Genomic DNA, 57671 nt, shown 5'->3' with positions numbered 1-57671 from the left:
CATCGCACCTAAGTAATTGCCAAGTGTCGGGATGGAGGTCGGCTGTACGCCGGAAAATATTTTTGCCAAAATCAATCACCTTTCTATGCTTTCAATTTTTTTGGATATATAAAAAGGCCTATCCATCCACAAGGGACGAATAGACCGCGGTACCACCCTGATTTTTCTGCAAAACAGAAACAGCTTATCTGGTCCTAACAAAATGAGAACCATCACCATGATAACGCATGGAGGCGTCAATGCCTACTGACAGATTTGATTCTGAGGTTCGGATTGCAGCTCAAAAGTCCATTCCCATGCAGTCCATCACCTCGATCTCACCAAGTCCGAAGCTCTCTGAAGATTTTCCGCAAGGTACTCTTCTTTATCATTGCTCTTTCATATGCACTGTTATTGCTAAATATTATAGTCAATAATCTTTTTTCATGCAACTTCACTTTTAAAAAGCAAGTGAGATTAAAACCGTTGTAACAAACAGGAGCAAACTGGAAAGGATCAGCGGCCAAGTAATCGGCCAGCGCTGCGATCCGTCACGGTGCTTCATCTCAGCAAGCGGCGCTTCCGCTTCCGCTTCCTGTTGCCCAAGCTGTTTTTTTCTAATGGCACGTGCGACCCGTTTAAAGCTATAAGTCATTCCGTCGAAAAAGCCGCCTTGAATGATGAAAATGATGAGCCCGAGGTTAAGAGAAAGCAGACTGACAACGGAAAGATGGTTGATCAAAGTGATCAGAGAGAAGGCGCGGGCGAATAATCCCTGCGTGACTATGGAAATGAGGATTTCTACAAAAAGAAAGAATAGATACAGATTTTTTATTTTAAATCTAAATTTACTCATGGAACACCTCGAATGATTTTTTATTGTTTGTTAGATAAAGGTCGATTCATGGAACTTTTGTTAGAAATTATAACATAATATTAAAAAATATATTTTCAAAAAATAGCTTAACATCAATATATTCTACATCTTTCACGAGAAAGAGACAGACAAGTTCAAAAAAAAAACATGCAAAAATTACAGATAACTTGTATAATAGCTTCTGTAGGTTGAACGGTTCTTGTTATACATACAAGGGTATAGCAGGAACCAGCCTAAAAAAGATAGCAATTTAGGGGAGGTTATTGCTTTTATGAAAAAGGCAAAATGGTCACTCGTACTGTCCTTTGTGCTCGCTTTGAGTCTTGTACTGTCCGCTTGCGGAAGCTCAAGCAGCAGTGACAGCAACAAAAAGAGTGGGGGAAGTGGGAAACTCGCTTCGAAACAAGAGTTTAGCTATTCTGAAATGTCAGACATTCCGTCGCTCAACTGGAGTCAGGTTACAGACACAACATCATCAACCGTTCTAGGCATGGTTAATGCAGGTTTAATGAGAATGGATGAAAAAATGGTTGCACAGCCTGATATGGCTGCAGAAGCGCCAAAGATTAGTGCTGATAAAAAGACATACACCTTTAAGATCCGTGACGATGCGAAATGGTCCGACGGTACCCCTGTCACTGCCGACGACTTTGTTTATGCATGGCAAACAATGGTTGCCTCAAAAACAGCTTCACAATATGCTTTTATTTTTCCAGCAGTCAACATAAAAAATGCTGCTCAAATTGAAGACAAGAAGAATAAACTATTTGATAAAGTTGACCAATTAGGTGTCAAAGCACTCGATGACAAGACCTTGGAAGTCAAACTCGACAAACCGACACCATACTTTGTAAGCTCGTTGGCAAACGTTGCCTTTTTCCCAGCTAAAAAGGAATTTGTTGAGAAACAAGGTAAGAAATATGGTCAGGAAGCAAACACAATTCTCTTCAACGGTCCATTTAAATTAAGTTCTTGGAAACATGGTGAAGGATGGACTTACGTTAAAAATAAAGATTACTGGGATGCTAAGCATACTTACTTAAACAAAGTTAATGTTAAAGTGGTTAAAGATACAGCAACCCAAGTATCACTTTATAAAACGGGTAAGACGGATATGACGCACCTCGATGCGCAGTTCGTTGATGAATTCAAGAGCCAGAAAGATCAGTATCACAATGCACTTTTGGCTGTAAACTTCTGGGTTCGTTTTAATCAAAAGACAGTACCTGAATTTAAAGATGTAAATGTTCGTAAAGCTTTCTCAATGTCAGTTGATCGCGATAACTTAGCAAAAGTTCTTTTGAATAACGGTTCAATAGGTGTCAATTATGCCATTCCTAAGGGATTCGCTAAGGATCAGGATGGAAAAGATTATCGAGATAAGTATCCGAACGGATTTAATGCGACAAATAAAGCAGAAGCTAAAAAACTCTGGAAAAAATCAGGAGTTAAAAAGCTTAACCTTGAATTTTTGACTAGTGATGTTGATACTAGTGTGAAAATGGCTGAATATATTGCCAATCAGATTACTTCCAACTTACCTGGCGTTAAAATCACGATCAACAAACAACCTTGGTCGCAATTCTTAAAATTGGATACAGCTGGTGATTATCAGATGAATACAAGTGGTTGGTCGCCGGATTATCTTGATCCGATGACTTTCCTTGATCTTTTCACCTCGGACAGCGTTTATAATCCATTTGGCTATTCTGATAAGGAATATGACAAATTAATTGAGGATGCTTCTAATCTTGGTGACAAACCAGCAGAACGTTTCGCTAAATTACAAGAAGCTGAACGTGTTCTCATTGAAAAAGATCAGGCTGTTGCACCGACATATCAAAAAGGGGCAGCCTATGTCACAAAGCCGTATGTTAAAGGTTTCTTTGTACCAGGATCTGGTTTCAATGATAACTTCCAACATGCTAAGATTTTAGAACATTAATTGTTTAATTGATGATGTCATGGATTGAGAGGGGGGGATATGTCATGAAAAACATATCCTCTCCTTTTTTCAATTTAAGAGAATGATTCAAAGTTCTATTTTGGAACATTCGGATGAGGGAGGACATAAAAGCTTGATCCGGTATACTTTTGAACGGCTGTGCTATATGGTTGTCACGTTCTTTGTAATCGTAACCTTGACTTTTCTTTCGATGCAGTTACTTCCGGGCACGCCCTATCGAAATGCTGCGAAGATGACGAAGGAGCAAATTGCAGTTTTAAATGAAACTTATGGATTGAATCAACCTGTGCCTATCCAATTTGTGAAGTATATAACGAATATGTTTCATGGAAATCTTGGCTACTCCTTTCAATATGACGGCCGCTCTGTTACTCAAATTCTGAGCGAAAAATTTCCAATATCCATTGAATTGGGTATAGAGGCGATTATTATTGGAGTTGTTATTGGGCTATTGTTAGGTATTATAGCAGGAATCAAACGTAATACCATTTGGGATTACACATCGATGATCATAGCAGTACTAGGAATTTCAATTCCTTCCTTTATTTTTGCTGCTTTACTCCAATATTGGTTTGCGGTTAAGTATCAAATCTTTCCTGTTGCTTATTGGGATGGACCCATAAATCGAATTTTGCCAGCTTTTTCACTCTCTACTATAGTTATTGCGACAGTTGGTCGGTTTATGCGAACAGAGATGGTTGAAGTGTTGCAATCTGATTACATCACAACGGCGGAAGCCAAGGGATTAACAACGATGCAAGTTATTTTTAAGCATTCGATACGTAATGCCCTGATTCCAGTGATAACAATTCTCGGTCCGCTATTTGTAAATATCATTACAGGATCACTCGTTATTGAAAAGATTTTTGCTATACCAGGGATCGGTGAACAGTTTGTAACATCCATCTATACAAATGATTATCCTATGATCATGGGGACAACCATTATTTATAGTTCAATGTTTATTTTTATTGTCTTTATTGTTGATGTCCTTTACGGGGTTATCGATCCAAGAATTAGATTGGCAGGAGGAAAATAAATATGGCAAATCCGAATATCACTGAAACATCGTTCAGACCGGCTCATATGGATCCAGCTGCCAATGAAAAAATTTCAAGACCAAGTTTAAGTTTTGGTAAAGATGTTATGCGTCGCTTAATTAACAATAAAGGTGCGTTAATCGGAGCTATAATCATTGCCTTATTAATTTTAATGGCGATTATTGGCCCCCACATGAACAAATATGGAATCGATGATCAGGACCTAACTCGGGCAAATATGCCCCCGAAAATCGGTGTTTTATCTAATATCCATTGGCTTCCATTCGATGGTGTGGATAAAAATGGAATTGATCAATACAAAGCCAAGAATGTTAAAGGGAATTTCTGGATGGGTACGGATAATTTCGGGCGAGATCAATGGACGCGAATTTGGAGTGGTACAAGGATTTCACTCTTTATTGCACTTGTCGCTGCTTTAATTGATTTGATTATTGGGGTCTCCTATGGTGGGATTTCTGCTTATTATGGGGGAAGAGTCGATAATATCATGCAGCGTATCATTGAAGTGATCATGGGTATCCCCAACCTTGTTGTTATTATTCTGGCTATTATTGTATTAAAACCAGGTATTGCTTCTATTATTATAGCTATGGTTCTGACCGGATGGACAAGTATGGCGCGTATTGTTCGTGGACAAGTACTTAAATTGAAAAACGCTGAATACGTGCTTGCATCGCGGACTTTAGGCGCATCTAATTCACGACTAATTACCAAGCATTTAATTCCTAATACAATGGGTCAAATTATTATTACTACGATGTTCACCATTCCTAATGCCATTTTCTTTGAAGCATTTCTTAGTTTTATTGGATTAGGTATTAAGGCACCCAATGCATCACTTGGTTCCTTGATCAATGATGGTTTTGCTGCAATGCAAAGCTTCCCTTTTCAGGTCCTCTATCCATCAATTATTATTTGTATTTTATTGATTTCATTTAACATGTTGGGTGATGGATTCCGTGATGCATTTGATCCTAAGCAGAGAAGGTAAGGTGAATGACCGTGGAAAAAATTCTCGAATTGAAAAACTTACAGGTTTCTTTTGAAACATTCGGTGGTGAGGTTCAAGCGGTTCGCGGTGTAGATCTAACTTTGCACAAGGGTGAGACTTTAGCAATCGTAGGTGAATCTGGCTCCGGAAAATCGGTAACATCGAAAGCAATTATGGGGCTAATTGAATCGCCCCCTGGACGTATAAAAAATGGAGAAATTCTTTTTGAAGGTAATAATTTACTGAAGTATTCAAAACACCAAATTCAAAAAGTCAGAGGAAAAGATATATCAATGATCTTCCAAGATCCGATGACTGCGTTAAACCCCACAATGAAAATTGGAAGTCAAATTATGGAAGGATTAATTAAACATCAAGAGATATCAAAACATGATGCGAGAAAAAGAGCGATTGAATTATTAGCGCTTGTTGGAATTCCCAATCCAGATAAACGTGTAGATGAATTTCCTCATCAATTTTCTGGTGGTATGAGGCAGCGTGTAGTGATTGCGATTGCTTTAGCATGTAATCCTAAGATCTTGATTGCTGATGAACCGACCACCGCTCTTGATGTTACGATTCAGGCACAGATCTTGGATTTAATGCGGGATATTCAGGAAAAGATGGGCACTTCAATTATCCTTATTACGCATGATCTTGGTGTTGTGGCTAATCTTGCGCAGCGTGTTGCTGTTATGTATGGTGGAAAAATTATTGAAACAGGTACGCTTGACGAAATTTTCTATAAACCCAAACATCCGTATACATGGGGGCTGCTGTCCTCTATGCCGAAACTGCATGCAAAAACGGATAAATTGCTGGCTATACCGGGTACACCTCCTGACTTGAGAAAACCACCAAAAGGGTGCCCATTTGCCCCTAGATGTCCTTATGCGATGGATGTATGCATCGACCATATGCCGCAATACACAGCGAGTTCAGGCAGTCAGAAAACGGCCTGCTGGCTACTTGATGAGCGTGCGCCAAAAGTAGATCCGCCATCAACGATTGGTGTAGGAGGGGAAGCATAATGGCTGCAAAGAATGAAAAACTGTTACAAGTGAAAAATCTAAAAAAATATTTCAATGTTTCCCGCAAGGACGTACTCAAGGCTGTCGACGGCGTGACCTTTGACGTGTATAAAGGTGAGACCTTGGGACTTGTTGGCGAATCAGGTTGTGGAAAGTCAACAACCGGACGGACAATCATTCGACTCTACGATCCTACAGATGGTACAGTCATTTTCGACGGACAGGATGTAGGCGGCAAGATGAGCCGCAATGAAAAAAAGCATTTATCGAAACGGATGCAGATGATCTTCCAAGACCCTTATGCCTCGTTGAATCCGAGAATGACTGTTAAAGATATTATTGCAGAAGGTATCGACATTCACCACTTGGCTAAATCACCGAAGGAACGCATGGATCGTGTCTATAAGATGCTCGAAACGGTTGGGCTGAATCGTGAGCATGCCAACCGTTATCCGCATGAGTTCAGTGGCGGACAGAGACAGCGCATTGGGATTGCACGGGCACTTGCAGTAGATCCGGACTTTATCATTGCCGATGAACCGATCTCAGCACTTGACGTTTCCATTCAGGCACAGGTTGTCAATTTAATGCAGGAGCTTCAGGAGAAACAGGGTCTGACCTACCTGTTTATTGCTCATGATCTTTCGATGGTGAAGCACATCAGTGATCGCGTTGGGGTCATGTATCTGGGGAACATGGCCGAACTGGCATCCAGTGATGACGTTTATGATCATCCTCTGCATCCTTATACGCAGTCGTTGCTGTCGGCAATCCCGGTTGCTGACCCGGAGATTGAACGGACACGCGAGCGTATTATTCTTGAAGGCGATGTGCCAAGTCCAATTGATCCGCCAAGCGGCTGTCGTTTCAGAACACGTTGTCCATTTGCTATGGATATCTGTGCAAAAGTCAGACCGAAATGGCATGAAGCAGAAAAGAACCACTGGGTGGCCTGCCACCTTCATGATGAAGAAATAAAAACAGAAAAAGTATAAAAAATAATCCTTGCAGGATATTCTGCAAGGATTATTTTTTTCGATAAGTGATGAAAAGATGCACAAAATAGAAAAGAATGTTAAAGAGAAGCAGCACAATAATCATCGGCATCGTTAGCAAGTGAAAAAAATGGTACAGAATGATGGCGATGATCAGAAGCAAAGCGAGAAAGCAGGTAATCCAGCGGGTCATAAAATCAGCTCCATTAAGGTTTGTTCCTGTGAATACTTTCTGCGCGCTTCACATATAGTATAAGAGGATGTCGTGAAGACATTTACCTCAAGGTTCGGTGAAACGGCGATATGTTCCATAACGATGTCCAAGCTTAACATAATCACAGTCGAGTCTCAAGAAGGGGCACTGCTTCTTTGAAATGGGGCATGTCAAAATTTTACCTTGACAACCAAGCGTGTCGGGTTGAGAATAAAGGCAGACAAAGAATACTCTTGTGAGATCCACCGGAGAAGAGATTTGGACGAATGAGTGAGGAGGCGATCATCAGTGAAACCGAAAGACGTCAGACGGAGACGCAAACATTCTATTCGGAAATGGTTGAAAGAGACCTTAGGACAGCTTCAACCGAAGTCGCAAGATGCACCGTCAGCGAACCTGAAATTACCGGCGTAAGGTGAATATGATGCGGGTAAAACCGAATAAACATAGTGATGTGTATTGAGGAGCTTCTTTTTGAGAAGCTCTTTTTGCGTACCTTTGACCTACCGAGAGCAAGTGGGTTTCGCAGCGAAATGAGAATCCGCATTTTTATTGGAAATGATCGTAATATGTCGAATCGTGGTGCAAAATAGCTTGTTTTCTGGTGAAATATGAAATTATTTTCATACAAAAAAGGGTATAAAATTTATAAGAATTATTATATAATAAAAGAAAGCCTTAGTGAATAGAATGCTTCTATTATTCAAAGGAGGGCGAGATATGGTTACATTGTATACATCTCCAAGCTGCACGTCGTGCAGAAAAGCAAAAGCTTGGCTCAGGGAGCATGACATCCCTTTTAAAGAACGGAACATATTCTCCGAACCACTATCGATTGAAGAGATTAAAGATATTTTGCGCATGACTGAAAACGGTACGGACGAGATTATCTCGACACGGTCAAAGGCCTTTCAGGAACTGAATATTCAACTGGAGACAATGTCAATCCAGCAGTTATTTGAATTGATTAAAGAAAATCCTGGATTGTTGCGCCGTCCAATTATGCTTGATGACAAACGGCTGCAGGTTGGCTACAATGACGATGAGATTCGCCGTTTTCTTCCTAGAAGGGTACGTACCTTTCAGTTGCAAGAAGCACAGCGATTGGTTAATTAACATGTGAACGGGATTTTTTTAATTGACATCCGATTCATTGTTTAGAAATAAGAACGGCCGTCCTCGATTGGGCGGTCGTTCTTATTTCACGACTAATGCTAAGACCTCTTCGCAAATTTCCATGAGGAAAAGAGGTTGTACAGCCATCCGGTCACAAGCAGAGCAACAATGAGCAGGATTGGAAAGATATGGGTAAGTTGAGGATAGGTTTCAAAAATCCAACGAATTTCCTGTTCATCCATGATCATTTCGGAAGCTGTGTAGCCAAGAATACCGCCGCCGACATAGATGAGAAAAGGAACATGTTCCATAGCGATTAAAATAATTTTGCTTCCCCAGACAATGATTGGAACGGAGAAGATAAGACCGATTGCAATATAGCCGATGTGACCTTTTGATGCACCGGCAATTGCAAGCATGTTATCAAAACCCATGACCATGTCTGCAAGGACGATCGTTCGTACAGCAGCTACCAATGATATCCCTGCGCGAATATTATGTTTTTCTTGTCTATTCGTAATCAGACGGATGGCAATGATGATTAAGAAAAAGCCTCCGGCGAGAAGCAGGTAAGGAATATTCAGCAGTGAAACAACGATTGCGGTCAATGCGATACGGATGATCACCGCTATTCCGGTACCTAAAAGAATCGCTTCATTGCGCTTTTTTTCTTCGAGCCTGCGGCATGCTAAAGCGATGACAACCGCATTGTCTCCGCCTAGAATAATATCGATGAAAATGATTTTTAAGATAAAAAGCAGCGTATCAAGATCAAAAGACATGCGTGATGAGCTCCTTTCCTCTGTCTCCGTTCAATTTATGCGGACTTGTCCTGAATCATTCCGTCAACGCGTGTTTTAAACAATTTTTGTCATTTGCTGCATAATTAGATTAAGCAATCAATAGAATGAAGCAATTAATCGAAACAGTGCTTGTTGATGGGGCAAGTGCGGAATCGTTTAAATACGGATTATTTTTATTTCCATGACGGCCGTTTTATCATACAATAGAGGTACAGGATACATGTTGTCCTATCGGCAGTTGTCACTCCCATACCTATTGATAAAGAAGGGAGAGATCGCAGTGAAAATCGAACGGATTAATGAAAATACGCTGAAGTTCTATATCAGTTATTTGGATATTGAGGATCTTGGCTTTGATCGCGAGGAGATATGGTATAACCGTGATCGAAGTGAAGAACTCTTTTGGCAAATGATGGATGAAGCACACACTCAAGAATCTTTTTCACTTGAAGGTCCGCTTTGGATTCAGGTTCAAGCCTTGGAAAAGGGTATGGAAATTATTGTGACTCGTGCACAGATTTCAAAAGATGGATCCAACCTTCAATTGCCGCTATCAGATGATAAACATCTGGACATACCAATTAACGACCATGACGACGATCAGGGTTCAAATCGGGCCAAGGCGTCTGAAAACAAGAATGAGGAGCTTGATCATTCAGAAGATGATTCTTTTCAGGATGATCAGCCGATTTCATTTATAATCGGATTTGCCGATTTTGAGAATTTGATCGCCTTGAGCCATGCTTTTCCGGCTCACGAGGCGATGGATACCGCACTTTATGCATACAAGAACAGCTACTATTTAAACGTTACTTTTGATGATTGTCTGTCTGATGAAGATCAGGATAATGATTTAAGCAAGATGCTGGAGTATGGGCTTGACACGAATCTTACACCGTATGTACTCGATGAGTATGGAAATGAAATCATTAAGACAGAAGCACTGCAAACCATTAAACAGCACTTTCCTCTACTTAAATAATCGTTTTCCTGTGAAAAACGAGCCTGCCGATCATCGGCAGGCTTTTTTTCACAGAATAAAAAAGTATACGGGTTCTGCCCCGTCTTCAACCTCATAGACCCGTGTCTTGACCGAGAATCAAAGCGGAGGTACTCTGGCGCCCGCGGCAGGCGAGTAACCGAAGCGATGATTCAGCACCGAAAAGACACGAACTCATCACATCCTGTGAAAGTACGTCCTGTGCCCAATGCGAAAGTGCAGCGTGAGGCAAGCAGATTCTGCAGGAAAGCAGGAGTTTAGCCTGTGCGTGCAGAATAAATAACATGAAAAGAGGTGATTTTTTGCTCATCGCGTCAACCGTCGATGCGCAGCGTATTTCGCTGGCTGAGAGGGCAGGGTCGCGCGAAGAATTAACGCAGTTGCGCAATCAGTCGTTCCGTTGCCCGATCTGTCATGCTCCCGTATTGCTCAAAGCCGGCGAGAAGCGGCGCTGGCATTTTGCACATCGTCCGCATCATACGTGTCTCGTAGAGAATGAACCTGAGACAGAGGCGCATTTAGCCGGCAAATATGATCTGTTTCATTGGAGCCGTTCCGCCGGAAGAGCGCCCCGTTTGGAATACTATTTACCCGAACTGCACCAGAGGCCGGATGTGTATCTGCCCGGGATCGAACCGACAGCGCTTGAGTATCAGTGCAGCGCGATACCGGAAAAACGATTAGCAGAACGGTCAATTGGTTATCTTCAAAGGCATATAACCCCGATTTGGATTATTGGTACGCATCATTACAGCTACAAACGAAACATGATCCGCCTCTCCGGTTTCGTTTCGATGGCGATTCGCCGATCTAGAGCTGCTTCATCACAACATCCGTTTTCTTCACCCTATTTTATCTGGTTTTATAATGCTTCGACAAAATGTTTTCTTCTAGCTTCCTGCCTGACTCCATTGTCAAAAACTTATTTTATTTCCCAGCAAAGTTACTGTATACTGTCTGAATGCAAGCCCTATCAATTGCTTGCCCCTCATCTCGATTTTGCACCCGAACCATTTATACGACTTTGGCTTACCATGAAGAAAAGAAAAAGACTTGCACGTCCTTTGCGTATGACTCGTGAAGAATATCTTTTGCGCAGTCAAGTCTATCAATTTCGTCAGCACTTTGCTTGGTTCCCGAGTTATGTCGGCTTGCCGCATCATTCGTTCGTTTATTTTCTGAATCCTCCTTTGCTTTGGCAGATGTGGCTGGTTCTTTTGCTCGGCCGAATCCAACCCGGCTATTGGTTTACGCCCGAACGGATGCTTGAAGAAGCAAGCCGAAGAGGGGTTGCTGATTTATTCGCGCTTCGCCCGCTTCCACTATGTCCCACTAAAACAGCCGGGCAGCTGATTGCTGTCTATTTAACACAATTGGTACGTTTGCGTGTTGCTGAACAGAGCGGCGCATCTTATCGTTTGTTTCCGTATCAAGTGAACGAAACAACGTTCACTGAATGTCTCAAGCAGGATCGCCAAACGCTGGTACAGTTAGAAGCGGCACTGCTTGATGATCCGCTCAAAGAATAAGCAAATTTTTGCGCAAATGTTCAAAAAGAAGTAGGATATAATTATTGGTAAATACATGAAATACGGAGGTGCCGCAATGGCTGAAGGGAAAACGACCGCCCTCCCAAAACGAGAGGATATACCGGTTGAAGAAACTTGGGATTTGGAAGCGATCTACCCGAGTGTTGCTGCTTGGGAGCAGGCTTTTGAAAAAGTGAAAGAGCTGATCGCTGAAGCCGAACAGTTTAAGGGGAAAATCGGCGAGTCAGCCGATTCCTTATATGCATTATTGAAAAAGCAAGATGAAGTCACCGAATTGTTGTACAAGGTTTATGTGTATGCACATATGAAAAATGATGAAAACACGGCAAATGCAACGTTTCAGGCTCTTCATGACCGGGCGAGCAGTCTTGCTGCAGTTGCCGGCAGCAAGCTGGCCTTTATCGTTCCGGAAATTCTGGCAATTGATCCCAAACGGCTGAAACAATTCGTTGAAGGAAGCACGTCATTGCAGCTCTATCGCCATGCACTTGACGAAATCATCAGGACGCGCCCCCATGTGCTTGACAGTGAAAAAGAAGCACTGCTTGCTGCTGTTGAAGAGGTTACCGATGCGTCATCGACTACGTTTGGGATGCTGAATAATGCGGACTTGAAGTTTCCGACGATCAAAGGCGAAGCCGGACAGGATGTTGAAATTACACATGGTCGCTACGGCACGCTTATGGAAAGCGAGAACAGACAGGTGCGCAAAGATACGTTTGAAGGCGTCTATAAAACGTACGGTGCGTTTAAAAATACACTCGCTTCCACTTTGAGCGGACAAATCAAACGCGATTCGTTCTATGCTAATGCGCGCAAGTATACATCGGCACGTGAAGCTGCTTTGTTCCGAAATGATATTCCTGAAGCAGTGTATGATAACTTGATTAAAACGATTCATGAACATTTGCCATTGATGTACCGCTATGTAGCACTGCGTAAAAAAGCATTGCAAGTGGATGAGCTGCATATGTATGATCTTTATGCGCCGCTGGTGCCGAATGCAAAAATCAAGGTCACCTATGATGAGGCAAAAGAAATCGTGCTCAAAGCGCTTGCACCGCTTGGTGAAGACTATTTGGATAGCATTCGAGACGGATTTGAGAAACGCTGGATTGATGTCCGTGAAACGCAAAACAAGCGGAGCGGCGGCTACTCGGGCGGAAGCTACGGCACGATGCCGTACATCTTGCTGAACTGGCAGGATAACATCGACAGCATGTTCACGCTGGCTCATGAACTTGGCCATTCGATGCACAGTTACTATTCACGCACCAGCCAACCGTATCCGTACTCCGATTACTCGATCTTTGTTGCAGAAGTGGCTTCCACCTGCAACGAAGCATTGCTGAATCACTATTTGCTCAATCACACCGATGATAAGAAAAGAAAACTGTATTTGCTCAACAATCAGTTGGAAGGCTTCAAAGGCACGGTCTTCAGGCAGACCATGTTTGCCGAATTCGAACACATCATTCATGAAAAAGTTCGTGCAGGCGAAGCATTGACGGCGGATCTTTTGACTGAAACCTACTACAATTTGAATAAAACTTATTTTGGACCGGATATCGTTGTTGATCCGCAAATTGGTCTGGAATGGGCACGAATCCCGCATTTCTACTACAACTATTATGTTTACCAATATGCAACGGGGTTCAGCGCTGCCTCAGCACTGTCTGCGCAAATTCTTCAGGAAGGGACACCGGCTGTTGAACGCTACAAGAACTACCTCAAATCGGGAAGTTCGGAATCGCCGATTGAAATTCTTAAAAAAGCAGGCGTAAATATGGCTGAACCGAAACCGGTGCAGCAGGCAATGGATGTATTTGCGAATGTTCTTGATGAAACGGAACGCTTGCTTTTCTGAAACCTGAAAAATGGACTAAGAGGGCGTCTCAAAAGTCAGAACTTGACTTTTGAGACGCCCTCTTTTAGCGGCTGCGCTTCTGATTCCACGTGAGCATGCGAACAATCAAAAAAATAAGGGTAAAGAAAAGGATTCCGGACAAGAACAGGGATTCTAAATGCAGCAATCCAAGCAGAAAATAACCAAAGCAAAGGACCGCCATTACAAACAACAGACAGAGCATAACCAATTTCATCGGGTTCAACCTCCGCAGCTTGTTTAAAACAAGCCTATGACAGCTTATGCGAAAACATGCAGCGGGGGCTTAAGGACGAAGGTAACTGCGTACACGCTCATAGATCCAATCCATTGCTACACTTTTTTGATAGACCAATTCAAATAAACGCCCGCGTGCATATACCTCATAGCAGAACCAGTCGTGACGAATCATCTGCATCTGCTGGTCAAAAAGTTCTTGTTTATTTTTTATCAGATCTGCTCTGACCTGTTCCGTCATATCGTCAAGAACTTCTAAATAAAGGTGCTTAAATTTGGTATCCGAAGCTGCAAGTGCTTTGCGGTCATGGACGAAAGCTCTTTTAATCAGCGGCAGAAGCATGTATTCAGCAGCAATACGGGTTTCATCTTTGCTCATTTCCGATGCGGGAAGAGATACATCATGATCGTTCATCTGAAGTGGCCTCCAATTTTACCTGCACGTACACGAAGCTGACTGGCTGGCAGAAGGGATGCTCCTCGAAAGAGTGCTGTTCTGCCATACTTGCAGTGAATACGGTCCACTGCAGCGCTCAGCCTCGCTTTTTCTTCAATCCGTGCAAACAGATCCAATTGAAACGTTTCCGTACTTTTTTGAAGATCACTGAGCGTTACGGCCGCGGCGCGAATGGGCTGGCGGTTCCAACTTTCGTTGAAAAGACGATGAACCGCATGGTAAATGTCCAAACCAAAATTTGTTGCATAAGGCAATGTGATTTGGCGATGAAAGCCATTGTGCTGCTCAAAGGGACCGGACACACCTATAGAGACAACACTTCCCATATACCTTTCTGAGCGGGCACGAGCCGCCACTTCTTCGCTTAATTCAAGAAGAATGACACGAATCGCTTGTTGATCAGTGTAGTCGTAGGGAAGTGTTAGGTGATGTCCGATTGCTTTTTGGTCGATAAATGTATTTGGCGAGACTGGAGATGCGTCCAATCCATGAGCGGTTTGCCAGAGCAGTTCCCCGTTCACGCCCCAGCGTTTGCGCAGCAGGTCGACCGGAAAACGGGCGAGATGGCCGATTTTGCGAATGCCCATCCCGATGAAGTGCTGTTCCATTCGCTGCCCAACCCCAAAAAGTGCACCGATCGGCAGCGCCCATAATTTTTTTTCCATATTCCTTTTATTTAATAGAGAAATGCCCGTTTGATTCTTTTTGCTGAAATGGTCGCATGCCATTTTTGCCAGTGCCTTATTTGGTCCGATTCCAATTCGTACGTAGATCCCGAAACGCCGCTGCATGTCTTGTTGGATTTTTTGAGCAAGGGTCAGCGGATCACCAAAAAGGTTCAGACTTGAAGTCACATCCATAAACTGTTCATCGATCGAGTAAGGTTCAACCAAATGGGTATAGTGTTGGAGAAAGCGGGTCACCGCGGCAGACATGTTAATATAGTGCTGCATGCGCGGCAGACGGACGATGGCCTGTGGGCATTTGTTCAATGCCTGTCCAAGCGGTTCGGCGGTCAGCACACCGAATTGCTTGGCGATGGGGCAGGCAGCAAGCACAATGCCGCTGCGCTGCTTTGGATCGCCCGCAACAATTAAAGGTTTGCTCCTAAATCCCGGAAAGTCCATCTTTTCAACAGAAGCATAGAACGTCTGCATATCGATCAGAAAAATTGTATGATCCATCTGCACCACCTCCATTCATTAACTATGGATTTATTATACACGAACAAACGTTCTTTTAATACTGGAAATAAAAACATATGTTCTGTATAATGAGATAAGTGGTTTGAAAGACAAGAAAAAACCCTGCTGTCCAAGCGGAAGCAGGGCGATCTGTTTCGCTATGCAGCTTTTAGTTCGCACGAGTAAGATAGGACCAGTACTGTCCGGTTTTTAACATAATCGGCTCGATAACTTGTTGCAGCTGCAGTTTGTGCAATTCCTTTAATGCCTCGTCTTCGGATAGGTCATAGATAACGGCAACTTCCTGAGTGGTTAGGAAAAATTGCTGTTTAAAGTAATCTTTGAGCGGAATATTCGAGGCGGGAATCGGCCGCTCGTTTAATAATTCGCTAAGAATCTGTACATAGACTGAGTAAGGATAATGACCGTTCACTTTAATGGCTTCTGAATCATTACATGGTGTTGAACAGACCAGAGTCGGCAATTCGGTAATGGACAGCTCATTGGCTAATTTACGGTCGCACTGAAATGCTTTGATCGGCCGGCAGGAGTGAAAGTCATTTGAGAATTCCTGTACATTTAATCCGGCGAGACGAGCGACCTTGAGAAGCTCGTCAAATTGATTTAAGCCTTGTTTTCTCAAAAAGATTTGTTCACGCACTCGCTTTAGGAACATTTGACCTGCCGCGCGCCCTTGAAATTCGGCAGCCTTAATAGCATAGGCAATCGAATAAAGAGAGGGAGGGTTTTCAAGCCATACGTCGCTGTCGCAGCACATACCGGTCAGACGCGCATATTTGTCCCATTCCTCAGCAATTTTCTTGGCTTGGTGAAATCGGCAGCAATTTGCCGTATCATGATTAGTTGTCAGTAAGATACGAAAGTCAATATACTTATGATATTGAAGAAGAAATTTTTTGAGCAAAGGTTCAAATCCCCAGCACTCCGGACAAAGCGGATCGATAAACATCAGAATCTCGACGCGTTGAAAAGACCGCTTTTTACCGTTTTTTAGTGAACATGACTCGTTGCCCAGTGCTCCCTCACATGTCATTCCTTCATTAAAGTGTGTCATGAAATCCCCACCTCTCGAAGAAATTTTAAATAAACGGGGTCAAAAAAAGACGCTGGATTCAAATAAGCTTTGCCAATAGTCGAAGTGATCTCTCTCATTATAGCGTGATTCATTATTGCTAAATTCAGCCTTCCTTTATGATATTCTCGTCAACTTATTCATTGACTCAGACAAAACACGTGTGAAAAAAGCACTGTTTAAGCTTTATCTATTGTAACAAGTTCCGATCGTGAAGGGCAACTCAGGGGTTTTCTCATCACTTGTGTTCACGTTGAATCCATGGCTGAATCATTCGTTTAGTGTGACAAATAAAATAATTAGGAAAATGTTTCCCAAGCTTGAATCCAATACTCATGGTGTTATAATGTGAGACCCGGGGAATTAAGGGAGATCAATAATAAGTGAATCATATCAAATGAAGAAGGAAGAACAAGATGCTACCTGGCTTTACATTTGGAGAACTAATAAAAAAATTAGTGATTGCAGTTTGTGCTGCTTTTTTGTGTGCATTGAGCATGAATTTATTTCTTGTTCCAGCCCATGTTTATGCGGCAGGTATCAATGGTGCAGCCCAGCTGATTTCCGATATTTTGCTTGACAGCGCGCATATTCATCTTTCCATTGGGCTGCTGGTCTTGATCTTGAATTTGCCGATTGCCCTTCTAGGATGGTTCAAGGTAGGGAAGAGCTTTACTTTGTTTAGTTTCATTACCGTAGTCTTAACGTCGTTTTTTCTGACCGTTTTGCCGATACACCCGCTGTCCTCAGACTTGCTGCTCAATTCTATTTTTGGCGGCATGATTTCCGCGATCGGAGTGGGTGTGGCACTGAAATATGGAATTTCAACCGGTGGGCTGGATATCATCGCGATCTATTTGACGCGGCGCAATCGCAATGCCTCTTCAGGAAAATATTTTCTGATCTTAAACGGTATCATTATTGTGATTGCGGGTGCGGTCTATGAGTGGCAATATGCTCTGTATACATTAATTTCACGCTTTGTAAACAGCTATGTGATCGATATGATTCACACGAAGTATCAAAAGTTGACGGTGATGACGGTTACCAACGAGTCGAAGCGTCTGACTAAGGCGATACAAGACCAATTTGATCGCGGTATAACGGTGATTCCTTCATACGGCGGATTTACCGGATCTAAGAAGACCACTTTGATGATCGTCATCAGCCATTACGAACTCTACAAGATCGAACGCCTGATTAAAGCCATTGATCCCAATGCCTTCACAAATATTTTGGAGACAAACAAGATCATCGGTACCTTTCACACAGAAGAGCAGCAGCGAGCGGTTCAAGCGATGAAACACGGCGAGCACACGCAAAAAGCGCAAAAAACATTAGGATATCAGGATTATGAACATTTCCAGAAACTCTTTCATTCATCAGCAGTAAAATAAGCAAGCTGCTGTTATTATGGATTTTTGATACGACAACCAAAAAGCGCTTCTTGGCATTTACTGGCCAAGAAGCGCTTTTTTATTTTCGATAATGCGTAAAGACAAAACGTTTAAAGTGAGCAGCGGCGGGTGACAGCGGGCGATCTTCATACCAGGAAAGCCCAATTTGACGCGAACAGCTGGGCCAGCGAACATGGATCTTGGCCACTTTGCTATGGTCGATATCCTTTAGATCCGGCATCAGAGCGGCACCGAGTCCTGCGGCGACCAGTCCCGCCAGTGTGGTCACTTCTTCACCTTCAAATGTGATGTTCGGTGTGAAGTTTGCTTTGCGACAGAGTTTGTCCGCAATTTTGCGCAGCTCAAAGCCTTCTTTTAAGGCAATCATCGGCTCCGATTGAATTTCATCTAGGGTAATCGATTCCCGGCGCGCGAGCGGATGCGATGCAGAGACCATCAGAAACAATTCTTCATCCCATAATTTTTCCCATTGAATATGCGGGTCTTCATAGGAGTGATGAACAAGACAGAGATCAATTTCTCCTGCCTGAAGCTGCTTCAGCAACGAGACGTTGTTATTTTGATAGAGTTTAATTTTGATGTTTGCATGCTCTTTTTGAAATGTGCGGAGGATATTAGGGATCATATTGACACCCAGCGTGTGAAGAAAACCAAGGGATACCTCGCCGTACTCAGGATCGAGCAGCGATTGTATTTCTTTTTTTGTATCATCGATTTCTTTGAGGATTCGGTTTACATGCTTTAAAAGCACTTTGCCGTACTGATTTAAAATAATGCTTCTTCCCTGTCTTTCGAAAAGAGGGATGCCAAGTTCTTCTTCCAGCCGGGCAATTGACCGGCTTAATGCAGGTTGTGAGATTGACAGATCTTCCGCCGCTTGCGTCATATGTTGCAGCTGAGCGACCTTTTGAAAATATTCAATCTGTTGCCACTCCATGAATGATCACTCCTAGAATATAGGAAAATAGTATCGGAACAGGATAATGTTCCTGCTTGTTTCAGGCCCTAAATAAACCGTCACAAAATTGACGGTTTTTATATTATAAGGTGTACCCTATATAGTACCATAGTTGCAGCGGAAAATCGCATATATCTTGCCGAGAAAAACAATTTTTGGCATGTCGCTCATTAACACGTTCTGTGCATCAATACGATTTACAGAATTTATTAGACAATGAATCGATATTGTCATAGTATGAATGTTACAAACAGAAACAGAAAGGATGTCGTTTTACATGGATTTTATATCGCCTGAAAGTAAAGCCTTTAAAAAGACATTAGTGGCTTTATTTTTGGGAAGCTTTATTATGTTTGCCGATCTTTATTGTACGCAACCGGTTATTGCTGTTATTGCCGCGCAATTTAACGTTCCACCGGCTGCAGCAAGTTTGTCTTTGTCTGCTGCAACCGGTGCACTGGCGATCTTCCTATTATTTGTCTCGTTTACTTCAGGGATGTATGATCGAAAGCAAGTTATGATTCTTGCTCTTGTGTCGTCTGCATTTCTTTCAATTACCGTTGGCTTTATTCAGAACTTGCCGCTTTTAATTGCGGTTCGCTTTGTTCAGGGCGCGCTGCTTGCAGGCTATCCGTCCATTGCGATGGCTTATATAAACGAAGAATTTGACAAGAAGGTACTCGGCTATGTGATTGGCATTTATGTCAGCGGCAACAGTCTGGGCGGATTAGCCGGACGTTTGATTGTCGGCTCACTCAGTGATGCTTTTTCTTGGAATACGGCCATCGCTCTATTAGGCTTACTCAACTTAGTCATGTGTGGGCTGTTCATGATCCTGCTCCCAAAATCAAAACACTTTGATTCAAGACGCGGATCGATGAAACGAACAACGGCGGGATTTCTTGAAAATATTGAGTCACCGGCTCTGGTTTTCTTATACTTAATAGGCTTTATTCTGATGGGCAGTTTCGTAACGATTTACAATTATTTCGGTATTCCGCTTTTGGAGCCGCCCTATAATTTAAGCCAGACATTGATTGGGTTTATTTTTGTTATCTTTCTTGTTGGAACATTCAGCTCCACTTGGATGGGACGATTGTCCGATCATACGAGCCGTTCCGGGGTGATTGGTCTCTGTCTGATCATGATGATCGGCGGGCTGGTGATTACAATGTCGTCGCTCTTGGCTGTTAAAATTTTCGGATTAGCGATGTTTACGTTTGGCTTCTTTGGTGGCCATTCGGTGGCTAGCAGCTGGGTCGGCATCCTGGCGAATCGACGTGAGAAGGCGCAATCTTCTTCATTGTATCTGCTGTTCTATTATGTCGGCTCCAGCGTGGTTGGATCTGTTGGCGGCTTGTTCCTTGAATGGTATGGATGGACGGGCTTGGTTATTGCAATAGCGCTGTTATGTACCATCGGGATGACGCTTTGCTATTTTGTACGGAGAATGGTATTGAATGGAGCATGTCACCGCTATCGCCGGCACCATCACAATCACCATCACAGCATTGCAAGTCAGCATATCTGACTACTCTAGTCTTGAAGACGCAAAACCGGTGCTGCACCGATCAACACGGGCAGGTACCGGTTTTTTTGCGTAAATGGTGGCGTTGCGTCTGAAACTTGGCGCTGCTCATTTTTCTTTATATAATAGTTAAGCTATGGAAAGAAGAGAAGGAATGGAAAAAGGGGTGTTTTTGCAGTGACGGTGTTTGAAGATTATAAGTATGAGCGCCCGGATGTCGCAAACTATGAAGGGGCATTCGGCAAAGCTTTTGATGCGTTTGAGCACGCTGCAAACTTAGATGATGCGATTTGTGCGGCTCAAGCGATCAATCGTATGCGCAAGCATTTGGATACCATGTTCCAGCTTGTTGGAATTCGGCATACCATCGATACGGAGGATCCTTTTTATAAAAAGGAAAATGACTTTGCTGATGAAACCATGCCGATTTTTGAAGGAAAGACGACCGCGTTCTATAGACTGCTGCTTGACTCGCCATTTCGCGCAGAGTTGGAGAAAAAATGGGGAAAACAGCTTTTTGCACTTGCCGAAGCACAGCTTAAAAGTTTTTCCCCTGAAGTGATTCCGCTTATGCAGCAGGAAAATAAGTGGACCTCCAAGTACACCAAGCTGATTGCCGCTGCGAAGATTCCATTTAAGGGCGAGGAACGGACGCTGGCTCAGCTTACGCCTTTCCAACAATCTGCCGATCGGAAAGAAAGAAAAGCGGCACTTGAAGCTTATTTCGGTTATTTTGCCGAACATGAACAAGCGTTTGATGAGATCTATGATCAGTTGGTGAAGATTCGGACGGAGATTGCCCGGAAGCTTGGCTTTTCCAACTATGCTGATCTGAGTTACTACAGAATGGCGCGGATCGGTTATGACCGCGAGATGGTCAAGAATTATCGCGAACAGATTCGCAAATACGTTGTGCCGGCGGCAAGTAAGCTTTATGAGCGGCAGCGCAAACGGATTGGTACGGATCAATTATACTATTACGATGTTCCGTATCAATTCACCACAGGAAATGCTGCTCCAAAGGGAAATTCAGAGTGGATCATTGAAAATGGAAAGAGGATGTACGCGGAACTTTCGCCGGAGACAGGAACGTTTTACCAATTCATGCTAGATCATCATCTGATGGATCTGCTGGCAACTCAAGGAAAAGCGGGCGGCGGCTATTGCGAATATATTTTTGACTATAACTCACCATTTATTTTTTCAAACTTTAACGGTACAGCCGGGGATATTGACGTGCTGACTCATGAAGCGGGGCATGCATTTCAGGTCTATACGACACGCACAGAGATTCCGGAATATCGCTGGCCGACATTTGAAGGGGCCGAAATTCATTCGATGAGTATGGAATTCTTTACCTGGCCGTGGATGGATCTGTTCTTCAAAGAGGATGCAAATAAAAGGAGATTCTCACATTTAAGCGATGCACTTCTGTTCCTTCCTTATGGGGTGAGTGTTGATGAATTCCAGCATGTTGTTTACGAGCATCCGGAAATGACCCCGGCTGAGCGGAAACAAGCTTGGAAGGCGATTGAGAAAAAATATTTGCCGGATCGTGACTATGACGGGATTGAATTCTTGGAAAAGGGCGGTTTCTGGCAGCGCCAAGGTCATATTTATGAATCGCCATTCTATTACATTGACTACACTTTGGCCCAAGTCTGTGCGTTTGAATTTTGGAAGAAATCACAGGAAGATTATGATGCGGCATGGAAGGACTATTTAAACCTGTGCAAGCAGGGCGGAAGCAAGTCTTTCTTGGAGCTCGTGAAGACGGCCGGATTAGAATCACCGTTCAAAGCGGGCTGTGTTGCGTCGGTTGTCGCATCTGTGACCGATTGGCTCGATCAAGTCGACGACAGCAGCTATTAAAAGGATGTCTTTAAAGAAACACCCTCGAATCCAATCGAATGGATTCGAGGGTGTTTTCTAGCAATAAGACGATCAGAAAAGTCCTTGAAGACCCCACATGATAATTGCAACAATAGGAATCAATGCCCAAATGGTATTCGAAGCAAAGTGCGGTCTTTGCTTCGCTTCATTTAATTCATGAAGTTCCTTTTCAATGGCAGACAGCTTGGCTTCAATTGCTTTCAGTCTTTCATCATCCATGATTGGATACCGCCCTTCATACATAGGTTTGTTGAACCTTGCTCAGTACTTTGCTGACATAAGCCTGAGTTTCAGGAAATGGAGGGATACCGCCATACTTTTGTACCGCGCCTGAACCGGCATTATAGGCAGCGAGCGCTAAGCGGTTATCTCCGTTGTAGCGCTTAATCAATTGACTCAGATAACGAGTGCCGGCTTCGATGTTTTGTGCAGGGTCATAAGGGTTTGTGACCCCTAAATCAGCTGCTGTACTAGGCATCAGCTGCATCAGGCCCATTGCCCCAGATGAACTGGTTGCACTTGGATTTCCGCCGGATTCCGTATCAATGACTGAGCGGATCAGCGGTGCGGGCACGGAATATTTTGTGCTCATTTCTTGGATGATCATGTCATAACCTGAATCTGATTTTTTTGAGGAATCCGTGATGTTCAGCGCCGGTAGGGTGTCGGCTAATTGTTGCCACAGCATCTGATCCGAATTTGTACTTGAAATGGACGAAGCAGATGAAGCGCGTTCGGAGGGGATGGACCGCCCCGAACCGCTGGTTGAATAGGAATCGTTCATCATCATTGCGAGCAGCGAACCGAATAACTGCGTAGCATCATGATCCGTACTGGAAAAAGGTGATTGCTGATCGGATGATTGATTTTGAATTCCGGAACAGAGTGATAAGGACAACAGTTGTGCCATTGTACTTGGATTGACGGTCATTATTCTCTCAGCTCCTTCTGGCTTTAATGGCTTGATTCAGACGCATCATTTTGCTTTGCGAGGGCCTACGCGGAATCGCAAAGGTGTGCAGCAAAGTATTAAAAACAGCTGGTCCGGATTGTGCATCCGCAGCTTCAAATTCTAATTCATAATCACTGTGGTCAAGGTAGACGCTGTGATCGAGAAAAAGTTCTCCGGAATGATAGGGGAACTGGCAGCGTTTTGTCGTCAGTTCGCCGATAAGAACAAGCTGATCGACATCGACGCCAATTTTAGTCATGGCCTGTTCAATTTCTCCTGACGGGACAATCCCTAACTGAATCATTGAACGGCTTTCTTCGTCGCTCAGCTGCTGGTGTGTCTCAAGAATCACTCCGCTATGAGGCTGCTTTAGGGTAAAGTCATGTGTGCCGCTGCTTTCACGGATACGCAGCACCGTTTTCTTATTTTTCAAGGCGGAAGTCGGTGTATCAAAATAGTAATTTATTTGTTTAAAGAAGGATGGTTCGTCTTTTTTAAATGCTGTGCAGAGTTTGGCAAATTCCTCAGCCGTCAGCATATTTTTATATTCAATTTCTAATTCGTGACTCATCGCGTTATTTCCCGCCTTCAAATCGATCACATAAATTCGTAACTTCTTCTAAATTATGACATAATGGGGGGGAAGAAACAACTGAGAGCTGCTCATTTTCGGGCGGAGAGCGCAACATTTGAACGTACGTTGTTCTTGTTTTGGACGAGATGGAGTGATCGAAATGGAGTGGGATATTTTTCTGGCGCCTTACAAACAGGCAGTTGATGAACTCAAAGTGAAACTACGCGGTTACCGTGAATTATATGAAGTAACCTCAGAAAATACGCCGATCGAATTTGTCACCGGTCGTGTGAAACCAATACCAAGTATCATTGAAAAAGCCCGGCGTAAGGGGATTCCCTTGACGCAACTCAACACGCAGATGCAGGATTTAGCGGGCATTCGTGTGATGTGTCAATTTGTAGACGACATTCGCCGTGTGGTTGAACTGATCCGAAGCCGCACCGATCTTATCGTTGTGGAAGAACGTGATTATATTAGCGAAAAGAAAAAGAGTGGCTACCGCTCCTACCATGTAGTCGTTCAGTATCCGGTTCAGACGGTAAGCGGAGAGAAGAAAATTCTTGTTGAAATTCAGGTACGCACGCTGGCGATGAATTTCTGGGCAACAATTGAGCACTCATTGAATTATAAATATAATGGCAAGATTCCGACAGATGTGAAAAAAAGATTGCTGCGAGCGGCTGAAGCTGCTTTTCGACTTGATGAAGAAATGTCGCAGATTCGCGATGAAATTCAGGTGGCTCAGTTGCGCTTTAATCAGAAAAATAGCGAACAGGAGTCGTGAATCATGGATGAAGAGGCTTCCGAACTAAGCAATAGGAAGGAGTTCATAGAAAATGAGTGATTCAGCGCTTCATATAAGAAATATTCCCGCAGGAAGTTTAAAAAAGTTTGCGATTGAATACAAAGACGATCCATTATCATCTGAATTACATAGGCAAATACTGGATCAACTAAAAGCAAAGCAAATGATTTATGATGAGAATGAACCGGATTTAGTGATTTCAATCGGCGGCGATGGGACACTTCTGCATGCGTTTCACACCTACACGCATCGTTTGAACACGACTGCTTTTGTAGGCGTACATACCGGGCATTTAGGTTTCTATGCAGACTGGACATCGGGAGAAGTGGACGAATTGGTTGAAGCGATCATTGGAAAGCGCTTTGACTTGGTGGAATATCCGCTGCTGCATATTGGTGTGCATTATAGCAGCAACGTGAAACCGGACGATTTGCTGGCGCTCAATGAATGCACGGTACGCAGCGCTTCCGGCTTGCTCGTTGCGGACGTTTTGATCAAAGGCGAGAAGTTTGAAAGCTTCCGGGGAGACGGGTTGTGTTTTTCAACACCGACCGGATCAACCGCATATAACAAAGGATTGTCCGGAGCGCTGGTTCATCCTTCTTTGCCTTCAATTCAGCTGACCGAAATCGCATCCATTAATAATCGTGTTTTTCGTACGGTGGGTTCACCGCTAATCTTGCCGCAGCACCATCACTGTCAGGTTATGCCGGTTGCTGATCGAGCGTTTACCCTTTCCGTCGATCATTTGTCTCGTGTGCATGAGGATGTGAAAAAAATTGAATTCGGTGTAGCGGAAGAAAAGATTCGCTTTGCGCGTTTCCGTCCGTTCCCGTTCTGGCGGCGCGTTCGCGACTCGTTTATTGGTTAAACTATATAGAATAAGGACGTGAATGAGGAACCTTGTTCCGGTTGTCATGGAAAAGTGTTTTATGATTGAGAAGATCATGAGTGCTTCAGAACACGGCATGATCATGCGTGACTATTTAAAAAAAGAAATCCGTATTTCAAGGCGCGCCCTATCGGCGATTAAATACAAAGGCGGTAAACTGCTTGTGGATGGACAAGAACGTTCCGTGCGTCATGTCCTTCAGGAAGGCGAAAAATTGCAAATTATTTTTCCTCCAGAGACGCCTAGCGCGTTTCTAGCAGAAAATGAGTTGCCGCTTGATCTTGTTTATGAAGACGATGTTGTGCTGATTGTCAATAAACCGGCGGGTATCCCGGTGATACCCTCACAACTGTATCCGTCGGGAACTTTAGCAAATGGGTTGCTTTATTATTTTCATGCGCAGCATTTGGCGTCAACGGTTCATATCATCAATCGGCTGGACCGCAATACGTCAGGCTTGATGCTGGTTGCGAAAAATCGTTTCAGTCATGAACGGTTTTTTAAAATGCAGAAAAAAAGAGACATTCATCGCAGATATCTTGCCTGCGTGCAAGGGACGATCGATCAAGATCAGGGCGTGATTGACGCGCCAATCGGTCGGAAAGAAGGGAGCGCGATTGAGCGATGTGTTGATTGGCGCGAAGGGCGACGAGCGATCACACATTACAAAGTGTTGCAGCGATCTGCGGATTGGACACTGGTTGCTGTCCGTCTGCAGACTGGCCGGACCCATCAGATTCGCGTGCATTTTGCTTCAATTGGCCATCCGTTGCTGGGCGACGACTTGTATGGTGGGCCGTTGACGCTGATCAACCGCCAGGCGCTGCACAGTTTTGAAGTATCGTTTATGCATCCATTTACAGGTGAGCGGATGCATGTGCACCAGCAATGCCCGGAGGATATGCTGCGTCTGATGCATGAGCCGGTCAATCTGGAAAAGATCTAAACCGCTCAGGAATGCGCGGCATCGCTGAGTCTACGGAGACTAGCTCCATTTCCGGATAGCGCAGTGCACTTAATTGGCCGCCAAAGACGCATCCGCTGTCTAGATTAACCGTCTTATTTTTCCAGCGTGGACGGACGACGGGCGTATGGCCATAAGCAATCAGCGCTTTACCGTGGTAATTGACCGCCCAGTCGCGACGTTCAGGAAGCCCATCAGCATCCGTTTTTCCGGTTACGTCGCCATAGAGCGCAAAACTTTTGATTTTCTTGTTTATCGGTTTAAAGAGATCCTGCTGCCTGATGCCGGCATGGCAGACCACCAAGCGCTGCTGATCAAGATACAAGATCAGCGGCGCTTTCTGGTACAATTTCTGAAATTGTTCTGCTATTCTTTTGTACGATTGTGTGTCCAACTGTTCCAACTCATGAACCGTTGTTTCAAGCCCATGGGCAATTTGAACGCGGCGGCCAATGAAGTAGCGATAAAGTTTATCGCAATGATTGCCGGGCACATACAAAGCAAGCTCATGATTAACCAATTCAATGACGGTCCGGATCATTTGCAGAGAATCCGGACCGCGGTCGGCAATATCACCGACAAAAACCAGCTTTCGCTGATCGGGATGAATGGGCAGATGCTGCGTCCACTGATAGCCGAGCTTCTCTGTGAGACGAACAAACTCCCGATAACAGCCATGAACATCACCAATGACGTCGTACATATCCCTCATCCTCCGTATCGAGCCTTCTCACCTATTTTCTCCAATTGCGCCCGCTTCATAAGTTTGATTTCTGTATCAGAAAAAGCGGAAGTTCCCTTCAGCAAGTTCAAAGCCATGTACTTGCTTTCTTTATAAAAAACAGCCGCGCGCGGCTGTTTAGGAGAACATAAATTTTTGCGTTTGAAGGCGGATGCTTTGCACTAAACCGATACAGATCATACTGGAGAGCAGTGAACTTCCCCCATAGCTGAGAAAAGGAAGTGTGATCCCGGTGACCGGCATCACTTGAATCGTCATTCCAATGTTTTCAAAAACTTGAAACATGATCATGCCAATGATGCCTGTACAGATATAGCTGCCAAATGGATCATGGGTTTCAGCTCCGGCTTTGATCACACGCGAAATTAATAGAAAGAACAGCAAGATAACGGTGACTGCACCGACAAACCCAAAACCGCCGCCAATGACAGCGAAAATAAAGTCATTGTACGATTCCGGAAGCGATATCGCCGAATTAAATTGATGATTGAAAAATTCTCCTGATCCAATTGATCGGATCGACTGAAGGAGCTGATAGCCTTGTTCAGAGGAATAACGCTCTGGATCCTGCCATGCCAAAAAACGGTCTTTTTGGTGCGATTTAAGAAAAATATTAATGATCTGTGGAAAATGAAACCAGCTGATCGCGAAAAAAGCAAGACCTGCCGTCAATGTTATCAGAATTGAAACAATTAATTTCCAATTAATGCCACTGACGATTGTCATTGAAAGAATAATGCTGAACATGACTAAAGCTGTTCCAAGATCAGGCTGAATAAACACGAGAAAAAAAGGCGGTAATGAAACCAGCGCAATTTTACCGAGCAGCAGCAGGTCTTCTCGTAAACCACGGATGGAATAAACTTCATTATGCTTGTCAATGGTTGTCGCAATCGAGACAATCATAAATAGTTTCATGAACTCAGAGGGCTGAAGCTGTCCGATCCCAGGCAGCGCATACCAGCTCGTTGCTCCATGCGATTTATCGACCATAGGAACGGGCAATCCGAGTTGCGCAAAGGTGAGGCCGATGAGCAAAAACATGCCGATTCCATAAAAGATCCAGTGCATGCGTTTCAAACGTTCATAGTCAAAGAACATAATTGCTACAGCAATCATAGTACTGAAAACATACCAGATCACCTGACGATACGCCAATCCGACAGCGGGAGCACCTGATTTCAACGGCGCCATGGAGATGGAAATATAGCTGATGCAAGCAAGCAAGAATACAATAAAAAACAGTGTGTAGTCTATTTTAGCTAGAGAATCTCGATTTAACATAAATTTAATCCTTCTTCTTTATAATAGATCTCAAATATGTACTTAGCCATTGGTTGGTAATCCTTAATCATGATAGCGTAAAGCGGGTAAAAAAGAAACAAAATGGTGAATTGAAGTCATTAAGGGTTCATGATTGTTAATTAAAAACATTCGTCGTTGTTCGCGATTTTGTATCCGATAACGAAGAAAATTCCGCGGATTTTTTTATGATCGCAAATCAGCCGTTGCGCCGCTTGCCTTAACACGATGATCGACTGTGAAAGGGACGCGCGCGCCGCTTTCATGATATAATAACGTTTGGACTGAAGTGATACAGGGAGGTTTTGCAATGGAATTAACACTTAAAGGGCGTACCTATGTTGTGATGGGCGTTGCGAATAAACGAAGCATAGCATGGGGCATTGCGCAAGCGCTGGATCGTGCCGGAGCGCGTCTGATTTTTACGTACAATAATGAACGGTTCCGCGAACCCGTCGAAAAGCTGGCGGCAACACTTGATGGCAAGGACAGCCTTTTTTATCCATGCGATGTAACCATTGATGAAGAGATTCAAGCAACTTTTGCAAAGATTAAAGAGGATGTTGGCGTAATTCACGGTTTGGCGCACTGCATTGCCTTTGCCAAGAAGGAAGAACTTGACGGCGATTACATGAATACGACGCGTGACGGCTTCCTGCTCGCGCAAAATGTCAGTGCCTATTCGCTGACTGCCGTACTTAAAGAAGCAAAAGGACTGATGACTGAAGGCGGCAGTGTCGTGACAATGACTTATCTCGGTGGGGAACGTGTCGTTAGAAATTATAACGTCATGGGCGTTGCCAAGGCGAGCCTGGATGCGAGCGTAAAATATTTGGCGAACGATCTTGGTAAGGACAACATTCGTGTGAACGGTATTTCTGCCGGACCGATCCGTACGCTTTCTGCAAAGGGTATCTCAGATTTCAATGGTGTACTTAAAGTGATTGAAGAAAAAGCACCGCTTCGCCGCTCAATTAGCCCTGAAGATGTTGGTAATACGGCATTGTTCCTATTCAGTGATTTGTCTAAGAATATTACAGGCGAAACGCTTCATGTTGATGCCGGATTCAACATTATCAGCATCTGACTTTTCAAGAGAAAAAAGAACTGTCTTCCTTCGAAAGAAGGACAGGCAGTTTTTTCACAGGTAAAGAAAGTTTAGCATTTTGCCCTGTCTTCAAACCAATAGACCCGTGTCTTGGCAAGAATCAAAGCGGAGGTACTCTGGCGCCTGCGGGAACAGCGAGCCAAGGAAGACTCCGCAGCCTGCGGAAGTAAGGACGGGGCGCTTTTTGCCCGGTTTTTCTCATCTCAGAAAAGATGTCAAGAAACATGCAAGTGCTGCATAAACTGAATGCTATCCGTAAAGTTTCGATCAGTAAAAAGCTAGTTGCTCATCTTTTGGATGAATAGCCCGTCATCATCGCGCCACTCGGCGAACATTACTTGATTTGCCTCTGAAACCGCGTAGTTTTTCAGTTCATGCATGAGCCAAGACTTTGTTTTGCCAAGCGTGTCTAAATTTTTTTCAATGATGACCCCATCGCTGATGAGCGTTACGGGAAGGCAAACGTTCTTTGCTTTCAGTGAAAAATCGCTTCGGACGGTTGGCTCGTTATCGGATTTACGAATAACGGATACCTTGCCGTTCGGCTCAAGAACCGCATACTCAATTTCACGAAGAGAAAAAATGCTGCGGTCGCGCAGCAGCATTTGCAAATGGTTCATATCGACACGATTTTTCTTCATCACTTGGCGATCAATACGGCCTTTTTTTATGATGAGAGATGGCTGACTTTCGAAGAAACGGCGTGTCTTATTGAACTTTAATGTGATCAGGTCAATGATATAAATAACGATCCCCCAAAACAGTATGGCATAGATCACCTTGAAGACATGTGTATTCGGATCATAGATCGCATCGCTCACAAAATCACCGACGACAATCATGGAGATGAAGTCAAAGGGGGTTGATTCGGACATCGAGGCTCGGCCCATCATCTTAGTGAGCAGAAGCAGCGCGAATAGGCCGACAGTGAGTTCCACAGAGATTGAGATAAGTTCATGCATGATACGGCCACCTTTTCTAAATCATCATAAATCTAGTTTGAGAGCAAATCATCTAATTTATGCGCCTATAAGAATGTGTTCATTGGAATTTCTTGATTCGATACGAGCCATTGGACTAGAATAGCGGTACAGGTCTTTGCGTGCATCACAAAGTCAGCTGTCGATACACAGGGCAAAGAATTTGTGCTTTGCGCAACCATAGTCGTCATTTTTTAAATGAGGTTTGCATAAAATGAGGGGAGGAGAACTGCACGCTGCAACTTATTGATTGCTCGATGCAGGTTCAAATTCCTGTGACGAGCTGCTCGGAAGGAGAAAATAGATGGAAGATCAATCATTTTCAAAAAGCATGACGTATGCTCCGGGACTTCCGGAGGGTGCAACTTTTTACTCAGCGCATAAAAAAAGAGTCACCTCTGAGGCGGTCGAACGTGCAGCCGAAAAAGCTTTAGCTGAACGAGGCGTGCAAATCGACGATATCGCCGAGATTGTATTTGATCTGCAGAAACCGTTTATGTCCGGATTAACAAAGGCACTCTGCGTGGAGAATGTTAAGGCAGTGCTTGCAAAGCGCGAACTGCAGCATGCGATCTTGGTCGGCATCGAACTTGATCGTTTTGCTGAGAAGAAAATGTTATCCGAACCGCTGCAATCGCTGGTTGATCAAGATGAAGGATTGTTCGGAGTCGATGAAACGATTGCTTTGGGAGCTGTTTCAAGTTTTGGAAGTATCGCGGCGACTACCTTTGGCTATTTGGATAAAGTCAAGCCGAAGATTATCGGAAAAGTGGATTTGGCTAAAGGTGGGCGGGTCAACACATTTCTCGATGATTTAATTGCGAGTATTGCTGCGGACGCATCAAGCCGTCTCGCACATCGTGTTAGGGATGATGAAGAGAAAAGAGCTGCTCAATCTCATAGAAAATAAGCGGATCCGGATCACCCGGATCCGTTTATTGTTGTATAATGAAAAAAGGTGCATTTATGAAATGGATTTAGTAATTGAGGTGCATGTGATGAATTATCTTGTGCTGCATGGGCTTGGTGGAAGCAAGGGCGGGCATTGGCAAGAATGGCTGACGGAATCCTTAAAAAGAAAAGGGAAGAAGGTCTGGTTTCCTCAATTTTCGGATTGGGATCGACCGCTCAAAAACGTATGGCTCAATCAGCTGAACCGAACGCTTGAGCAGATACCTGACGAACCGTTAACGGTCGTCGCGCACAGCTTAGGGTGCATCCTGTGGATTCACTATGCTGCGCAGCGTCTTTCACGACGCATTGATCGTGTGATTATGGTTTGTCCGCCTTCTCCCTATCATAAAAAAGCAGAAATTCAAGATTTTTTTCCGCTGCCGGAAGCGAAACAATCGCTTGCAGCGGCTGCTAAGAAAAGCCTGTTTGTATTGTCTACCAACGATCCCTTTCTGCCACAAGAGGATATGGGTCACTTTTTGACTTACTGCTTACCCTGTTTTATTATTCCTGAACAAGGGCATATCAACCTTGATTCCGGTTATGGTCCATGGCCGTGGATGCTTAAGCTTTGCCTTGAGGATCAAATGGACTGGAAAAATAGTTGAGAAAGAAGGGTATCTCAGGTCATGATCGACTTATGAGATACCCTTCTCTTTTCAGCACGTTATGGCTGCAGGATCTTCTTATATAGCGTTTTAAGTTCATTAAAGGACAGCTGATAAAGCTGACGATTCTTTGTTTTATAAACCCCTTCGTTCAACAGCTTAATGATGAGGGCGTTCTTTTCTTTCTCGTTATTTTGTGTGAGTGTCTCCGTCATTGCACACACCTCTTCATGTCTGCATTAATCCTATAAATAGTTTAGCGCGTTTTCATTTTTTCGTCCAATAGTTCGTTATAAAATCTTACATAGTTATTGAACTGTAACGATTGTAGATGTAATATTATCTTACACACAATTGCGTGATTTTTGAAAACATTTCAACGAAAGTGGAGGGGTGAACGAGTGGCGACGCATTCTCAGAAAGATGCTTATCTCTATAAAAAGGTGATTACGATTGGAACCGTTTGCGAGCTGACAGGACTGAGTGAACGGCAGATCCGTTATTATGAAAAAAGAAAACTGATTTTTCCAGAACGAACGGAACGCGGGAATCGCAAATATTCTTTTGCAGATGTTGAAGCGCTCATGGATATCGCCAATAAGATGGAGGATGGTATGCAGACCTCCGAGCTGCGTAAAGAGATGCAGCGAAAAGAGGATAAGCGGTATGATACGAAGCTTAGGGAGCGGATGATTCGCGGCCAGCTTAATGCCTATTTTAATAAGAGAGATTAATCGAACCAAGCAGACCGGCAGAAGTGCCGGCTTTTTTTATAGGGAAAGAAAGTATAAGATTTTGCCCCATCTTCAAATCAATAGCTCCGTGTCTTGACTATGAATCAAAGCGGAGGTACTCTGGCGCCTGCGGGATCGCGCTTGGTTGATGCGGGCCAACGAGACCCCGCAGATTCCTGTCTGTTTGAGGAGGCTCGTGGTGCGCCCGCGGCAAGCGAGTAACCGAAGCGACGATTCAGCACCGAAAAGACACGAATCCATCACGCATGGCTGGAGATAAAGGACCAAGCACAACTTGGTTTTTCTCATAGGGAAAGCACTGATATGGTTTTGAACGTACTGTGCTACTTAGGATTGAAGTGTCGTTTAAGCTCAAGTTCGATGAATCAAAGCTGCATGGAAGACGAATTTGATTATGAACGAGGCATCGGGTATGTTTCACATTCAGCATAAGAAAAATTGTTTTAAAACAGTTTCACATTGATTTTAATTTTTTTCTGATTGTCAAAAAAACAAGAAATATTTTTTCTCTTGTCAAATACATATTGTTCATACGCGAACAATGTCACAATTTGGATAAAAATACGTCACGATATGTTCACAAAATTGTCATGAGCGACAGGGTGAATGGTGCCAAAGAAGTTGTAAAGTAGGTAGTGGATTGTGACATCTGTTACACTTTTAATCCGATCGGTCGGATCATTTTAGATGATTGCTGCTTTTAGAGATAAAAGGTACCCCTACCTAAGGGTACCCACTTGAAAAGAGGAGAGAGCATGTTTGATGTATTGAGTTTAGCGAGATTTCAGTACGCGGCAACGACGATTTTTCACTTTTTTTTCGTACCGCTCTCAATTGGTCTTGTACTTATCATTTCAATTATGGAGACCATGTATGTCGTTAAGAAAAATGAAATCTACAAGAAAATGGCTCAATTTTGGGGGAAGTTCTTTTTAATTAACTTTGCAATCGGTGTTGTTACCGGTATTCTGCAGGAATTCCAATTCGGTATGAACTGGTCGGAATATTCACGGTTCATGGGGGACGTTTTCGGAGCTCCGCTTGCTATTGAGGCATTGCTCGCATTTTTCATGGAATCGACATTCATCGGTATTTGGCTGTTTGGATGGGATCGATTGTCCAAGGGTGCACATTTAGCCTGCATTTGGCTGGTGACGGCCGGAACGACCTTATCCGCATTATGGATTTTGACCGCGAATTCGTTTATGCAGCATCCCGTTGGTTTTCAAATCAATAATGGCAGAGCAGAAATGAACGACTTTTTGGCGCTTTTAACCAATCCACAGTTATGGGTGGAATTCCCACATACGATTTTCGGCTCCTTTGCAACCGGAGGGTTTGTGGTTGCCGGAATCAGTGCAATTGCCTTGCTTAAAAAAAGGCAAGTATCCTTTTATTTGAAATCATTTAAGCTGGCGATCATCGTTGGCGTTATTTCCAGTCTGGCGATCGCTTTTTCCGGGCATGCTCAGGCACAATATCTGGTTCAAACGCAGCCAATGAAGATGGCTGCTGCTGAAGGGCTTTGGAAAGATAGTGGAAGTCCCGCTGCATGGACAGTTATTGCTTCCATAGACACGAAAAACCATAAGAACAATCAGGAAATGAAAATTCCTTATCTGCTTGACTTCTTGTCTTACGGAACGTTCAGCGGCAACGTAGAAGGCATGGAGACGCTGCAGAAAGAGTATGTTGCGAAGTACGGTAAGGGGGATTATATTCCGCCGGTTAAGACAACGTTCTGGAGCTTCCGTGTCATGAGTGGTTTCGGTGGCCTGCTTTGTGTAATCGGTCTTGTCGGTGTCTTCCTCCTTTGGAAAAAGAAATTACAAGACAGCAAGTGGTTCTTGAGAATCATGGTCGCGTCGATTGCTTTTCCATTCATTGGGAGCACGTCCGGATGGCTGATGACCGAAATTGGCCGGCAGCCGTGGACAGTTTTTGGATTTATGCAAACGGCGGCCAGTGTATCACCAAATGTTACGGCAGGACAATTGCTCTTCTCGATCATAGCGTTCATCACAATGTATTCTGTTCTTGCAGCAGTAATGATCTACCTTTTTGTGCGCACCTTTAAAGAAGGTCCATCGCTAAATGCTAAACAGGATGTTTCATCGAATGATCCATTTGATGGGGAGGCGTATCACGTTGTTACTGAATGAATTGTGGTTTTTATTGATCGCTGTTTTGTTCATCGGATTCTTTTTTCTTGAAGGATACGATTTTGGCGTTGGCATGGCCACGCGTTTTGTCGCGCGAAATGAAACGGAACGGAGAATGTTGATCAACACGATCGGCCCATTCTGGGATGCGAATGAGGTTTGGATGATTACCGCAGGCGGTGCAATGTTTGCGGCATTTCCAAATTGGTATGCGACGTTATTCAGCGGTTTCTATGTACCGCTTGTTTTCCTGCTGTTGCTCTTGATCGCACGCGGGACGGCTTTCGAATATAGAGCAAAAGTAGACCATCCGAAATGGTCAGGTACTTGGGATTGGGCAATATTCATTGCCAGTCTGTTATGCCCGTTCCTATGGGGTGTCGTTTTCTCAACCCTTGTGTATGGACTTCCGATTGATAAAAATATGAACATGCATGCGACGTTTGCAAGCATTGTTCACCCGTATTCCGTACTCGGCGGCATCCTCATCACACTGCTTTGTCTCTACCATGGACTCGTGTTCCTCTGCCTGAGAACGACAGACGAACTTCAACAGCGTGCACGCGCGCTGGCCAAAAAAGTATTCTGGATTTTGGCGGTTGCAGCGCTCGCATTTATTAGTGTGACGTACTTTGTTACGGATTTGTTTGCGAAACGCGGCGCATTCCTTTATCCAATCTATGCGCTTGACGTCATTGTCCTGATTCTGTCTGCTGTCTTCTTGAGTAAAAAGCGTGACGGCTGGGCATTTGGTATGAATGCCGGCGTCATTTTGCTAACCGTCGCTTCGTTGTTTGTCGGGTTGTTCCCTAGATTGATGATTAGCAGTGTTACACCTGCGTATAATCTAACCGTATATAACTCAGCGTCTGGATCTTATTCACTAACCGTAATGACCATCGTTGCCATTACCTTGCTGCCTTTTGTTCTGGGGTATTCTATTTGGAGCTATTACGTTTTCAGAAAAAGAGTGACCAAGGATCATCATCTAGAATATTAAGTTCAGAAAGAAAGGATGTGTACGCTTGGCGCTCATGACAACCTGTCGGAGTCTTTGCCAAGCTTATCTATGGATCGGGAATTGTTGTCTTACAAAGGTGCCAAGCCTCTGTTTGCAGTCACTGCGCTGCTTACCGTCATTCAGGGTGTTTGTATCATAGGTCAAGCTGCACTCCTAGGCCGGATTGTATCCGGTCTTTTTTCTGGAGGACAGATTGCGAGCGTCCGCTCCGATCTGCTCCTTTTTTTCGTTGTTTTGCTGTTGCGTTATTTTACCGTTTTGGTCATCAAACAAGCATGCTATCGTTTTGCAGAGCGAACAAGCGCGAATTTGAGAAAAAAGTTCTTAAAGCAGCTCTTTGCATCCGGACCGGAACTTGCCCGTAAGGAGGGGACCGGTTCGCTGGTGGCGCTTGCTTTGGAAGGGGTTGCGCAGACACGCAGCTACCTCGAACTCTTTATTCCAAAAATGGCGGCAAATGGAGTGATCCCGTTACTCATTCTTGGCTTTGTCTTTTGGAAAGATCGCATGAGCGGGATCATTTTGCTGCTGACCATGCCAGTACTGATTATTTTTATGATTCTCTTAGGGCTTGCTGCACAAAAGCGAATGGATGATCGTTGGGCATCGTATCGCGTGCTCTCCAATCACTTTATTGATTCGCTGAGAGGTTTACCGACACTCTATTATTTGGGGATCAGCAAACGTCATAAAAAAACAATTGAACGTGTCAGTGACAAATATCGAAGTATGACCATGGGTACATTGCGTCTTGCTTTTCTGTCATCCTTTGCATTGGACTTTTTCACCATGCTGTCCATTGCGTTTGTAGCGGTTGCCCTTGGCATTCGTTTGATTGACGGCCACATTTTGTTAGAGCCGGCACTGATTGTCCTCATTCTGTCACCGGAATATTTTCTACCGGTGCGCGAGCTTGGTCAGGACTACCACGCGACCCTCGATGGTAAAGAGGCAGCACGTCGATTAAATGCATACGCAGCGTCAAAAGGATCCAATGAAGTGACGCAGCAGTCGGTACAAAACAAAATGAAATGGAATGAGCAGGCCTGCGTTGTGCTTAACGGTTGCGATGCAGTGCATGAAGGGGCGCATAAAAAGGCGCTTGAGGGCATTTCTGTTTCCTTTTCGGGGTTTGAGAAGGTTGGCATCATTGGCGCGAGTGGAGCAGGCAAATCAACCTTCATTGATCTGGTGGGCGGGTTTATTGAACCCAATTCTGGTTCGATAAAAATCAATGAGATACCCGGACGGTTTACATCGGACCAATGGCGCAACCAGGTCACCTATATTCCGCAGCATCCGTATTTATTCAGTACCTCGCTGCGCGGCAATATCGCATTTTATAAACCAGAGGCATCGGATCAGGAAATTCTTCGTGCGGTTCGTGCAGCCGGATTAGAAGACTTGATTCGCCGTTTGCCTAATGGTATTGATGAGCGAATCGGAAGTGGCGGAAGACCGCTTAGCGGCGGTCAGGAGCAACGGGTTGCGCTTGCACGTGCCTTCCTTTGTGAACGTCCGATCCTGCTGTTGGATGAACCAACCGCGCATCTGGATATTGAAACAGAGTATGAATTGAAACAGCCGATGCTGCGTTTATTTGAGCATAAATTAGTGCTGCTGGCAACCCACCGGCTTCACTGGATGGAGCAGATGGATCGGATTGTGGTTGTTCGCGACGGGCGGATTGTTGAAACCGGGACTCCAGACGAGCTTATAAAGAAAAACGGTGTCTATCATGCGATGGTTCGCGCTCAATTGGGGGGGATTTAATGAATGAATGGCTGACTCCATCATTGAAAAAGCATTGGCGCGGTTTATTGCTTGCAGCTGTGCTAAGTCTCTTTGCCCTGCTTTGTGCAGCAGGATTGCTTTTTACCTCAGGGTATTTGATTTCGAAAGCAGCACTGCGTCCGGAGAATATTTTAATGATCTATGTACCGATTGTCGCCGTTCGCACTTTTGGAACGTTTCGCGCTGTTTTTAATTATGCTGGAAGACTTGCCAGTCATAACACGATTTTAAAAATTCTTTCTGAAATGCGTGCCCATCTCTATGAAAAATTGGAGCCGTCCGCACTTTATATCCGCTCTAAATACAAGACAGGGAAAATCCTGAGCGCTTTATCTGATGATATTGAACACTTGCAGGATCTGTTTCTGCGCACGATACTTCCTTGCTGCTGCGGACTGATCATCTATGCTGCTTGGATCGCCGTGCTTGGCTTTTTCGACTTAAGGTTTGCCTGCGTTATGGTGCTCTATCTGATGCTTCTCGTTGTCGCATTTCCTCTTGTTTCACTGATTCGGATGCGGCACCATTATCAGAGAATAGCCAGAAGCAGGCATGAGCTGTATGAACAACTTACCGATGCGGTGCTTGGTGCTGCGGATTGGATGATGTCGGGACGGCAAAACCAGTTTCTACGTCACTATGAGCAGCTTGAAAACGAAACAAGACAAGAGGAGCGTGCGGTTAGTTCTTTCAGAAAGAGACGTGATTTTATCGCTCAAGTGTTGATTGGGATCTGCGTTATTGGTCTGGTTGTCTGGTCCGGAAACATGTCCCATACAGGTGCGTTACAGCCGACATTAATTGCCGCATTTGCCTTAGTCATCTTTTCCGTTGCTGAAGCGTTTGTGCCGCTCTCTGAGGCTGTCGAACGTGTTCCTCAGTATGAACGTGCGCTTGCACGTCTGAAAGAGATCGAAGCACCAGCGCAACATGAATCACATCGATCCTGCACCAGCCAAGCATTGCCGAAGGGTCCATTGACGATTGATGTGAGCCATGTTTCATTTCGCTATACTCCGAACAGCGATTGGGCCGTGCACGACGTATCGCTGCATCTTAAGCCTGGTGCAAAGTTGGCACTTATTGGGCGAAGCGGTGCTGGAAAATCCACATTGGCACATTTGATTTACGGTAATCTGAAGCCGGATGCAGGCGAGGTAACCTTGAATGGCTTGTCAACCCAATTGCTTGGGTCCAATCGATCACGCCAGTTTTCAGTGCTCAGCCAAAATCCGCATCTCTTTGATACATCCGTACTGAATAATCTAACGCTCGGTAGTCCGGAGGCAACGTTTGATGAGGCTGTGGCGGCGGCAAAAGAAGTGGGGTTGCATCAATTAATTGAACAGCTTCCGAACGGTTATCATACACAAATGCACGAGGCCGGCGCGATTTTCTCTGGCGGAGAGCAGGAACGCGTCGCTCTGGCACGAACCTTATTGCGGGATACGCCGGTTGTTATTTTGGACGAACCAACTGTGGGACTCGACCCGATAACTGAACGAGCACTGCTGCAAAAGATTTTTGACACGTTAGAGGGCAAAACACTGATTTGGGTGACCCATCATCTGATTGGTGCAGAACAAATGGATCATATTTTATTCATGGAGCATGGCAGGGCAATGATGCAAGGAACCCACGAGCAGCTGCTTCAGAACTCGAGCCGATACAGCAAACTCTATGCGCTTGATGTCCCTGTGAGACTACGGAAGTCGATTATCGAATGAACAAGTCATAGGGAAAGCGGTTGTTCGTAAAGGATCAACCAAGGATAATGAAATGAGAAAAACCGGGCAAAAGCGCCCGATCCTTACTTCCGCAGGATGCGGTGGCTTTCGCGTTGCATACAGGACGTACTTTCACAGGATGTGATGACTTTCGCGTTGCATACAGGACGTATGCGCACTTAGCGAAAGTTCCTTTAGGAAAGTTTCTTTAGGAAAGTTTCTTCATACATGTGTGATGGACTCGTGTCTTATCCGTGCTGAATCACCGCTCCGATTGCTCGCTTGCCGCGGGCGCACCGCAAGCCTCCTCAGACAGGCAAGACTCTGCGGGGTCTCGCTGACACGCTGGTCCCGCAGGCGCCAGAGCATCTGCGCTTTGATTCTTGGCCAAAACATTGGTCTATTGGTTTGAAGACGGGGTAAAATCACATACTTTCTTTACCCGTGATAAAAGAGGGGATCCAAACGTTGATTTTGGATCCCCTCTTTGATTATTGCAATTATTGGTTTTTTGCGATGTGTTTCTGTCGGGTTATCATGATTTTGCGAATTTGATGAGCTTCCATTTCTCGCACTTCGAAAGTAGCTTGACCATAATGAAACGTTGATCCCACTTTTACATTGGGTATTTCCGCCATGATCCAACCGCCGATTGTATCAATGCCTTCTTCCTCTATGGCGGTTTTGAACAGTTGATTGACGTGAGCAATCAAAAGCTTTCCGTCTACAAGTGTCTTTTCAGCATCAATGCTTTGAATCATCGGTTCTTCCCCATCATCATATTCATCACGAATTTCTCCGACAATTTCTTCCACGATATCTTCAATGGTCACTAAGCCGGAGGTACCTCCGTACTCATCGGTAAGAATTGCCATATGGATGCTTTCTTTCTGCATTCGCTCGAGCAGCATACGAATCGGTGTTGTTTCGAGCACAGATAGAATCGGGCGTATATAGTGAATCATTGGCTTCAGATCCTTATTCAGGACATCGGTGAACATGTCTTTAATATTGATCATACCGACGACATGGTCCTTATCTTCTTCAACAACTGGAAATCGTGTATACTTCTCATCATGCAAGGTCTGAAGCCACTGTTCCAAATGATCTTCTTTATACATACATACAATTTCAGTTCGGGGAACCATGATTTCACGCGCTGTTCGGTCGTCAAAATCAAAAATACGCGTCATATAGCGCATTTCGCCTTGGCTGATTTCACCGCTCTTAAAGCTGTCGGCTAATGTCAGACGCAATTCGCCCTCAGTCAGTGCACTGTCATGCTGATCTTCCGGTCTTATGCCGAATAAACGGATGACACCATTCGAAAGTGTGTTGAGCAGCCAAACGAACGGAAACAAAAGCCGATGCGCCCAAATGAGCGGATAGGCAATCGCCAATGTTATTTGTTCTGCTTTTTGAATCGCAATTCCTTTTGGTGCCAATTCACCAAGTACAACGCTTGAAAATGTAATGAGGATAAATCCGGTTAAAACGGAAAGGGTGTGTACAAGCGTATCGTTTAATCCGAATAACGCAAATATCGGATTGAACAAGCGAGCAACTGCGGGTTCGCCGATCCAGCCCAAAACGAGTGCAGTCACTGAAATACCTAACTGGGTTGTTGAGAGGTATGCGTTTAAGTCATCAACAATTTTTTTCGATGCGGCGGCGCGTTTGTTTCCGAGTTTAATCAATTCATTTAATCGAGTGGTCCTAATTTTAACAATTGCAAATTCAGCAGCTACAAAGAAAGCTGTCAATAAAATTAAAAGGACGACAATGATCAGGCCGATTGTACTATTCAAATGCATCCTGAGCCGTTGTTGCCAACGCTCAGGTGTCACCTCCAATTATGCAAACGTGCTTCATAAATTTAATTATACACAAAAGCGGCGGGTAATTGCACGAGGAAAAGACGAAGAAGTTTTGCCCTTTAGCTGTTTGCCTTAGGCCGTCCAGGTCTCGTTGGCACGCTGTTCTCACTGGCGCCAGAGCATCTCCGCTTTGATTCTCGGTCAAGATACGGATTTATTGGTGCAGACGGAGCAAATCTTATCCTGCAAGAAAAAAACCTTGGCGGTTAGTCCGCCAAGGTTTTTTGATGCCTCTTAATCAGCAAACAAATGCAGCACCAACGATAATCAACAGGATGAACAGTACGACGATCAGCGCAAAACCGCTGCCGCAGGAAGCACCACCTACTGGATAAGTTGGGTAGCCGCCGCCACAGCCGCAGCCTTCGCCAGCTCCGCCGTACGGAGCATTAGACGGATATCCGCCGAAACCAAAGTTGCCCATTCAAATCACTCCTTTATCACGAGATACCATATACTATGTAACCCCGGTACATTTGGCGATCATTAAAACGCCCAATCTTGCGGCGAGGCTTGACAAGCGCACAAGAATCACCCACCCTTGTGTTAGAACTTGCAACTTGGAGGAACGATTAATGGGAAAAATGGACGAACAAATTATTGTTGTAAAACGATTGCTATTATTTGATGAAGCGGGCAATGACCTGACGTTTCAAGGAACGGAACAAGATCGAAAAGCAGTTGCCGCTTTAAGTAAGAGAATGGCTGAACATTACCGAGTCATGCGCCGAGGCGATGCGGAAGAAAATCCGCAATTTAAACAGCCGATTCCTTACGCGGTGCTTAAAAAGGGTGATCACTACTTTACTTATAGAAGGCTTGGCGGAGGCGGCGAGCAGCGACTGCATGGGAAACTCTCCATCGGTGTCGGTGGACATATGAACAGGGTTGAGTCTGCTGCGGACTTCGAGCAAGTGCTGAAGCGAAATCTGGATCGGGAAATGAATGAAGAACTGCTTGTACAGAACGCAGAGCCTGCTGAATATCGCACGATTGGATTAATTAATGATGATCAGACCGAGGTCGGAAAAGTACATATTGGCGTGCTTGTAGCGATTTCACTGCCGGATGACGCTGAAGTCACGGTTCGTGAGAAGGATAAACTAGAAGGCAGCTGGAAAACGCTTCAGGAGCTTAGTGATCCATCTATTCTGGAACGAATGGAGAGCTGGTCCGGCTTTGCGATTAAAACATTACAAAAACAATGAGCACCTAGTTGTGAAAAGAATTTCATTTTGCCGTATTCCTAGAGCAGCAACGGTATACTATCAATTGATTCTAGGAGAAAAAGGAATCACTGTTAGAAAGGGTACTCATTAGAAGGAATGGAGCAGATGGTGACAATGAATGAAGAAACGCTGCTTAGCATCGTTGTTCCCTGCTACAACGAAGAAGCGGTTCTTCCAGAGACTTTTAAAAAATTAAGTGAACAGCTTCGCGATTTAAAGATCAGTGGTAAAATCGATCAGTCAAGCTTTATTGTGTTTGTTGATGACGGCAGTACGGATCGGACCTGGGCGCTTATCCGTGAAAAAGCGGAAACCGATGCATGTATTCAAGGCGTGAAGCTGAGCCGAAATTTTGGACATCAGCACGCACTGATTGCAGGCATGGAAACGGTCAGCAACCAAGCCGATTGTGTCATCACAATTGATGCAGATTTGCAAGATGACGTTCGAGCAATTCATGCGTTGATTGACAAGTATCATGAAGGATTTGACGTTGTTTACGGCGTAAGAAAAAGCCGTGATCAAGACAGTTTTTTCAAAAGAAACTCGGCTTTAGTCTTTTATAAACTAATGGCCAAGATGGGCGTAAAGCTGGTTCCAAATCATGCGGATTTCCGATTGCTCAGCAGAAGAGCCGTGCAGGCGTTTAAACGCTATCAGGAAGAGAACGTTTTTATTCGCGGGATCATTCCGCTGCTTGGCTTTAAATCAGCCAAGGTTTATTATGATCGCCGCAAAAGGTATGCGGGAACATCGAAATATCCACTGAAAAAAATGCTCGCTTTTGCCGCTGACGGGATCACTTCTTTCAGTATTGTTCCAATTCAATTAGTCATGAATATCGGATTCTTCTTTGTATTGATCGGCACAGGAATCGCTGCTTACGCATTGATCAACTGGCTGCTTGGCCACACGATCAGCGGATGGACGTCTCTGATTCTGTCGATATGGCTGATTGGCGGTATGCAATTAATTGCCATTGGCGTTATTGGCGAATACATTGGAAAAATTTTTACGGAAACAAAAAAGCGTCCGAGGTATACTATAGAAATCACGACATGGAACAAGAACAAATAACTTGATGACAAGGGAATGCGGCGATTGTGGGCAGTAAATCGGAACAGTACAAGCGGGATGAAATGCGTACGAATCATTCGAACTGGCGCTGGCTAAAGCAGGCGATTCTGTTTGGTTTCGTCGGGGTAAGCAATACAGCGGTGGACTTTATTGTTTTTTACTTACTGACGCATTTTGTATTGATCGACTATGTGATCGCGCAAATCGTTTCGTATGGAGCCGGAATGCTGAACAGCTATCTATGGAATTCAAAGGTAACCTTTGCCGAATCAATGCATTCGCGAGTCAGAGCAATAAAATTTGTAGTGTTAAATGCGGCTGTATTAGGGATTACCTTAGCAGCAATGCATAGCATGCTGTTTTTGCCCTTGTACTTGAATAAAGTCATCAGCACGCTGATCGGACTCAGTGTTAATTTTATTTTAAGTAAACGATGGGTATTCAAATCTTGATGCCGCAGGCACATTGACATTTAGCAGCGCAAAATGTAGAATGCATGTATTCGTATGTGTATGAAAAAAGTTGCAGCAGAAGTGCCTTGTTTCTGCGGGTCAGAATGCTTTTTAGCGGTTTAATACATGCCGTTGATCATGATTTTGTACACGATGGTATTAAGGAGAGCGTATGAAAAATGAGAAAAGTATTAACGTATGGAACTTTTGATTTGCTGCATTACGGGCATATAAATTTACTGAGACGTGCTAAGAAATTAGGCGATTATTTGATTGTTGGCCTGTCCACGGATGAATTTAACGCAATAAAGCATAAAGAAGCCTATCATAGCTATGAGAACCGTAAATTAATTCTTGAGGCGATTCGTTATGTTGACGAGGTCATTCCGGAAAAGGATTGGAATCAAAAGATTTCGGATGTCCAGCATAATGATGTTGATGTTTTTGTAATGGGTGATGACTGGAAAGGAAAGTTTGACTTTCTGAAGGATTACTGTGAAGTCGTTTATTTACCGCGTACGGTGGGCATATCAACGACAAAGATTAAACATGATTTGTTTACGATCAACAATGAGTAAGGAATTACTGATCGACGGGTACCTTTTTCTTTTTAAGGTACTTTTTAATGTATGTAAATTTTTTCCATTAAAGAAAAAAGTGGTTTTTGTCTGCTCCTATACAGATAATAGTCAATTTGTTTATGATGAGTTGACGAGAAGAGAAGAAAAAACAGAGGTGGTCTTTCTTTGCCGTGGAAAAGCCGCATGCGACCATTTTGCTGAAACAGGGGAAAGGGTCGTCCCGATTGAAACAATGCGCGTGGGTGCTATGGTACGCTCGGCATATCATTTGGCAACTGCAAAAGTCATTGTCATTGATAACTACTTCGGTTTTCTTGCCGCTGCGGCATTTAAAAAGACCGTCGTCTGCATCCAACTTTGGCACGCATGCGGGGCTTTTAAAACCTTTGGTCTGGAAGACCATTCTGTTGCATTGAGAACAGCGAGAGCTCGAAAGCGCTTTTTAAACGTATATCGGCATTTCGATAAGATTGTGGTTGGTTCCGATGCGATGCAAGAAATTTTCAAGCAATCATTCGGTTTAGACGAGTCCCATTTTATTCACTTGGGTATTCCACGGACCGATCTTTTTTTTGACTTAAACCGGGAAAAACAAGCTGAAAAATCTTTGCATTGGCTAAGCAGCGGAAAAAAACTTCTTTTATACGCACCAACATTTCGTGATCCTCCGATGCATCAACTCGCTTTAAATCTGGCGGTCATGAAAAAGGAGTTGGCAAGCGACTATGTGTTGATTCTGCGTCTGCATCCTTTGGAGCAAAAGGAAGTTGATCGCAATATTTTTCGTGATCCATTTATTATTGACGGATCGAAGTGGGAGGATGTTAATGAGTTGTTGCTTGTTACGGACCTGCTTATCACGGATTATTCATCAATCCCTTTTGAATTTGCGCTGTTAAAGCGCCCGATGATTTTTTTCCCTTATGATTTGCATCACTATGAAAAAAGCAGAGGATTGAGGGAAAACTATACAGAGATGGTTCCGGGACCAATCGCATCATCAACGCAAGAATTAGTTCAAATGATCAAGAAACAGCGCTTTGATGCACAAAAAACGGCACAATTCTCAGCATACTGGAATCAGTATTCAAAGGGGCAGTCAAGTAGGCTTGTCGTTGATTATCTTTTCGATTGTTTAAGCAAATAAACAACAGCATGCAAAAATGAAGCAAATAGGGATAGGGGAAACGGTTTATGGGTTCTTCCATGACTGGAGAGACATCGGAAGCAAAAGACTATAGATTCTACAACAACCAGGAGGAACAGGGGAAATGATCAGTGAGCAAGCTGAAAAACAAATTAAAAAGATGATGAAGCCGATGATTACGCATTTTGGTGCCAGTCTGAATGAGTGGACGCTCACGATTCGCTTCGACCCAATGGCTAATGAGAAGTACATAAAACGCATGGAGGTACGTCTCTGTGATCGTTTTGGCGATGAGTCCTTCAGCGCCCCTATTCGTTCTGTGGAAAGGGATGAAAATGATTATTGGTCTGCTCAAGCTGTTTTGGCATTGGAACCCATACAGCAATCGCTTTTCGAAAGGGACTATTGGGATTTCTTTATTCGAGTCTCTATCGATCAATCGCTCTTAGAGCAGGTATATGCTGAACTGGATGAAGTCGATGCTGATGCGGCAGCAAATGTTCATGAATCAGCTCCGGATGAGACGGTTGCATTAGACATTCGTTTACGGGCAGCAGGTCAAAGGCAATCTTTAGATGTTTTCAGCATTTATAATGAAGAGAACGATCAAATGCTGATTCCCTATTACACGAATCGTAAACGCCTGTCGCTACGTGTTGATGAGGTTCATGTCATGTCGCGTATCGATCGTGTTGCAATTAGTAGAAACTTCATGCTTACTTTGGAAGGACATGTTGTCTTTCCTTTTTCCGATGTGCTTTCACGGCCGGACATTCAAAAAAAAATATTGCTTGTTGATGCAGATGAAAAAATTATCGCTGAATGGCGTGCTGAAAATGTTGAACGTCCTGATTTGACTGAAGAGGCAAAATCACTTGGAAGAAATTATGATTGGGCCGGTTTTTCGATCGTCCTTGATCTAAAGCCGATTGCAACGCAATTTGCTGATGTGGAAGCACCGACTTCGCTTTACTTCCGCATGGAGCTTACGCATAAAAAAAACGGTATGCTGTTTACTGAACACCCGGTTCGTATTCTCGCGCGTCGCAAAGTAATTACCGGGCGGCATATTATAAAGTTGAATGGACTTAAAAAGAGTTTAATTGTGAAACGCAATCGTAATCACAGCCTTGTATTCCAAATTGCTCCTTACATGATACGTGATGCTGTGAAAAGAAAAGTACGTCGGAGCGTCGGCCGAATTCGAAAAAGCAAAGCGTTTATTGCTGTTTATCATCGACTGTTCCAAACGCTCTCTCACCTCCCCCAAAAAAAGAATCTGGTCATGTTCGAGAGTTTCTTCGGTCGACAATACAGCTGCAATCCGAGGGCTATTTATGAATACATGCGGGATCATTGTCCGGAATACCAGTTGGTCTGGATCGCAAACGCGAATTACATCGATCTGTTTGAACAGTATCAGCTTCCTTATGTTAAACGATTCTCGCTAAAATGGCTCATGCTTATGACGCGAGCAAATTATTGGGTAACCAATGTGCGTTTGCCTCTTTGGATGTCGAAACCAAAAGATACGATCTATCTGCAGACCTGGCATGGCACGCCGCTCAAACGACTGGCTTTGGATATGGAAGAAGTACATATGCCGGGGATAAATACAGAAAAGTACAAACGTGATTTTCTTGCAGAGACGGCCCGCTGGAATTATCTGATTTCCCCGAATGCCTATTCATCGGAAATCTTTGCTCGTGCATTCGGTTTTGAGAACGAAATGATTGAATCGGGTTATCCAAGAAATGATTTTCTCTATCAAAGTAACGATAAAGGGACTATCGATGCGATTAAGGATCGTATTGGTTTGCCAAAGGATAAAAAAGTTATTCTCTACGCGCCGACTTGGAGGGATAATCAATTTTACGGTAAAGGGCGTTATCGTTTTGAACTTGCTCTTGACTTGCAGCGTATGCGGGAGTCGCTTGGCGAAGACTATGTACTGATCATGCGCATGCATTATTTGATAGCCGATCATCTGGACTTGTCTGAATTCAAAGGCTTTGCTTATGATTTCTCGCATCACGAAGATATCCGCGAGCTCTATTTGATTTCGGATCTGCTCATTACCGATTATTCATCGGTATTCTTTGATTACGCAAATTTGAAACGGCCGATGCTCTTTTTCACTTACGATATTGAAGACTATCGCGATCATCTGCGTGGTTTCTATTTTGATTTTGAAAAGAAGGCGCCGGGACCTCTTGTGTTGACGACAGACGAATTGATTCAGGCCGTTAAGAAAATCGCTGAATCTGGATTTGCGGTATCGGACCATTTCGATGAATTTTATCAAAAGTTCTGTTTGTTGGAAAGTGGTCATTCCGCGGAAAAGGTTGTTAAACGTGTTTTTAAATGAATGCGGATTGGTAAGGAAATCGATCAAAAATGTGATTTGTTTATAAGGGTCTCGTACAACGACAGCATGCAGTTCTGAAGCAACTTTATCGTGCAGACTGTTTAGGTTGATGTAGGAACAAAGCATAAGTAAGTGTAGGGTGTTTCAACGTCCAAAACGGACGGTTGAAATGCCCTATTATCATTTATTCTGCTGCTCATTTTATCCGCTGTTTGATAATGTGAAAAAATTGTCATTATTGAAAGCTTTTTAATGGAAAATGCGCTTACATTTTTCGTGTTTGTGGTATATGATAAATAGAGAGAGATGATAAAGAAGCATGGGAAGGTTGGCGATGAGAATGTATAAGATTCTGGTTCCTGTTGATGGTTCGGATCCCGCAATGCGGGCAGTTGACGAAGCGTTGGCCATCGCTTCAGGAAAGAAAGAGGCCGAGATTACGCTGCTCTATGTGAGCCCGTCTCCAGTCTATTTTCCATTTTATTCGATGGTTGGTCCTTCGCTGGACGCAGATGTTAAAGAAGTGGAAGAACGTGAAGGCAATCAGATGCTTGATGATATTATCGCGAAAGCTGTTGCACCAAAATCAGTAACTTTACGCAAAAAGCACCTTTATGGAATTGCTGCACAGGAAATATGCGACTATGCGAGTGATACAAAGAAAAACATGATTGTAATGGGGCATCGAGGCATGGGTGCATTTGGACAGGTCATGCTTGGAAGTGTCAGCAATAAAGTGCTGCAATTGGCAAGCTGTCCGGTACTTATTGTGAAATAAACCATTTATTAGAAATGAATAGATGCATGAAAATCGTGATGAATGAAAACCTTTATGAAGCAAACACTTTATAAAGGTTTTTTTTACTTTATACTTGAAAGTCAAATAAGGTCAGACTATAATAGAGGCATAAGGTCAAATAAGGTCAAATCAAAAAAGTGTTTGGCCGCTAATCAAACTGAAGGAGGTTTGATCTCATGCTATGCGATGAATGCAAGTTAAACCAAGCAGTGATTGAAATGAATGTGATGATTAATGGCCAACAAAGACATCTCCATCTTTGTGAGGAGTGCTATGCGAAAATGAAAAATAATTTCGGTATGCCGTCATTTTTTCAAGGCGGAGCTTCCCCATTCGATGATTTGTTTCGCAGTTTAATTCAGCCGTCCATGGCGTCCGGTGAAAATAAAGCCCAAGAAAATGGAATGAATTTTGATGGATTGCACGGCAATAATCAACATCCAGGCGGCAGATCCGGCGGTCGTAACGGACTTCTTGATCAAATCGGTAGAAATTTGACGGAAGCGGCCCGACAAGGAAAGATTGATCCGGTTATTGGCCGAGAACGTGAAGTTCAACTCGTGATCGAAACGTTGAACCGAAGAAATAAAAACAATCCGGTATTGATTGGTGAACCTGGTGTCGGCAAAACGGCAATTGCTGAAGGACTCGCTTTGAAAATCGTCGAAGGAAAGGTTCCGGCAAAACTGGCTAATAAGGAAATTTACCTTATTGACGTGTCGTCCTTAGTGGCAGGGACAGGTATAAGAGGCCAATTTGAACAGCGGATGAAACAATTGATGGCAGAACTGGAAAAGCGAAAAAATTGTATTGTATTCATTGATGAAGTTCACCTTCTCGTCGGCACCGGTTCTGCTGAGGGAAGCTCAATGGATGCCGGGAATATTTTGAAACCGGCCCTTGCGCGTGGCGAACTGCAAATTATTGGTGCAACCACGTTAAATGAATACCGTAAAATTGAAAAAGACGCAGCACTTGAACGGCGTTTCCAACCGATCGTGGTTAATGAACCGACTCAGGAACAAGCCATTCAAATCCTGAAAGGTATTCAATCGAAATATGAGAACTATCATCATGTACACTATACCGATGATGCGATAAAGGCATGTGTCACATTATCTGCAAGATATATTCAAGATCGCTTCCTTCCGGATAAAGCAATTGATCTGATGGATGAGTCCGGATCGAAGGTCAACTTGAATCTGACGCCTGTAGACACTGAGAGTGTTAAGACGAAAATTGCTGAAATCGTCAAGGCAAAAGAGGATGCGACAAAGCAGGAACAATTCGAGACAGCTGCCCGCCTGCGTGACCAGGAGCATGCGTACAAAAAACAACTGGAACAATTAGAAAAGATCAAGGCCAACGGCGCAGAATTGCCGGTTACTGGTAACGGCTCAGTCGTTGATGTTGAATTAATTCAGCAGATTGTTGAACAACGCACTGGGATACCGGTGCGCAAATTGCAGGCTGATGAGCAAAACAAGATGCGTAACTTGGCGGAACAGCTGAATGCAAAAGTAATCGGTCAGAAAGAGGCCGTCGAGAAAGTCTCTCGGGCGATTCGCCGTAACCGGACCGGATTCCGCAAATCGACACGGCCAATCGGATCCTTCCTGTTCGTCGGACCAACGGGCGTCGGAAAAACCGAATTGGCGAAGACACTTGCTGAAGAAATGTTCGGTGAACGCGATGCGATGATCCGTATTGATATGAGCGAGTACATGGAGAAACATTCGGTATCGCGTTTGATCGGTGCACCTCCGGGCTATGTCGGCCATGACGAAGCAGGTCAACTCACCGAAAAAATTCGCCGCAAACCGTACAGCATTATTCTGCTCGATGAGATTGAAAAAGCGCATCCTGATGTGATGCACATCTTCCTACAGATCTTGGATGATGGTCGCTTAACCGACAGTCAAGGCAGAACAGTAAGTTTCAAAGATACGGTTATTATCATGACCAGCAATGCAGGAATTAAGAATAGATCCGCATCCGTTGGTTTCGGCGCATCGAGTGATCGTGAAGACTTGATTAAGCAGCTCGAAGATTATTTCCAACCGGAATTTTTAAACCGTCTGGATGGAATTATCAAATTCAACGCGCTGAAGAGAGATGATCTGCTCGAGATCGTTGATTTGATGCTGAGCGACATCCGCAAAGCCGCCTTAGAACAAGGCATCACACTTGAAGTTACTGACGCTGCTAAGAAGAAACTTGCAGATTTAGGCTTTAGTCCTGAATTTGGTGCACGACCTTTGCGCCGTGTCTTAGAGGAAAAGGTTGAGGATCAGATTTCCGACCTGCTTCTCGACCACGGTGAAGCAAAGAAAATGACGGTTGACGAAGTAGAAGGTAAGATTAACGTTACAGCTGAATGATAACGTTTGAACGGAAAATCGTGTGAATCAAGTGTCACACGATTTTCTTACATATCAGTGCATTGTTAGCCTCTTCTTTCATTTGTTTGACAGAAGTAGTGAAACGTGGCAAAATGAAATACACAATAGAGCAATAAACGATGAAGGGAATCAGTAACCGGTCGAAAGGACTTGTGCAGAGAGCAGGCGGTTGGTGCAAGCCTAGCAGTCCCCGACGGTGAATTACCTCCCAGAGTTTCTTCTGCGAACGATACGATCGAGTAGTGGAAGACGGCCACAACCGTTATGAGTCAATTAAGTGATTGTTTGATAGATGAACAGTCATCGAGGATGGTACCGTGCGATCAGCACTCCTTATTTTTAGGAGTGCTTTTTATTTTTCCTGTTTAAAACAGGGATTTCCAGTCAAACTATTGATGAAAGGGTGTTTCCTTTATGGATATCATTGATGATTTAAAATACAGGGGTTTGATCAACCAAGTTTCAGATGAAGAAGCACTGCGTGAAGCGCTGAAAAAGCCAATGACTTTTTACTGCGGGTTTGATCCGACCGCCAATAGTCTGCATGCAGGAAATTTGCTGGTTATTGTCATTATGATGCGTCTGCAGAAGGCGGGACATCATCCAATTGCACTGGTAGGCGGCGGAACGGGGATGATCGGCGACCCAAGCGGGCGTTCAACGGAGCGACAGCTAAATACAAAAGAGGTCGTGCAATCTTATGCAGACAGCCTAAAGAAACAGCTGGATCATTTTCTCCACTTTAATGAAGGTAACGCAACCTTCGCGAATAATGCCGAGTGGTTAAATGAGCTTTCAACCATTGAATTTCTACGTGATGTCGGCAAATATTTTACACTTAACTACATGCTCTCCAAAGACTCCGTGCAAACGAGACTTGAATCCGGCATTTCATTTACCGAGTTTTCCTACATGCTGCTTCAATCATTTGATTACCTGAATCTTTATGAGAAGAAGGGCTGTCGCATGCAGATCGGCGGCAGCGATCAGTGGGGAAATATTACCGCTGGATTGGAATTGATTCGCAAACGCGGACATGAGGAACATGCGTTTGCAATGACCTTCCCGCTGATTACAAAGAGCGACGGCACGAAATTTGGAAAGTCGATGGGTGGAGCGATTTGGCTTGATCCTGAACGAACAACGCCTTACGAATGGTATCAATTCTGGATTAACGCTTCGGACGATGATGTCGTTAACTTTTTAAAATACTTTACCTTCCTTACTAAGGATGAAATCGAAACCCTCGCAAAAGAAGTTGCAGAGCATCCAGAGGAACGTAAAGCGCAAAAGACACTTGCACGCGAAATGACGATCCTGGTTCATGGTGAAGAAGCATTGAAGCAAGCAGAGCATATTTCACAGGCTTTATTCAGCGGGAAGGTGGCACAGCTCAGCGGGGCGGAAATTAAGCAAGGATTTAAGGATGTACCAACGTATCAAGCACCGCGTAATGAGCCGGTCAAACTTCTCGACTTGCTGGTGGAAGCAGGGGTTACGTCATCAAAACGTCAGGCACGTGAGGATATTACAAACGGTGCGATTTATATCAACGGAGTACGTCGAACCGACCTGCAGGATGTCCTGACCGAAGAGGATCGAGTCGACAACACGTACATTATTGTTCGTCGCGGCAAGAAAAAATACACACTGATTCAATTTTAAATGCAAGCCTCGTGCATAAATTCTACACGAATCGCACAAAATTGTATCGAAAAAGGAGCGATAACCACTGCTGAGTGGTATACTTCTATTAGTTGAAACAATTTAAGAGATTTGAATCTATGTTCGGCGACAAGGAGGACGTTTTCAATGAGTAACAAAGAAAAATGTTCATGCAGCGGGGCAAGTATCAAGGAAATGTTGGTTGGCGGAATGATCGGCGGTGCAATCGGGGCATCGATTGCTTTGCTTTTTGCACCAAAATCAGGCGCGGAAGTCCGTAAAGATCTTTCCGTAAAAGAATGGGTTGACTGCAGTGTTGATAAAGTGAAACAGACGGCTTCCAATCTGTTGAATAAGGACAATGAACCGTACAGTTGAGTTCAAATCTTAGCCATTTAAAAAGCTCTTCGCACAGATGTAATCTGCGCGAAGAGCTTTTTATGTACAAGAAGATGCATTTGATTGGGTGCCCCATCCTAATTATCCGACATGCTCCGTTGTTTTCGCCGGAAGTGTCAGACAGTTGAGCTGTCCGCCGAAGACGCAACCACCATCAATACCGATAATATTATTCTTGCCAAAGTAAACATCATATGAATCATGTGATTCATGTAAATTCACGGTCGGAGTATGTCCAAAGATGATTGTTTTGTCACCATGGTAGCCTTTAAAGAAGAGTTCACGAATCCATAAAAACGTGTCCTCAGATGTTTCACTGATTGGTTTCTCGGGATCTACTCCTGCATGGACAAAGAAATAGTGCTCGGTCTCAGCGTATATATTCAACTGTTGAATCCAATCCAAGTCCGATTGAAGCTCATCCGGCAGCGTTAGCGTTCCTTCTTGAATGCCTCGGTAAACGCTACCGATCGTTATGCCGTAACTTGCCAACGTCTGAGCACCGCCGTTAACCGCCCAATGGGATACAGCCTGTAGATTTCTACCGATCAAGGCTTTTTCCATCATACTTTCATGATTGCCTTTTAGCGCAATTGCTCCTTGCTTTTCCAGCGCTCGAGCCTTTTTAATCACCGCTTTTGGATTCGTTCCACGGTCGACATAGTCGCCCAGCAAGAAGAGAAGATCCTCCTCCATTGAATAATCAACTTTCTCAAGCAGTGCGTTGAATGCATCGATTTGACCGTGCATATCGCTCATAACAAGCAAGCGTTTGATTGTCTGCAAACCGATAACCTCACTTTCTATAACTATCATAGACAAGTTTTAGTCTATTATGCAACTATTGATAGAATGCTGTTGCTTTTCGATTGTAACGGAAAACCCCCGAAGCTTGGCTTAAGCTTCGAGGGTTGGTCGTGATTTTTCGATTTATTTATCTTCAGAATCATTGTTCTTGGCATCAATACCTGCATCATTCGTATCCGGCTGGATTTTTTGATCCGTATTGTAATTGATCTTCGATACATCTGGAGCAACGAAGCCCTTCGGTGTATAGAAACGGAGAAGATCACCATAGATGACTTTGTCCGAATAATCCAGCATTTTTTTTGCTTGCGTCTCATAAGGCTTTCCAACCGAAGGGTCAACTTTTGTACCGGTTGCATTGTCGTAAACGCTGCCGCCGACGATTGAATACTTATTGGTGATTACATCACCATTTCGAAATGGAACGATCTGTTGATGCTGTTTGGAAAACAGGTCGGTGCCGAATTGAACGTAATTTTTTGTGTTAATACCAAGCAGACTCATTAATGTCGGTCGGACGTCGACATCGCCTCCGTAGGTAGCAACCGTTCCACCGGCAACTTTAGGAATATGAATAAAAAGCGGTACACGCTGAAGCTGGGCGTTATCAAAAGGCGTAATTTGCTCTTTATTCAATACTTTAGCCATCGCCTCATTGTGATTCTCGGACAGACCATAGTGATCGCCATACATAATAACAATTGATTTGTCAAACAACCCTGCTTCTTTTAAATCATTAAAGAATTGTTCGACCGCTTGATCCATATAGTTTGCCGATTGAAAATAGTTGTCAACAACTTTGTCACCGAAGTCCCCAGGTTTGAAGGTTGTATCTTCGGGATCCATACCAAACGGGAAATGATTCGATAACAAAATCAATTTACTGTAAAAAGGTTGTTTTAAGTTTTTCAAATACGGCATCGTTTCTTGAAGAAACGGCTTATCTTTCATACCGTAATTCTTGGTGTTTTCCGAACTCATGTCGTAATACTTTGAATCAAAGAATCGCTCGTATCCAAGTGCTTTATACATCTGGTCACGATTCCAGAATGATTTCACATTACCGTGAAACGCTGCGGTTTCATACCCGTGCTGATCCATTATTGCCGGAGCAGCCTGATATGCATTCGTTCCTTTCATTTGAAAGACAGGTCCCTGGGAAAGCGGAAATAGTGAATTTTCCATCATAAATTCAGCATCGGATGTTTTTCCTGAGCCGGTTTGGTGGAAGAAGTTTTTGAAATAGGTCGTATTGTCGGCACCTGTCGTTAGCTTGTTCAAGAAAGGCGTAACTTCTGTTCCATCAGGCATTTTGTAATTAATGATGAAGCTTTGCAGGGATTCAAGGGAGATGTATATGACATTCATTCCCTTGCCTTTTGCATAATAGTCTGGATTCGGTGCTGCAAAATTCGATTTTGCAAAGTTTTGAATATCATTCATATCGCTGCTGTCAGCCATTGCCCTCTGAGCGTTTGAACGTGCATTTTGAATCGTATCGTAAATGGCAAAATTGTAGGCACCCAGATATTTCACGATATAGTTTCGGTCAAACGTTCTGCTGAGCAGTTCAGGACGATCGGTTTCGGCAAGGCTTAGGTTAACAATGAAAATCATGATCGCAGATACGAACACGGTAAAAATAGCACGAACATGCCAGCGCTCCATACAAGGCCGTGCGACTTTTAAAACAACTAACAAGAGAAGTATTAATGTATCTGTAAAGAAAAAGAAATCAAACGGACTCATCAGTGAGAGAATACTGCCGCCAAGATCACCGGCATTCCCTGTAGACTGAGTCATCGTTGAAAAAGTGATGAAATCGTTAAAGAAACGGTAGTAAACCACATTGGCGAAGAGCCAAAATGAAAGAATGAAATTAATAAAAATGAGCAGCCACTGCTGCAGACGGCCTTTAAAAATAATGGCAATACCTAGAAAGAGCAATGCTGAACTTAGCGGATTAATAAAAAGCAGGAATTGCTGCATCTTATCGGTTACGCCAAGGCTGAACTGAGTCAAATAGACAAAATAGGTTTTCAGCCAAAATAAAAAGACCGTGAGCAAGAAAAGCGCATATTTTTTCGATAACATACGTTGACTCACAGTTAGCAAATGCCTCACGTTTGTTCAACCTCCTAAGATTACATGAAAAGTGATCACATAGGGTAGTCTTGTCAAGTAATGAGTATTTAATCAATTATAATATGATTATATGGAAATTATTGATCCTCTGTTAAAAATGTGTAAAAAAAAGGACACTTCAAGCCTTAGATAATTTTATATCTTTTTGTGTAAAAGTCAAGAATCAGAAAGGTTTGCTGCGGGATGCGTGCAAAAAAGCGCGATTTGTGTTGAATGATCACTTAATCTAATATATAGGAAGAAAAAAATACGCATTCAAACGGAACGCAAAAAATGCACAAGGAAACAGCCCTTCGTGCATGACATGGAAGTTCATGGATTTGTCGCATTCGCGTTCGTCAAGAAAGGGAATCCTTTTCAGCGTGCGCTGCGCAATCGCTTCAATTTTTGCTCGTTTTTTTCAACATTTTTCAACAGAGAAGGATATCTCAAGAGAAGCATACTATAACGACCGAAAAGAAATCCTGCAATAAAGATGAAGTAAACAATGAAGCTGGACGATCCATTTAATGATGGGGTCAATGCGAGATAGTGGATGGAGATAAACTTAAGTATGGATCGGATCGGGATCGAAAGAAACCAAACGAATACAGACATTAACGATCTTGCTAAATACCATGCGCCATCACGGTTCAACAACGGCGTGTAGCGTCCTTGAATTAAACCAAGGATAAAAGAGAAACCTAGAGTAGTTATCATCATGCACCAATCGATAAGCGGTAACGGATGCATTGTGGACAGCGACAAACCGGCACATAAAAGCAAAGCCAAAGGTTGGCGGTAAAGCTTTGCTGTCAAAGGTTTTTCTCTTAATTGATTGAAGAAAACTGCGGCAATCAACAGTGTCCCCACAATGAAAAACATAAAACCCACCTCCACGCACGGTGTCTACGCGATAAATGTATGTCTTAAATGAATTGTCCTATTCCTTAGACCATGCAAAAGTTCTTTTTTTCAGGAAAAGAAAGTATAAGATTTTGCCCCATCTTCAAACCAATAGACCCGTGTCTTGACTATGAATCAAAGCGGAGGTACGAGACGCCTGCGGGAACCGCGTGAGGCCGCTGAAAAACTGTCGATTTTTTGATCTGAGAATTCTGGTTGGCGCAAAAAAGGACCACTTTTCGTCTGCGTTTTGACAAAA

The 57671-nt window shown here is 43.8% G+C and carries 55 protein-coding genes and 2 other annotated features (1 of these 57 running past the window's edge); of the genes, 34 read left to right on the top strand and 21 right to left on the bottom strand.

Annotated features, from left to right (window positions below):
• Window positions 1-69, bottom strand: partial view of a tryptophan--tRNA ligase gene (gene trpS, locus AA84_RS0103910; RefSeq protein WP_028976112.1) — the 5' end (the start) only. 924 nt of this gene lie to the left of the window's left edge; the window shows 69 of its 993 coding nt (coding positions 1-69); it begins with the start codon at window positions 67-69; the stop codon falls past the left edge of the window.
• A gap of 59 nt (window positions 70-128) precedes the next feature.
• Window positions 129-380 (bottom strand) — a binding site (T-box leader).
• Window positions 381-439: 59 nt separating this feature from the next.
• Window positions 440-835, bottom strand: coding sequence for a DUF3899 domain-containing protein (locus tag AA84_RS0103905; protein ID WP_028976111.1), 396 nt, complete (start codon window positions 833-835; stop codon window positions 440-442).
• 292 nt (window positions 836-1127) lie between these two features.
• Here AA84_RS0103905 and AA84_RS0103900 point away from each other — a divergent pair, with 292 nt between their 5' ends.
• The 5 genes from AA84_RS0103900 (at window position 1128) to AA84_RS0103880 (ending at window position 6900) form a co-directional block, all read left to right on the top strand.
• Window positions 1128-2801 carry a peptide ABC transporter substrate-binding protein gene (locus AA84_RS0103900; RefSeq protein WP_028976110.1) on the top strand — a complete coding sequence of 558 codons (1674 nt, stop codon included), beginning with the start codon at window positions 1128-1130 and terminating at the stop codon, window positions 2799-2801.
• Between the two features lie 133 nt (window positions 2802-2934).
• Window positions 2935-3861, top strand: coding sequence for an ABC transporter permease (locus tag AA84_RS0103895; protein WP_028976109.1), 927 nt, complete (start codon window positions 2935-2937; stop codon window positions 3859-3861).
• A gap of 2 nt (window positions 3862-3863) precedes the next feature.
• Entirely contained in the window at window positions 3864-4874 is a 1011-nt protein-coding gene (opp3C, locus tag AA84_RS0103890; protein ID WP_037562898.1) for an oligopeptide ABC transporter permease, read from the top strand.
• An 11-nt stretch (window positions 4875-4885) separates the two neighbouring features.
• Complete coding sequence (locus AA84_RS0103885) at window positions 4886-5905, top strand: ABC transporter ATP-binding protein (protein ID WP_028976107.1); 1020 nt, start codon at window positions 4886-4888, stop codon at window positions 5903-5905.
• Complete coding sequence (locus tag AA84_RS0103880) at window positions 5905-6900, top strand: ABC transporter ATP-binding protein (protein WP_028976106.1); 996 nt, start codon at window positions 5905-5907, stop codon at window positions 6898-6900. The genes AA84_RS0103885 and AA84_RS0103880 overlap by 1 nt, the downstream gene beginning before the upstream one ends.
• 31 nt (window positions 6901-6931) lie before the next feature.
• On the opposite strand, the gene AA84_RS18920 is transcribed toward AA84_RS0103880, so the two are convergent.
• Window positions 6932-7093: a hypothetical protein gene (locus AA84_RS18920; protein ID WP_156031517.1), complete on the bottom strand. Its 162-nt coding sequence runs from the start codon at window positions 7091-7093 to the stop codon at window positions 6932-6934.
• Window positions 7094-7402: 309 nt separating this feature from the next.
• Between AA84_RS18920 and AA84_RS19485 the strand changes: the two genes are divergently transcribed.
• Both AA84_RS19485 and spxA read left to right on the top strand, forming a co-directional pair.
• Window positions 7403-7528: a hypothetical protein gene (locus AA84_RS19485; protein ID WP_255304688.1), complete on the top strand. Its 126-nt coding sequence runs from the start codon at window positions 7403-7405 to the stop codon at window positions 7526-7528.
• 306 nt (window positions 7529-7834) lie between these two features.
• Window positions 7835-8230, top strand: coding sequence for a transcriptional regulator SpxA (gene spxA, locus AA84_RS0103865; protein WP_010026365.1), 396 nt, complete (start codon window positions 7835-7837; stop codon window positions 8228-8230).
• Between the two features lie 98 nt (window positions 8231-8328).
• Here the strand turns inward: spxA and AA84_RS0103860 are convergent, their stop codons facing one another.
• Window positions 8329-9012 (bottom strand): TerC family protein, encoded by a 684-nt coding sequence (locus AA84_RS0103860; protein ID WP_028976105.1) that lies wholly within the window; start codon window positions 9010-9012, stop codon window positions 8329-8331.
• 301 nt (window positions 9013-9313) lie between these two features.
• On the opposite strand from AA84_RS0103860, the gene mecA reads away from it, so the two are divergent.
• From mecA to pepF, 3 genes are all read left to right on the top strand, one after another.
• Window positions 9314-10015: an adaptor protein MecA gene (gene mecA / locus AA84_RS0103855; protein ID WP_028976104.1), complete on the top strand. Its 702-nt coding sequence runs from the start codon at window positions 9314-9316 to the stop codon at window positions 10013-10015.
• A 320-nt stretch (window positions 10016-10335) separates the two neighbouring features.
• The gene (locus tag AA84_RS17010; RefSeq protein WP_160168691.1) at window positions 10336-11562 is read left to right on the top strand and encodes a competence protein CoiA; all 1227 of its coding nucleotides are present in this window, start codon (window positions 10336-10338) and stop codon (window positions 11560-11562) included.
• 76 nt (window positions 11563-11638) lie between these two features.
• Window positions 11639-13450, top strand: coding sequence for an oligoendopeptidase F (pepF, locus tag AA84_RS0103845; protein ID WP_028976103.1), 1812 nt, complete (start codon window positions 11639-11641; stop codon window positions 13448-13450).
• Window positions 13451-13514: 64 nt separating this feature from the next.
• Here the strand turns inward: pepF and AA84_RS18915 are convergent, their stop codons facing one another.
• The 4 genes from AA84_RS18915 to AA84_RS0103825 form a co-directional block, all read right to left on the bottom strand.
• Window positions 13515-13685, bottom strand: coding sequence for a hypothetical protein (locus AA84_RS18915; RefSeq protein ID WP_160168690.1), 171 nt, complete (start codon window positions 13683-13685; stop codon window positions 13515-13517).
• A gap of 69 nt (window positions 13686-13754) precedes the next feature.
• Window positions 13755-14120 carry a YhjD family protein gene (locus AA84_RS0103835; RefSeq protein ID WP_028976102.1) on the bottom strand — a complete coding sequence of 122 codons (366 nt, stop codon included), beginning with the start codon at window positions 14118-14120 and terminating at the stop codon, window positions 13755-13757.
• On the bottom strand, window positions 14117-15346 hold the full coding sequence (locus tag AA84_RS0103830; protein WP_028976101.1) for a DNA polymerase IV: 1230 nt from the start codon (window positions 15344-15346) through the stop codon (window positions 14117-14119). The genes AA84_RS0103835 and AA84_RS0103830 overlap by 4 nt, the downstream gene beginning before the upstream one ends.
• A gap of 169 nt (window positions 15347-15515) precedes the next feature.
• On the bottom strand, window positions 15516-16421 hold the full coding sequence (locus tag AA84_RS0103825) for a DsbA family protein (RefSeq protein WP_028976100.1): 906 nt from the start codon (window positions 16419-16421) through the stop codon (window positions 15516-15518).
• A gap of 434 nt (window positions 16422-16855) precedes the next feature.
• On the opposite strand from AA84_RS0103825, the gene AA84_RS0103820 reads away from it, so the two are divergent.
• The gene (locus AA84_RS0103820; RefSeq protein WP_028976099.1) at window positions 16856-17836 is read left to right on the top strand and encodes a YitT family protein; all 981 of its coding nucleotides are present in this window, start codon (window positions 16856-16858) and stop codon (window positions 17834-17836) included.
• 79 nt (window positions 17837-17915) lie between these two features.
• Here the strand turns inward: AA84_RS0103820 and AA84_RS0103815 are convergent, their stop codons facing one another.
• A complete protein-coding gene (locus AA84_RS0103815) occupies window positions 17916-18794 on the bottom strand; it encodes a LysR family transcriptional regulator (protein WP_028976098.1) in 879 nt (292 codons plus the stop codon).
• A 298-nt stretch (window positions 18795-19092) separates the two neighbouring features.
• On the opposite strand from AA84_RS0103815, the gene AA84_RS0103810 reads away from it, so the two are divergent.
• Together AA84_RS0103810 and AA84_RS0103805 are read left to right on the top strand one after the other, a co-directional pair.
• Window positions 19093-20346, top strand: coding sequence for an MFS transporter (locus AA84_RS0103810; protein WP_028976097.1), 1254 nt, complete (start codon window positions 19093-19095; stop codon window positions 20344-20346).
• Between the two features lie 174 nt (window positions 20347-20520).
• Entirely contained in the window at window positions 20521-22215 is a 1695-nt protein-coding gene (locus tag AA84_RS0103805; protein ID WP_028976096.1) for a M3 family oligoendopeptidase, read from the top strand.
• 72 nt (window positions 22216-22287) lie between these two features.
• On the opposite strand, the gene AA84_RS18910 is transcribed toward AA84_RS0103805, so the two are convergent.
• The 3 genes from AA84_RS18910 to AA84_RS0103790 are packed head-to-tail and all read right to left on the bottom strand — an operon-like array spanning window position 22288 to window position 23759.
• Window positions 22288-22455: a hypothetical protein gene (locus AA84_RS18910; RefSeq protein WP_160168689.1), complete on the bottom strand. Its 168-nt coding sequence runs from the start codon at window positions 22453-22455 to the stop codon at window positions 22288-22290.
• Window positions 22456-22471: 16 nt separating this feature from the next.
• Window positions 22472-23167, bottom strand: a complete 696-nt coding sequence (locus tag AA84_RS19555; RefSeq protein ID WP_028976094.1) for a lytic transglycosylase domain-containing protein — start codon at window positions 23165-23167, stop codon at window positions 22472-22474.
• Between the two features lie 7 nt (window positions 23168-23174).
• Window positions 23175-23759: a CYTH domain-containing protein gene (locus tag AA84_RS0103790; RefSeq protein ID WP_028976093.1), complete on the bottom strand. Its 585-nt coding sequence runs from the start codon at window positions 23757-23759 to the stop codon at window positions 23175-23177.
• Window positions 23760-23922: 163 nt separating this feature from the next.
• Between AA84_RS0103790 and yjbM the strand changes: the two genes are divergently transcribed.
• The 3 genes from yjbM (at window position 23923) to AA84_RS0103775 (ending at window position 26408) form a co-directional block, all read left to right on the top strand.
• A complete protein-coding gene (yjbM, locus tag AA84_RS0103785) occupies window positions 23923-24549 on the top strand; it encodes a GTP diphosphokinase (protein WP_028976092.1) in 627 nt (208 codons plus the stop codon).
• A 52-nt stretch (window positions 24550-24601) separates the two neighbouring features.
• Window positions 24602-25441, top strand: a complete 840-nt coding sequence (locus AA84_RS0103780; RefSeq protein ID WP_051575302.1) for an NAD kinase — start codon at window positions 24602-24604, stop codon at window positions 25439-25441.
• Between the two features lie 61 nt (window positions 25442-25502).
• On the top strand, window positions 25503-26408 hold the full coding sequence (locus tag AA84_RS0103775; RefSeq protein WP_051577799.1) for an RluA family pseudouridine synthase: 906 nt from the start codon (window positions 25503-25505) through the stop codon (window positions 26406-26408).
• On the opposite strand, the gene prpE is transcribed toward AA84_RS0103775, so the two are convergent.
• Both prpE and AA84_RS0103760 read right to left on the bottom strand, forming a co-directional pair.
• Entirely contained in the window at window positions 26389-27129 is a 741-nt protein-coding gene (gene prpE / locus AA84_RS0103770) for a bis(5'-nucleosyl)-tetraphosphatase PrpE (protein ID WP_028976089.1), read from the bottom strand. The genes AA84_RS0103775 and prpE overlap by 20 nt on opposite strands.
• A 156-nt stretch (window positions 27130-27285) precedes the next feature.
• Window positions 27286-28452 (bottom strand): FtsW/RodA/SpoVE family cell cycle protein, encoded by a 1167-nt coding sequence (locus AA84_RS0103760; RefSeq protein WP_028976088.1) that lies wholly within the window; start codon window positions 28450-28452, stop codon window positions 27286-27288.
• 328 nt (window positions 28453-28780) lie between these two features.
• Here AA84_RS0103760 and fabI point away from each other — a divergent pair, with 328 nt between their 5' ends.
• Entirely contained in the window at window positions 28781-29557 is a 777-nt protein-coding gene (gene fabI / locus AA84_RS0103750; protein ID WP_028976086.1) for an enoyl-ACP reductase FabI, read from the top strand.
• A gap of 299 nt (window positions 29558-29856) precedes the next feature.
• Here the strand turns inward: fabI and AA84_RS0103745 are convergent, their stop codons facing one another.
• Entirely contained in the window at window positions 29857-30540 is a 684-nt protein-coding gene (locus AA84_RS0103745; protein ID WP_028976085.1) for a DUF421 domain-containing protein, read from the bottom strand.
• Window positions 30541-30862: 322 nt separating this feature from the next.
• Between AA84_RS0103745 and AA84_RS0103740 the strand changes: the two genes are divergently transcribed.
• Window positions 30863-31468 carry a phosphatidylglycerophosphatase A family protein gene (locus tag AA84_RS0103740; RefSeq protein WP_028976084.1) on the top strand — a complete coding sequence of 202 codons (606 nt, stop codon included), beginning with the start codon at window positions 30863-30865 and terminating at the stop codon, window positions 31466-31468.
• A 61-nt stretch (window positions 31469-31529) separates the two neighbouring features.
• On the top strand, window positions 31530-32120 hold the full coding sequence (locus tag AA84_RS0103735) for an RBBP9/YdeN family alpha/beta hydrolase (RefSeq protein WP_037562895.1): 591 nt from the start codon (window positions 31530-31532) through the stop codon (window positions 32118-32120).
• 59 nt (window positions 32121-32179) lie between these two features.
• On the opposite strand, the gene AA84_RS18555 is transcribed toward AA84_RS0103735, so the two are convergent.
• A complete protein-coding gene (locus tag AA84_RS18555) occupies window positions 32180-32335 on the bottom strand; it encodes a Fur-regulated basic protein FbpA (protein ID WP_081788046.1) in 156 nt (51 codons plus the stop codon).
• Window positions 32336-32521: 186 nt separating this feature from the next.
• Between AA84_RS18555 and AA84_RS0103725 the strand changes: the two genes are divergently transcribed.
• The 5 genes from AA84_RS0103725 (at window position 32522) to cydC (ending at window position 39579) form a co-directional block, all read left to right on the top strand.
• Complete coding sequence (locus tag AA84_RS0103725; RefSeq protein ID WP_028976082.1) at window positions 32522-32854, top strand: MerR family transcriptional regulator; 333 nt, start codon at window positions 32522-32524, stop codon at window positions 32852-32854.
• Between the two features lie 776 nt (window positions 32855-33630).
• Window positions 33631-35037, top strand: coding sequence for a cytochrome ubiquinol oxidase subunit I (locus tag AA84_RS0103720; RefSeq protein WP_028976081.1), 1407 nt, complete (start codon window positions 33631-33633; stop codon window positions 35035-35037).
• On the top strand, window positions 35024-36037 hold the full coding sequence (cydB, locus tag AA84_RS0103715) for a cytochrome d ubiquinol oxidase subunit II (protein ID WP_028976080.1): 1014 nt from the start codon (window positions 35024-35026) through the stop codon (window positions 36035-36037). The genes AA84_RS0103720 and cydB overlap by 14 nt, the downstream gene beginning before the upstream one ends.
• Before the next feature lie 69 nt (window positions 36038-36106).
• On the top strand, window positions 36107-37831 hold the full coding sequence (cydD, locus tag AA84_RS0103710; RefSeq protein WP_028976079.1) for a thiol reductant ABC exporter subunit CydD: 1725 nt from the start codon (window positions 36107-36109) through the stop codon (window positions 37829-37831).
• On the top strand, window positions 37831-39579 hold the full coding sequence (gene cydC / locus AA84_RS0103705) for a thiol reductant ABC exporter subunit CydC (protein WP_028976078.1): 1749 nt from the start codon (window positions 37831-37833) through the stop codon (window positions 39577-39579). The genes cydD and cydC overlap by 1 nt, the downstream gene beginning before the upstream one ends.
• A 500-nt stretch (window positions 39580-40079) precedes the next feature.
• On the opposite strand, the gene AA84_RS0103700 is transcribed toward cydC, so the two are convergent.
• Window positions 40080-41393 (bottom strand): hemolysin family protein, encoded by a 1314-nt coding sequence (locus AA84_RS0103700; RefSeq protein ID WP_037562893.1) that lies wholly within the window; start codon window positions 41391-41393, stop codon window positions 40080-40082.
• 301 nt (window positions 41394-41694) lie between these two features.
• Window positions 41695-41880 carry a YjcZ family sporulation protein gene (locus tag AA84_RS0103695; RefSeq protein WP_028976076.1) on the bottom strand — a complete coding sequence of 62 codons (186 nt, stop codon included), beginning with the start codon at window positions 41878-41880 and terminating at the stop codon, window positions 41695-41697.
• Between the two features lie 151 nt (window positions 41881-42031).
• Between AA84_RS0103695 and AA84_RS0103690 the strand changes: the two genes are divergently transcribed.
• The 10 genes from AA84_RS0103690 (at window position 42032) to AA84_RS0103640 (ending at window position 53554) form a co-directional block, all read left to right on the top strand.
• Entirely contained in the window at window positions 42032-42664 is a 633-nt protein-coding gene (locus AA84_RS0103690; protein ID WP_028976075.1) for a hypothetical protein, read from the top strand.
• A 126-nt stretch (window positions 42665-42790) separates the two neighbouring features.
• Complete coding sequence (locus AA84_RS0103685; RefSeq protein ID WP_172968959.1) at window positions 42791-43762, top strand: glycosyltransferase family 2 protein; 972 nt, start codon at window positions 42791-42793, stop codon at window positions 43760-43762.
• A gap of 26 nt (window positions 43763-43788) precedes the next feature.
• Entirely contained in the window at window positions 43789-44214 is a 426-nt protein-coding gene (locus AA84_RS0103680; protein WP_081788047.1) for a GtrA family protein, read from the top strand.
• Window positions 44215-44393: 179 nt separating this feature from the next.
• Complete coding sequence (gene tagD, locus AA84_RS0103675; protein ID WP_028976072.1) at window positions 44394-44792, top strand: glycerol-3-phosphate cytidylyltransferase; 399 nt, start codon at window positions 44394-44396, stop codon at window positions 44790-44792.
• On the top strand, window positions 44785-45942 hold the full coding sequence (locus AA84_RS0103670; protein ID WP_028976071.1) for a CDP-glycerol glycerophosphotransferase family protein: 1158 nt from the start codon (window positions 44785-44787) through the stop codon (window positions 45940-45942). Before tagD ends, AA84_RS0103670 begins: the two co-directional genes overlap by 8 nt.
• Window positions 45943-46066: 124 nt before the next feature.
• Window positions 46067-48310: a CDP-glycerol glycerophosphotransferase family protein gene (locus AA84_RS19550; protein WP_051575305.1), complete on the top strand. Its 2244-nt coding sequence runs from the start codon at window positions 46067-46069 to the stop codon at window positions 48308-48310.
• Window positions 48311-48644: 334 nt separating this feature from the next.
• A complete protein-coding gene (locus tag AA84_RS0103655) occupies window positions 48645-49088 on the top strand; it encodes a universal stress protein (protein ID WP_223362476.1) in 444 nt (147 codons plus the stop codon).
• A gap of 197 nt (window positions 49089-49285) precedes the next feature.
• Window positions 49286-51490: an ATP-dependent Clp protease ATP-binding subunit gene (locus AA84_RS0103650; RefSeq protein WP_028976069.1), complete on the top strand. Its 2205-nt coding sequence runs from the start codon at window positions 49286-49288 to the stop codon at window positions 51488-51490.
• A 131-nt stretch (window positions 51491-51621) separates the two neighbouring features.
• Window positions 51622-51848, top strand: a binding site (T-box leader).
• A gap of 77 nt (window positions 51849-51925) precedes the next feature.
• Complete coding sequence (tyrS, locus tag AA84_RS0103645) at window positions 51926-53176, top strand: tyrosine--tRNA ligase (RefSeq protein WP_028976068.1); 1251 nt, start codon at window positions 51926-51928, stop codon at window positions 53174-53176.
• Between the two features lie 147 nt (window positions 53177-53323).
• Window positions 53324-53554: a YtxH domain-containing protein gene (locus AA84_RS0103640; RefSeq protein WP_028976067.1), complete on the top strand. Its 231-nt coding sequence runs from the start codon at window positions 53324-53326 to the stop codon at window positions 53552-53554.
• Between the two features lie 102 nt (window positions 53555-53656).
• On the opposite strand, the gene AA84_RS0103635 is transcribed toward AA84_RS0103640, so the two are convergent.
• From AA84_RS0103635 to AA84_RS0103625, 3 genes are all read right to left on the bottom strand, one after another.
• Complete coding sequence (locus tag AA84_RS0103635) at window positions 53657-54352, bottom strand: metallophosphoesterase family protein (RefSeq protein WP_028976066.1); 696 nt, start codon at window positions 54350-54352, stop codon at window positions 53657-53659.
• 153 nt (window positions 54353-54505) lie between these two features.
• A complete protein-coding gene (gene ltaS, locus AA84_RS0103630) occupies window positions 54506-56476 on the bottom strand; it encodes a lipoteichoic acid synthase (protein WP_037562903.1) in 1971 nt (656 codons plus the stop codon).
• Between the two features lie 408 nt (window positions 56477-56884).
• Complete coding sequence (locus AA84_RS0103625; protein ID WP_028976064.1) at window positions 56885-57391, bottom strand: hypothetical protein; 507 nt, start codon at window positions 57389-57391, stop codon at window positions 56885-56887.
• Window positions 57392-57671: the final 280 nt, after the last annotated feature.

The sequence above is a fragment of the Sporolactobacillus terrae DSM 11697 genome (assembly GCF_000648615.1).
GTDB lineage: Bacteria > Bacillota > Bacilli > Bacillales > Sporolactobacillaceae > Sporolactobacillus > Sporolactobacillus terrae.
This window is presented reverse-complemented; position numbering and strand designations above follow the sequence as displayed.

Coding starts and splice junctions, on each gene's coding strand:
- AA84_RS0103905 (WP_028976111.1), bottom strand. CDS start 835: ATGAGTAAATTTAGATTTAAAATAAAAAATCTGTATCTATTCTTTCTT.
- AA84_RS0103900 (WP_028976110.1), top strand. CDS start 1,128: ATGAAAAAGGCAAAATGGTCACTCGTACTGTCCTTTGTGCTCGCTTTG.
- opp3C (WP_037562898.1), top strand. CDS start 3,864: ATGGCAAATCCGAATATCACTGAAACATCGTTCAGACCGGCTCATATG.
- AA84_RS0103880 (WP_028976106.1), top strand. CDS start 5,905: ATGGCTGCAAAGAATGAAAAACTGTTACAAGTGAAAAATCTAAAAAAA.
- AA84_RS18920 (WP_156031517.1), bottom strand. CDS start 7,093: ATGACCCGCTGGATTACCTGCTTTCTCGCTTTGCTTCTGATCATCGCC.
- spxA (WP_010026365.1), top strand. CDS start 7,835: ATGGTTACATTGTATACATCTCCAAGCTGCACGTCGTGCAGAAAAGCA.
- AA84_RS0103860 (WP_028976105.1), bottom strand. CDS start 9,012: ATGTCTTTTGATCTTGATACGCTGCTTTTTATCTTAAAAATCATTTTC.
- pepF (WP_028976103.1), top strand. CDS start 11,639: ATGGCTGAAGGGAAAACGACCGCCCTCCCAAAACGAGAGGATATACCG.
- AA84_RS18915 (WP_160168690.1), bottom strand. CDS start 13,685: ATGAAATTGGTTATGCTCTGTCTGTTGTTTGTAATGGCGGTCCTTTGC.
- AA84_RS0103835 (WP_028976102.1), bottom strand. CDS start 14,120: ATGAACGATCATGATGTATCTCTTCCCGCATCGGAAATGAGCAAAGAT.
- AA84_RS0103830 (WP_028976101.1), bottom strand. CDS start 15,346: ATGGATCATACAATTTTTCTGATCGATATGCAGACGTTCTATGCTTCT.
- AA84_RS0103825 (WP_028976100.1), bottom strand. CDS start 16,421: ATGACACACTTTAATGAAGGAATGACATGTGAGGGAGCACTGGGCAAC.
- AA84_RS0103820 (WP_028976099.1), top strand. CDS start 16,856: ATGCTACCTGGCTTTACATTTGGAGAACTAATAAAAAAATTAGTGATT.
- AA84_RS0103815 (WP_028976098.1), bottom strand. CDS start 18,794: ATGGAGTGGCAACAGATTGAATATTTTCAAAAGGTCGCTCAGCTGCAA.
- AA84_RS0103810 (WP_028976097.1), top strand. CDS start 19,093: ATGGATTTTATATCGCCTGAAAGTAAAGCCTTTAAAAAGACATTAGTG.
- AA84_RS18910 (WP_160168689.1), bottom strand. CDS start 22,455: ATGGATGATGAAAGACTGAAAGCAATTGAAGCCAAGCTGTCTGCCATT.
- AA84_RS19555 (WP_028976094.1), bottom strand. CDS start 23,167: ATGACCGTCAATCCAAGTACAATGGCACAACTGTTGTCCTTATCACTC.
- AA84_RS0103790 (WP_028976093.1), bottom strand. CDS start 23,759: ATGAGTCACGAATTAGAAATTGAATATAAAAATATGCTGACGGCTGAG.
- yjbM (WP_028976092.1), top strand. CDS start 23,923: ATGGAGTGGGATATTTTTCTGGCGCCTTACAAACAGGCAGTTGATGAA.
- AA84_RS0103780 (WP_051575302.1), top strand. CDS start 24,602: ATGAGTGATTCAGCGCTTCATATAAGAAATATTCCCGCAGGAAGTTTA.
- AA84_RS0103775 (WP_051577799.1), top strand. CDS start 25,503: ATGATTGAGAAGATCATGAGTGCTTCAGAACACGGCATGATCATGCGT.
- prpE (WP_028976089.1), bottom strand. CDS start 27,129: ATGTACGACGTCATTGGTGATGTTCATGGCTGTTATCGGGAGTTTGTT.
- AA84_RS0103760 (WP_028976088.1), bottom strand. CDS start 28,452: ATGTTAAATCGAGATTCTCTAGCTAAAATAGACTACACACTGTTTTTT.
- fabI (WP_028976086.1), top strand. CDS start 28,781: ATGGAATTAACACTTAAAGGGCGTACCTATGTTGTGATGGGCGTTGCG.
- AA84_RS0103745 (WP_028976085.1), bottom strand. CDS start 30,540: ATGCATGAACTTATCTCAATCTCTGTGGAACTCACTGTCGGCCTATTC.
- AA84_RS0103740 (WP_028976084.1), top strand. CDS start 30,863: ATGGAAGATCAATCATTTTCAAAAAGCATGACGTATGCTCCGGGACTT.
- AA84_RS0103735 (WP_037562895.1), top strand. CDS start 31,530: ATGGATTTAGTAATTGAGGTGCATGTGATGAATTATCTTGTGCTGCAT.
- AA84_RS18555 (WP_081788046.1), bottom strand. CDS start 32,335: ATGACGGAGACACTCACACAAAATAACGAGAAAGAAAAGAACGCCCTC.
- AA84_RS0103720 (WP_028976081.1), top strand. CDS start 33,631: ATGTTTGATGTATTGAGTTTAGCGAGATTTCAGTACGCGGCAACGACG.
- cydD (WP_028976079.1), top strand. CDS start 36,107: ATGGATCGGGAATTGTTGTCTTACAAAGGTGCCAAGCCTCTGTTTGCA.
- cydC (WP_028976078.1), top strand. CDS start 37,831: ATGAATGAATGGCTGACTCCATCATTGAAAAAGCATTGGCGCGGTTTA.
- AA84_RS0103700 (WP_037562893.1), bottom strand. CDS start 41,393: ATGCATTTGAATAGTACAATCGGCCTGATCATTGTCGTCCTTTTAATT.
- AA84_RS0103695 (WP_028976076.1), bottom strand. CDS start 41,880: ATGGGCAACTTTGGTTTCGGCGGATATCCGTCTAATGCTCCGTACGGC.
- AA84_RS0103690 (WP_028976075.1), top strand. CDS start 42,032: ATGGGAAAAATGGACGAACAAATTATTGTTGTAAAACGATTGCTATTA.
- AA84_RS0103685 (WP_172968959.1), top strand. CDS start 42,791: ATGGTGACAATGAATGAAGAAACGCTGCTTAGCATCGTTGTTCCCTGC.
- tagD (WP_028976072.1), top strand. CDS start 44,394: ATGAGAAAAGTATTAACGTATGGAACTTTTGATTTGCTGCATTACGGG.
- AA84_RS0103670 (WP_028976071.1), top strand. CDS start 44,785: ATGAGTAAGGAATTACTGATCGACGGGTACCTTTTTCTTTTTAAGGTA.
- AA84_RS19550 (WP_051575305.1), top strand. CDS start 46,067: ATGATCAGTGAGCAAGCTGAAAAACAAATTAAAAAGATGATGAAGCCG.
- AA84_RS0103655 (WP_223362476.1), top strand. CDS start 48,645: ATGAGAATGTATAAGATTCTGGTTCCTGTTGATGGTTCGGATCCCGCA.
- AA84_RS0103650 (WP_028976069.1), top strand. CDS start 49,286: ATGCTATGCGATGAATGCAAGTTAAACCAAGCAGTGATTGAAATGAAT.
- tyrS (WP_028976068.1), top strand. CDS start 51,926: ATGGATATCATTGATGATTTAAAATACAGGGGTTTGATCAACCAAGTT.
- AA84_RS0103640 (WP_028976067.1), top strand. CDS start 53,324: ATGAGTAACAAAGAAAAATGTTCATGCAGCGGGGCAAGTATCAAGGAA.
- ltaS (WP_037562903.1), bottom strand. CDS start 56,476: ATGTTATCGAAAAAATATGCGCTTTTCTTGCTCACGGTCTTTTTATTT.
- AA84_RS0103625 (WP_028976064.1), bottom strand. CDS start 57,391: ATGTTTTTCATTGTGGGGACACTGTTGATTGCCGCAGTTTTCTTCAAT.